The sequence below is a fragment of the Clostridium sp. UMB9555A genome (assembly GCF_030222355.1).
In the GTDB taxonomy this organism is placed as follows: Bacteria; Bacillota; Clostridia; order Clostridiales; family Clostridiaceae; genus Sarcina; species Sarcina perfringens.
On record NZ_JASORQ010000002.1, the window covers coordinates 634,387 to 691,715 of the forward strand.

Here is a 57,329-nt window from a genome sequence, read left to right on the forward strand (position 1 = left end):
ATCCATCATAAATTAAGGTTGGTTCAGGCTCTCCATCATCATTAATAAATGTTTGATAGACTTTTATTGGAGTATTCAATATCCACTTAGGAAACGGTAACTTAACCCCCATAACTATAACCTCCTACTATTTAAACCAGTTTGAGATATATAATTGATAACTTCTTTAGTTGTAGTTATCCCATTTACAATACTTCCATTAAAACTAACAGATGTACTCCCTGCTGAATAACCACTTAAAGGCATATTAATAAACTCACCATATTGCTCTATAAATTCAGCTTGTAAACAAACTGCTTTTTTTATTTTATCTTGTTGAAATGGAGATAAATTTTCAAATCCTATTCCTATTATTCTGTTATAGGTTAAAACATCTATTTGATCCGCTGCTCTTTCTAATCTATTTTCTAAAGTATCATCATTAATGATATTACCTTTGAAATTATCTTTATAATATGAAATATCTACATAAGACATATACTCACATCCTTATAAAGAAAAAGAAGCCTTAACTAAGACTTCTTTAACTCTTTATTTTCTGCTTTAAGCTTTTTATTTTCTTCTTTTAATTTCTCATTTTCTTGCTTTAAAGTATAGTTTTCATCTTTTAATGGATCTAATTCATCTTTTAACTTTATATATTCCTCATAAGAAATAGATTTCCCTGCTCCACGTTCTATAACTTCCCCTTCATCATTAACTATGTCATATCCTTGTTGTTTATAAAAGTTCTGTTCAGATTCAGTTATTGTATAAACTTTATTTTCTTTAATAGCCTTCATATATTATTACTCCTTTCTAGCCCTCTACCTCTGCATTAATAGCTATACCACATGCTTTATTTTTTATTAAGAAAGTATCTCCATACTCCCTAGTCTGATACACATATTTATCAGCTGTTCTTGAATCAGTACCAGGAGTAAACAACTTCATATAAGCATATTTACTTCTAGTTACTTGGCAAGATGGATGTATAAGGATCATATTGATTTGTTTTGCATCACCTGCTGGAACACATCCATTAGTGAAATCATACTTTGTTTTCATTCTTGATGATGGTACTTTTTTGATTGTAACATCATCTAAAGAATATACTCTTCTATCTATCTTTCCATTATTACTATTAACATCTAAGCTTCTTTGGATATTTTGTGCATTCTTAATTATTTTGTTCACTGCTGGTGTAACATAAAGGATTCTTCCTTCTGATGGTACTCCCTCATCATCCATTTTCTCCATCTTTTCATCAAACCAATCTAATACATTTTCTGTAGTCAAAGTTGTATTGTCTATAACAGCTCCATTTGATTTATATGTTTTAGCCTCTGCGTAAAGCTTAGAGTATCTATAAGAATCTCTCTCTGGAATAGCTTGTTCTGTTTCAAATACATTCTGAACATTTGCTACTTCTAAAGTTAAATTAGTTTCATCTATATCCATAGGATCTAAAGCAAATTCTATATCTCTGTCATGAGCTAATTTTTTTGGTTCCCATTCATTAGATATTGTTCCTGTATTGAAACCCATATTACCTCTATTGTGATCCTTGTATCCACTTACTGTTATATTAGGTAATTTAATAGTTTGTGCATTAATGAATTTAACTTGTGGATTAGATTTCTCTAAATCATAAGAAGTTAATTCTCTAGCATACTTTTGTTGTAATTCTCTTTCAAATTGTTCAGCATAACTATATACTGCCATTTATATCACTCCTAATCTTTTTATTATTTATTTCCAAAGGCTCTTGCTAGTGCATCTTCAACATTTCCTTTTTGTTTTCCACCATCAGCACCTATTTTAAAGCCTTTGTTTTCATCTTGTTGCTGCACTCCTTTAAAGCTTGGATATTTTTCTAAAACTTTATCTACTGCTTGATCCATAGTAACATCATCACTTATCATAGCTTTAGCTAATATAACAACATCATCAACGTTATCAGCTAAAACACCTTTGGATAAGCAAGTTACTTTAGCCTCTAATGTATTAGCTCTCTCTGCTTCTGCTTTGGCCTTAGCTTCTGCATTAGTTAAAGCTTCACTTTGCTTTTCTGCTTCTGTCTTTTGACTTTCTTTCCACTCTTGATAAGCCTTAAGTTCTTCTTTAGATAGTTGGCCTTTCTTTTCTCTTGCTATCCTATCCTTAATCATCCTATTTACTTCTTCTTGAGTAAAAGTCTTTTCTTCTTTTGGATTAGTTTCTTCTGTTCCCTCACCTTCTCCATCCAAATTATTAGTTGAATTAGGTTCTGAACCTGCACCTCCATTACCTGCTCCATCATCTTGTGCTAGTTTCATACCTAATCTTTTTCTTAAATTAAAATTTGATATAGACATAAATACCTCCATTTATAGCCTATCGGCTGTTAATTCCATGCACAGTTTAAAGTCTTAAGCAAGTTTTGGACAAAATAAAAAAGCCTTATTTCTAAGACTTTTTTATTATATAAATGTTAGTTTTCATCTTCACTTCTTAAATAATTATAACCTTTGCATTATTTAATTAATTATAATTTTTTTATAATTAAGATTACATTGCATTAAATTTATTTATTCTGAATCTCCAACTCTTATTGTGCCTTTATTAATTCCATCTATTATTATTTGATACCCATCACACTGTTTCTGTATATTATCCAAAAGTTCCTTTTCTGAGTCAATTGCTTTTTTAACATATGCATTATAAATATCTAAACCACATTTTTTATAAAAATCCAATCTTTCTTCTATTCTTTTTTCTGTTTGAATTTTCATCTTCTTTCTATCCTCAAGCATCTCCTCCATATATTTAATTATTTCCTCTTTTTTAGAATTCATCAAATCACCTCTTACATATTCTACCAAATAATTAAGTCAAATTCAATATTTAATTATCTTTAATTAACTCATCTATATTTCTCATATATTGATTTAATTTTGTTACATAATATTTTTTATTTTCTTCATCACAAGTACCGACCTCAAATCTTTTCCACTTTCTTATTTGCCTTTCTAATGCTCTTTGTTTTTGCTCTGCTTCATATGTTTTAATAGCTTCTTTCCCATCTGGAACTACTGGCAATCTTGTTATACCAGGAAAGTACGTTGCTAATGTATGCCTACAGTTAGGATGTAAGAATCCTTTTCCTACAGCCTCACTTAACAATGGATAATCTCCATCCTCTTTAGTACCATGAGAAAATATATCATCAATTAATACTTTTCCTTGCCATGGTTCACACATTTTACAAGTATTAGCATGAGCCGTAACAACTACTAAATGTATTCCATATTCATCTCTTTTCTTTCCTTCACCTAAAAATGTAGCTCTTTGGCTTGCTGTTCTTAAACACATCTCTGCATAACTAGCAATATTAACTTGTTTACCATCTTTATAAGTTATACTATTTATACCTTTCTCAAGAAAATCCCTAGTAGCCATATCTATAGCTTGCTTAATAGTTTTAGTACCACTTTGTAAATACACATGAGTTTTAAATATAGTTTGTCTATATAAATCGTCCATCTTTCTTAAGACTGACATTTGAGCTTTCTTTAAATCATTTGTAACAGTTTCTTGCAATGCATTAAGTTTCTTTTCATTAACACCAAAGAAGTTTTCTTCAACTTGTGGTGTAGCCTTTTTACCTAATTCTTTAGCAATATACTCTCTAACTGTTTGATGTTCTTTTATATCCTCTGGAAACTGTATCTTTACTTCATCTATTAACTTTTCTGTATTTTCTTGACCTTTAGTAAACTTCCCTTGAATCTCTCTGTTTATAGCTTCTTGGATAGGCTTGTTATATTCCTCAACTATATTCTTATTTCTCTTTCTATACTTTTCAATTTCTCTAAGCTTAGTTTTTTGCCATTGCTCCCATTGAAATCCTTCTTTACTCTGCTCGGCTTGGTGAAAATAAAAAGCCCTATGCATACTAGAAATTAAATCAAGCTCCATTTGCTCGAATATATTTCTAATATCATAAGACTTATCTCTTTCTTTTTTAGCACTTTCTTTTATTTTATTTTCAGTAATTCCTCTAAGTATATCAGCTAGTAATTGTATATCCTTATCCCTCTTGTCCATCTGTTTCAACCTCATTATCATCAGTATATGACATATCATAATCATCTACTGTCTTAGGTTCTTCAGCCACAAGGTAGCCATTCTGTTCCTTTATTCTTTGTATCTCTTCTTTCTTTTCTTCATCTGTCCATGTATCTCCATACATTTCCTCAATACATTGCTCTATAGACATTACTCCATAGGTTTTAGCTTTCCCTACAGTTTCTACTACTGTATCAAAGCTAGGACTTGCATATTCTCCAAATACAATACTTACTTCATATTCTCCAGTATTCTTTTTATTTAATACATCATTGGTCTTTAAGATTATATTAACTAACTCTGGTATAACCTCTGTTAATATATCAACCATTTTTCCTCTAGTATATAGAGTAGTCTTTTCTTTCTCCCTTTGAGCTTCTGCATTATCTGTTTTCTTAAGGTCTATACCTAATGTGCTAGGACTTATTATTCCTTGTAAACACATATCAATAGCATTTGAATAACTCTCAACATAAGCCTCATAATTTATATTAGCTTGTTTCATATCTATCTCATTTTTTGCGTCTTCTGCAAGGCTAGAACCTACTTTTAAGAATCTATTATCAAATGGATTAGGTTTCATTAAGTTACCATTAATATCTTTTGGAACTAAATCCTCTGGTATATACTTTTGAACTCTTCCATCTCTTATGGCATCTATCCATTGAGATATAACTTCATCTAATGCATCAAAGGCATCTGATTTATTATCAAATATACTCTTCCCTCTTCCTTCAAACTTAGGAGATTTAAAGAACATTAATGGTATTGCCATTATAAAATCATCTTTATATGTTACATCTGCAAGTTCTCTAGTTTCATAAAGTGTATTTAAAGAAACCTCATTACCATTACTATCATATAAATTATAGTTGATATATCCTTTTCCATAAGTTTCACTTAATTTATATTGTCTATTATTTTTAGTATAAAAAGTATAGAACTTTATTTCTTTTAATCTTCCTCTTTGAGTTATATATTCAACCTTATCACCATCGAAAAACTCTATTATTGGATATTTGCTTATCTCTGTATCTATAGATAGTTTAAAAGCTCCATCACCACTAACTAATGTAGTAGCAATTATATCACCTAACAGATCATCAAACTTATTATCTTTTCTTATTTCTTCCCATAATGTATTATCAGCCTCTCCTGTAACCTCTATACTATCTAAGTCAGCTACAACTATATCACTTAACTTATCAGCTATCATTGCAGGTAATCCACTATGTATTTTTCTTATACTTAAATCTTCACTTGGAACAGCACTCCAAAACCTAGCTTTATTTACTGGATCACTTGATATATTTTTAAAGAATTGGTCCAGTTCGTATGGTTCTCCCCTATACCAAAGCTTATTTCTAATTACATTAGTTTCAAATGTATAAGCTTCTTGTATAGTAATAGGATTAGTTAATGCTGGTTGAACATTTAAATATTTAATTGCTGCTTTAGTTAACATACTCTTAAACCACCCCATTTCTATTCCTCCTTATAAAAAAATAAACCGATAAAAAATTATCGGTTTATTTTCTACTCTTACTTAAAGATAATAAATCATACATCATATTTCTATGCTTATCATTTAAATAATCAAAATTATTATTGTATAGACTTATTATAATATTTGCCCAAACTTCTCCACTAGTTTCTATTGCAATACCATTTACCATTAGCCCTGGTCTTAACATACTTATTATTGGATTATGTCTTACTATATCTTCATTTATTCTTAAATTACATCCTAATATGTCTTCATTTATTATTAATAATTTACGCACACTTTCTTCATTTTCTATTTCCCCTAAAATTTTATATATATTCTCTTCTAAATTATCAGTATTAATTTCAGGGAAATTACGATAAATTATAGACTCAATCTCATATCTAGTACGAGTTTGAGTAGCTTCTTCAGTATTTATTCTATAATAATTATTATTTAAATTTTCAATTAAATAATATATTAAATAATGCTTTATTTTAAAATAAACTAGATTAGCAGGACCTACTATTTCTTTATTATATTCTGTCGTAACTTGTTGTTTAGTTAATTTATATAATAAAAAACTAACTAATAATGATGTTAATATACTAACTAATGTAAATATTGATTCAAAAACTGTTGAATAATTTGGCATTATATCAGTAGTAACACTATACTCACCTTTTAGAAATTGCATGCCAATAGGTATTAAATTTACAAATGCTATAATTAAATATATAACGCTCAATAAAATTATTCCTATTAAAATTGATACTGTTAAATTTTTTAAAATTCCTTTTTCTTTTATTTTATTCAAAATACTCCCTCCATTCAGATATAAGTTTACAATAAATACATAATTAAAGGAAGTATCTATATGGTATAATCTCCTATCATTTTTCTAAAAGGTATCCATGCATACTGACTAGAGTTAATTGTATGGTCATTTGCATCCTCTGGCTCATACTTATCTTCTTTCCATGAATAGCACTCTAATTCCCTTATATGCTCTTTACAAGTATCTAAGACATAATAAAATATTTCACTATTAGCATTAATCCAACCAAGCATTAAATGTATTCTATCCAATATAGTTACTTTCTTATAAGAGTTAATAAAGTTATACATACACGGATTAGTTCTTTTAAACTTCTTAAGCTCCATTATAGTTGCTTGGTCTGCTGAATCTACAAATACATCTCTAGCAAATCCCCATTCTTTTCTATTCTTTTCTAAGAACTTAAAATATTTAGGAGCTATATCACTAGGAGCTAATGGAGTTTCTAAGTCTTTATTGTTATATACCTCTTCATCTAATACAAATAACTCTTTCTTATTTGTAATACCTAAGAAAGTAAATGCAAAAGTATCTGGACTATTTTGAGAATATGCTGTATCTAATCCTGCTGTAAATTGAACAAACTTTAATTTCTTTTCTTTTATTTGTTTAATAACATAATCTTTAGATAATACATTGTTCTTTCTTTCAAAATTACTGAATATAAGGCCTGTTGCTCTACCTCTTAAACCTAGTATCTTATTCTTATATAGCTTAGTTCCTTTAGGAGCACTCGTCTTTTTCTTTTCAATAGCTTCATCACTTAATGATGCATTATCATAGAAAGTAAAAAACCAGTAGGTCCAATTAGGTTTCTCTTCTGAATTGAGTTCCCCTAATATTTCTACTGGTACATCTTTCTTATATTTTTCTAATGGCCTACAACAATTAATAAACTCTGAATATATAGGTAAGTTAGGATCATCTGGATTAAGTGTCATCATGAGATAATCATTTCTAGTACATATCTCTCTAACAAATTCGATACTAGCTGTGTTAACCTCATCTATAAGTACACAACCAAATTGAGAACCTAAGGCCATCTTCCATTTATCTACGTTATCATAACCTAGTATGTATATTATTTTCTCACCATTAGGCGTTATATATCTTATATGAGGTATTTTATTATCTTTATCACCATTACCATTGTATTTAACTAAGTCACCAAATACATCAGTAATCCCATATTCCTTTTGTATTAAGTTTTTTTCAGCAACTCCAGTTGTTTTAGCAGCAATAACATGCATTTTCTTAGGAGATTCTGCAACCATTAGCATAAACTTTAATATTCCTACTGTAGTTTTTCCTGCTGCTGTTGTTCCCTCCAATGCTTCTACTGGTGCTCTATGCTTTAAAAAAGATAAATATTTATCTGATAACTTGTATTCATCACTCATTATCATCACCCTTTAATTGGCTTAATATCGAATCTAGCTTTTTAGTATTATTAATGTTAGCCTTTATATTTACATTTTCCTTAAACATACCTAGATGCTTACCAATAAGTTCTAAAGCTTTTAACTTATCATTAAGCTTAACTTCTCTTTCAAACATATCTCCATTTTCTGATTGCATACTTTTAACCTTAACTGATTGAATGGCTGCTAAATCATCTACACTGGCATCTTCTTGTATTGAAGCTTTATTAAAATCAATAACATTTTTAGGATTAACAAATCCTATTCTTGCCAATTCTTGAAGTACCCTATCAGCATTTATTCCAGTTCTTTTCGACCTTTCTGCCATTGCTTGATCTATACATGTGCGAATGTTGGGTTTTGCTAGGTTTTCACATCCAATATCCCTTGCACTTTTTGTACTATAACCTGCTCTAATTGCCGCTTGTGTGGCATTAAGGTCAATTAAATATTCTTCTACAAATTTTTGCTGTTTTTCAGTTAATTTTGCCACAATGCCACTACCTTTCTATATAAAATAAAAAGAACTCATAAGAGCTCTTTATTAAATTACTTTTTTTGAGTTTTATTTGAAAGAAGAAAATTTTTCCCTTTATTTGTTAGTTTTAAAAAACTACCATTTTGTTCTATAATATTTAATGCTATAAGTTGCATTTTTATTCTATTATAGTTATATTCACTTATTGTTAATATTCCATTTTTATCAAAAGTTTTTGATATCAAAGTTTCCTCTAAATATGATTTTAGCTCGCTATCTATTTTACTTGTAAATAAACCTGGACCTATTATTCCTATAATTTCATCCCATGTTATATCTAACTCTTCTTCATATTCATATCCATCTTCCGGCTCTACACGAATTAGTAATTTAAATATATCATTATATTCTGCCAGCTCATTTGTTGCAACACAACATTCGTTTTCATATTCATTTATTGACTTCCTCAATCTTTCATTTTCAATTCTTAAATCATTAATTTGATTTAATAAATTTTCATTATTAGCAATATTCCCTCTAACCCAACCAGTTCTAGGGTGTGTCTTAAATGCTTTTGATAAACTACTATGAACTTCATACTTAAGTTCTTTAGAATCTCCCCAATACTTAGCTAACCTATTTTTCATTGCTTTTTCAATAAAATTCTTAAGCTTTTTCATTTTTTCTTCACTACCATCGGTTTTACTTAATGGTATATTCTCTAAATCTTTTTTTACAAATACTAATACTGGTATCCCTTTTTCCTTAGCATAATCAAATTCTTTTTCTGTATAACTCTTTCCATCATCAGCTAGTGAACCATATCTTCCAGCTATTATAAGAACATAATAATCACTAGCATCTATAATAGTCTTTATATATTCAAACTGCTCACTATCATTTGCAGGAAACATCTCCATTCCTGCTGGAAAACAATCTAAATCCATTATAGATTCCATTATAGCTTTTCTTTCATCTTGTAAATCTGCAAATGTGGAACTTATAAATACTTGATATCTCTTTTCCATTAAATCACCTCATAATACATTATAAGGTAATTATTTTATAAATTTCAAATATATTAAATAAATTTATTTATATGTTGGTTAATTATTTTTTGGTGTAATCTTCACAACAACACCACCTGTCTATATAAATAAAAATAGAGCTTTCAATCGAAAACTCTATCTATAAAATCAAATTATTTTTCTAAATATAAAATATCTAAAAGATGCTTATATAGTCTATAAACTTCTTGTATTTTTATTTCTTACCTATTATAAAAACTAAAATGTTAAGTTTTCTTTAGATATACTATATAAAGTATTAATTATTTCTTTCATTTTTTCAGATTGTAATATAAACTTAAGTATTGCTATAAATTCATTCTCATTACTTATAGTTATTTGACTTTGGTTAGGATCTTTACCCAAACTCATAATTTGAGATCTTATGCTTTTCTTAATTGTTTCGTCAATTTTTAATTGTAATGGATAAGAAATTAAATCATAATGAATTGAAAATGCTTTAAAAGAATAATTTTCTAAGTACTTACTTTTTATTAAAAAAGCAAAATTAAATTTATAAAACCTTCCTGAAGTTATATTTACAATCTCATTACCATGAGATTGAGCCAATTCTGCATAAATAAAATTATTAGATATAGTTTTCAATTGCTTAATTGAAGTATCTAATATAGAATTTGGAGTATTAATTAATGTCGGTTTAAAATCTCCCCATAAATTTTCCATAATAATATTCCTCCTTAACTGATAGTAAAAAATATAGGTAAATGATCACTTATTTTTTTGTTAGGTCTTTTATTTTTTTCTTTAATCAAGCTAATATTTTTTGTTTCTGTTATTATTTTTAATGAACTCGACTTAAAGAAATCAATTATTTCTGGTCTAATTATAACTTGATCAAACATATTCCAATAGTATGATTCTTGTCCCGAATTGGAATAATAATATGTCCCTGGAACACCTTCATTATCTCCAAATAGATTCCACATTGGATTATAAAACATTTTATGTTCTCTCTTTCCAATTTTCCTTTGTTGTCTACTGGCAACTATTTTACACGATAAAGCATGAGCGCATCTCGCTGTTATCATAGGTGATTCAAAAGGATTTAGATTAAAATCGCCTAAAATAATACTATTGTTACATCCACATTTTTCTTCATCACTCTCTAAATCACTTATTAAATCATTTATTTTAAACAATAAATCTGTATTATTAGCGTTCAATTTGCTTGGCAAATGTACAATAGCCATTAAAAGATTTTGCAAATTAGGATTTTTATGCGGGATTCTCAATATCACATAATGACTATCATCACTAAATCTTTTAATAAAACTAGATTTATATTTAGTTAGTAAAGTTATTCTTTCACAAACAATCATTTGAAAGTTATACATATCTATATTCTCTTTATCTAAACTATAAATTAAAGAGTTAATATCATCATTATATTCCGCAAGCGCAACAATATCACAAGAATTTTCAATAATAATGTCTTTTAAAATATTATTCACATTTTTTTTATTAGTATTCCAAAATAAAAAATTCATATATTCAACCCATTTCTAATATGTACACACAATGCATTAAAAATTTTTTATTCACTTTAAAATATATGATAATTCAAATTTAGTAATAATGCACTTTTATTTCTTAATTTTATGTTCTATATTTTTCATTTTCTTCTGCTTATAAAATCCAAGAAAATTATACCATATTTTATATAAAATAAAAAGAACCTAGCCTAAACTAAATTCTTTAAAACACATCATCTTCTGTAATCCCTTCCAGAGAATACTTTAATTTTATCATAATTTTAATGGTGGAGATAGAGAGACTTGAACTCTCGACAAATAGATTAACAGTCTACCGCTCTACCAACTAAGCTATATCTCCATAAAGCAGGAACTTAATCCTGCAGTAAGGGAAATAAGATTTTTAAATAAGAACTTTTAAATTAGCAATTGTGATTAAAAATTTATAAAAGAGGAAGGTAAAGGAGTTGCACCTTTATTAACACTCTTCCTTCCACGATGCAAGGCTTTTACACCTTACTTTCCGTTTGCTCATAGTTAAATTTTAATTCACATATCAAAGGAGGTTTTAAATGAAACCCATCCAAAAGGTTCATTAGCACAATTACATAATAACATAATAAAAAGGGGGTATGGTGGGTATTAAACGGGTATAAATAGGGGGTATATTTTATATAATAAAACTTTCTTGAACTCCTGGATTATAGAAAACAAAATCTGCAATTTGCTTTATAACTTTAGGTCTTAATTCTTTTCTGCAATAATCCTTATTATACTTTAAATGTCTAGCAACTGTTCCCCAACTAACTTTTGGTTGATTGATATATCTTAATTTAACTAAATCCTTCTCCTCTTTTGTTCCAAGAGTTTGTATAGCTAAATCTATTCTTCTCTTTAATCTAACCTTATAATCTAAATCTCTCTTAAGATAGAATAGATTTTTCTCTTTTCTTATTACTTCATCTTCAACCATGCTGCTAAACTTATTTGTTGGACCACTCTTTTCATTATATCCTATAGCTCCACAACCAGTATAAGATTCTTGAATATCTTTAATTTCTGATTCTATTAACTTTATTTCTGTTTCTAATGTATTATAATTTCTAAGTAAATTTTCTGTCTTTTTAAATAATGTTTTATCCATTTGCTCCTCCTTATAAATATCTCTTCACATAATCAAAGTTCTTAGTTACTCTGCATTTATCTCTATCTTTCTTATCATAAAAATGTATTTTATATACTTCTCCACACTTGATAATCTCATATTCCTTTGTCTTTTTGATTACCTTGTTCTGAAGTATATCAAATGCACTAATTTGACCTTGTAATACTTCCATGTTTAACACCTCTCCGTATCCTTCTTATAAACTCCATAGAACGTTTTATCTATTAAGACAATATAACTATCCTCTTTCTCCATAAAAACCTCATGAATGCTATTTTTAGTTAATAGAGGATGAAGCCTTGTCCAATCCTCAACTAACTTTATTTTAGGTTTATCAAAGAAACTTATTTGTTTATTTATCATATATATCACTTCTCTTAACCTCTAAATTTATATAAAAAATACCGCATATTCATTATTGAATGATACGGTATTTTCATCTTATTATTTAATTATCATAATGATTTATTTTTTCCCAATTAACATTGACTTGATTATTTTTTCTTCTTCCTCAATATATTTATCTATCAAATTCCATATTTCAAGTCTATTTTTATTATCACTATTAATATAATTTATTTGCTTCGTAGTATCGTTGCATTCTAATGCACTAGCAACAAGAGTTACTAATTTATTGCAATTATCTCTTAGATCATCTTTAAATTTATTTTCATAATTTAAATTTATCCAAACGCCTACTTTATAATTTAGTATTTCATGAAAAAGAATGCTCTCTTCTTTTAATAAATTTTCATATTCCACTTGTCGATAAACCTCAAGAATACCGATAATATTTTTAAATAATTCTTGTTGCTTTCTTCTATTTTCAGCAACCATAATACTTATTTCTCTATCTATTTTCTTTTGTTTTGAATCCCAAAAAAATTTTACTATAATCATTCCAAATGTGCCTATTGAAACACCTGCTGTTACCATTGATAAAATATCCATAAGTCCACCTCAATTCCTTTAATATATATTATCAAAATAACTAACAATAATATAGACTTTTATAAAAATCAAGTGATTTTATACCGTATTATTCGATTTTAAAAGAGCATTTTTATTCATATTTTATTAATTTAATTCAAATTCCACTCTTTCTTCATCTTCCGTATAGCTCTTACAGAACCTTCTAAGTATCTTCCATCTTGCTCCTGGTAACACTCTCTTACTAACTTTTCATATTGAACAGTATCTTTAGGAGTAAAGGCTAACCTCTACACACTCTAGGTCTAGCCTTTCCTCTTATCTTTCCTGTAACTACTACCACCTATATCCTCCAAATCTAACATTCCATTTCTTTCTTCCACTTATTTCTCTAACTTTTAAATAAGCAGCTACTTCTCTATTTCTTTCTATTTTTCTTTTAGCTAAATCTCTATAGGGCTTTAATGCTAGTTCATGTACTGAATAAACTTCTAGTAAATTAACTTTCACTTAAATCACCTCTATTTTTTTATGAGTTTGAATTTCTAGTGTTGGAACATACTTCTCAATAGCTCCTCTAGAAAAATCATTCTCTGGCTTAATTTTTATAACTCCATCATCTTCTTTAATATCTGCATTGTTAAAGAAAGTTCTATAACATGCATCTGTTAAATAATTAGCTAATAATTCATGAGTAGGAGAAGGATAGAAGCGAGGAGGAGTTGAAGTTGATACTTTTTCTTCTTTCTCATTCTTTTCATTATTCTCATTCTTTTCATTATTGTTTGTGTATACCTCATGGTTTTTTTGTGGTATACAATATGGTTTTTCTATGGTTTCTTTATGGTATACGCTATGGTTTTTTTGTGGTTTTTTTATGGTTTTTTCACCTTCTAAAAAATCTTGATAATCGTTGTAATTACTTACTTTCAAGGTGGTACCCTTTTTTGATTTTTTAAGTTCAATCATTTGTTCACTTTCAAGTAACTTTAAAAACTTTCTTACTGTTGTTTTTGATACACCCCATCTTTCGGCTAATTTTAACTCTGATGTGTGATGTTCCCCTCTCTCAACTTCCATTAATTCATTCCCTAATAGGAATTTATTTTCCTTATGGTTAGCTAGAAGAAGAATGTCTAACCACCATTTTAACTTTTGTGGATCTTGCCATATCCAATGTTCTTGAATATTTCTATAAAGCTTTATCCATCCTTCTGCCATAACTAACCCCTCCTATCTTATAATGGTGTTCCTTCAAATATATCTTGTTGCCCTTCAAGAACTTCATTGTTACTATCAACTGTATAATCAGCTTCAATAACACCCTCATTCTCATTATTTTCTTGAATATCATCAATATTAGCTTGTACATTCTCTATATCATCAATTAGATTTTTATTTATTAGATTTTCATCTGCTATATATGCCTTTTGCATTTCTATACTTAAAATTCCCCATTTAGATAATAGATTTCTTAAAACTGTTTTCTTAGCCATTGCATCAAAATTACTCTTCCAAACTGAATTCTTTGAATTAACTGTCTTTGAAAATTTATTAGCATGATTATTAACTTCTTCTTTGGTCCAGAATACTGTCTTTTCAAATCCATTTATTAATTTAAAATATCCTGCATATCCAATTACTGCATCGCTCTCACGTTTGCTAAAGTCAACCTCAATTTCTTCTGTTAATGGATTCCATGAGACCAACTCACCTTCTCTTATTTCAACTACATTTATAGACTTATATTGACCTGTTCTTAATGCTAATTGAATATACCCTTTATATCCCATTTGAAATTGTGCTCTATTCCCATATGGAACTACCCATGCATATCCTAAATTCTTGTCTACAGGTAAATCCATTGTAGCTGCTACCATACAACTTGCTATTACACTCATTCCTTCACATTTTTGTAAGTTAGTATCTGAATTAACTAAGTTAACTATTGAACTCATATATTGAGGTGCCTTTTCATTTAATACCTCTTCAAACCTTTTCTTTATAGTTGGACTATCCATTAATCCTTTAACTGTATTTCCAACTGATAAACTATTACCAGTTCCCTTCTTTGCTAATTGATTTTTTAAACTTGATGCTGTTGCCATATTATTTTTCCTCCTTAATTACTAATCTTCTGCTTATACTTTCTTTTAAATATTTTTCATAATCATCCTTAAGTAATTCTTTAATTTTTAAACTATCTAAATTTTTTCTTACGGATTGTTTTAAACTAATACTATATCCAGGAGCATTAGCATACTCTGCATGTCCTATATTTTGCTTTAATTGGTTCTCTATCTCTTTAATTTCTTGCTCTACATTATCTTTATATTCTTTGAGTTCTTTTCTTTTATTAAGTAACTCTTTCCATGATGAATCTAGGTTTATAACTTCACCTTCATTAACTTTTTTATATCTTTCATTAACCCATTTCTCAGCAGCGCTTGAACCATCTAATGCAGGTGGTGTTTTGTCTTTGACCATTTTCCAAAAATCTTTTTCAGCTTCAATAATGTATTCTATAAGTTCATCATCACGCTCAACTTCTTTCCAAATAAACTTTTGTCCACCAATCAAAACTGCTATATATCCTTTAGTTGCTCCTGTAACTGCTAAGTAGTGTTGAACTTGTACTAAATAACTAGCAGGTACCTCTTCCTCTTCCCATTCCTTAGCTAAATACTGATTAGCTGTTTTACATTCTAAAATTGAATTTTCTCCTACAATTCTTCTATCTATGTTAGCAACCATAAATGGATAATCTTTATTTTGAAAGTGCCTTCTATCTCTTCTTACTTTCTTACCAGTTCTCTTTTCAAATTCTTTAGCAACTACTTCTTCAAATTGATCTCCCCAATAGGCTGATTCTGATTGCTCTCCTACTTCTAAAATAGGTTCTGTTTTTTCTAAATAAACTTCAAAAGCTGTTTTATATTTATTTAATCCTAGTATAGCTCCTATATCGGAGCCTCCTATTCCTTTCTGTCTTTCTCTAAGCCACTCTAATCTCTCTTCCATTAGAATCCCTCCTCTGCTACTGACTTACATTCATCATTACATTCACAGCACATTTTTATATCCCCTATATCGTAATAATCATCTCCAACATATATACACTCACCACACCAACTACACTCAAAAGCTACTTTTGGCTCTTTTTCATCATTTCCGTATTCATAACAATAATCTGGTATATTAATCATAACTTGCCTCCTTAAATTTATTATGTTAAACTTTCTTTGAAATTTATTTTTTATGAGTACATTGGTTACTTTGGTCGGTGCCAATGCACTCTCTTTTTATTTCTTCCTCTATTAAATTACTTAAAGGCTTGTCTACTTTTAAATCGCTAAACCTTTCTTGTACTCTATCAGCTATGTTCTTTGATACTTTTACTAAGTCCATAACCAACACCAAACCTTATAAGATAAATAGTAAAAGAAACACCATATAATAACTAAACCTATTACAGTTACTAAACATCCTATATTTACTTTCTTCATATAATCCTCCTAAACAAACTTTCTGTTATGTTAAGAACCTCTAAAAACTTTTTCTTTGATATACGTTTCTTAAATCTAAGATTATTAAATTTTAAATCCTGCTCTACAGCTAATAAGATATTTTCAAACTCTTCTTTACTATGTCTAGCCTTTAAACTCTGTATATCTTTAAAGTTCACAATCTCACCCCTAACATACATTTATTGAAAAGATAAAACTTAAAGTACATCCAACAAATAACATTAAATACTTAAAACTTTTTTTAGGCTCTTTCTCATTTATAGATTTATCTAAAAAATAAACACTTAAAAATAAAGTTGTTGCTGTTGTTATTATTCCAAAGACTATTTTTCCTCCTGGTGTGAACATATCAAACCTCCTTTCCAAGACTTATTACTGGAGCTAAATTACTTAGTACATTACTTAAGATATCTTTTAACTTTTGGTTCTCTTCTTTTACTTCATCTAACTCCATTTCCATACGTCTACGTTCTAATGGACTAAATCTTTCTAATTTAGTTCCTTCTAGCTCCAAAATAGTTTGTAAATTAAATCTTATTGCAGGAATCCCTTCTACAGTAGGGATAATTCCTGCTTTTCTATATTCCTCAATAGACTTAACACTCATTTGCCAACGTTCTGCTAAGTCTTTTTGTGTTAATAGTTGTGCCATATCTATTTCCTCCTTAAACTATTTACCCTTAGCTTTAATGAGATTTTAATTAAAGCTTGTACTATTCATTCCCTTAGTATCAGAAAGATGTGTTATTTACTGATACTTGTCCTATATATTTCCAACCTTTATAATTTAAGTATCGGCTCTGCCAAGTCGAAATAGATTATGAAAGGTGGTGGTTTTATGAAACGTGTATATGCATGTTTACTTGGAAATTGGATTGATATCACTAATGAAGGTTTACTTCACAACCGTAATCCCTTAACTTATATTAATGAAGAAATTCAAGATATGTTTGAATATGATTACATAAATGTACAATATGATAACAAAAACTACAGAATTCATCCATCATTAATTCAAGTTGTTAGTGAGTAAATTCCAAATCTAAAGTTTTCTTGAAGGTATTGCTTTTTTTGAAAGCAGTTTTATTAGCTTGACTTTTAAATTCTCTATCTATACAGCTTTTTAACTGCTCCCATTTATATAAAGACATTCCTTCAATTAAACTTATTAACTGCTCTTGAACTGATGCTTCTCGAGCAGTTCCTTCTTTTAAATTCAAACCACATATAGGACAATAATTTTCATTTCCCCTTAACTCTTCATTCTTACATCTTGGGCAATTTAATTTATCCATTCTAATCTCTCCTTCCATTTTGTTAATCTTACTAATATATCTAAATATTTAATTGACTTTGATTGTTAAGCATGTCTATTTTTTCTTGTAAATAAAATGGTGCTTTATAATTCTCGGCTATCTCTTTAGCTTTGCTTAAATGCTTTCTTTTTATAGCTTTGTAAGTACTAACATTAAACTGGTCTTTTACAAACTTCCACACATTCTTATAAACTTTATTGGAAATTGATTTATCTTTATATGCTGGACTACCATATCCACCTAAAGCATTTGTTCCTACTTTTTTTACTACTTTTTGAAGCTCCTCTGGTTCAGCACCTATTAAAGGTAAATCATCTTGAAATTCTTTAAGTTCATTTTTAACCTCTTGAACTTCTCCTCTAACTTCCTTGAAAGCTTGTACTTGTGCTTCAAATAAATCAACTGCACTTGTTGGTTTACTTTGTTCTTTTAATGCTTGTTCCATTTTATTAAAAGCTTCAATATATTTTAATTTCCATTGAAGAGCTTTAGTTCCATTGAAACCCATTGCTAATAATGTAAATCCATCTCTAGTCATTAAGTACTCTTTATACCACTGTTTATTTTGTGGATGTTGGTATTGACTTTCTATAAACAGGTCTGCCGATTTTTCGGCTAGCCCTTTTTTAATTTCTTCTATTGAGTCCAGCACATGTTTATGCTGTTTTTCAAAATCTTTGGCTATAAGTCTACTGCTTACAACAACTTGTCCATTTTGATTAGAAAGTTTCACACATTCTATTTCTTTGTTTTCAAAAATCATTAAATTATTCATTTATTAACCTCCCCACTAATTTTGTTTAGTTTTCTGAACTTTTAATGTAAAAAAATATTCAGGAATTTTATTCTCCTCTATACCTAATATTTCACAAGATTTGTATATTTCTGCCTGTGAAAAATCTAAGTAATTATTTAAACGTTGGCTTAAAGACACTCTTCCAATACCTAAAGCATTTGCAAACTTATCTTGAGTATTAAACACTTCTTTTATTTTACCTTTAAGCTTACTATAATCAAAAGCCATATCTGTTCACCCCCTTTGTTCAGTTTTCTTAACTCAATTTTAACTTCACCAGAAATTATTGTCAATACTCTTTTTTAGTTTTCTAAACTTTTTGTATTAAATTTCAATTATTTTGTTGCGTTATCTGAACAAAATTGATATATTATATTTAAACAAGGAGGTTTTTTATATGAAAAAAATATCAGAAAGAATCAAAGAAGGTTTAGCTTTAAGAGAAATGAAGCAAGCTGATTTAGTAAATATAAGTGGAATATCTAAAGGAGCTTTAAGTTCATATATATCTGGAACATATGAACCTAAACAAAGAAATATATATAAGATAGCAAAAGCATTAAATGTAAATGAAGCTTGGTTAATGGGATATGATGTTCCTCTAGAGAGAACTGAAAACTCAATTAATTCATCAGAAATTAATTTATCAACAGAGGAAAAACAACATATAGAAGACTTAAGAAAACTTAATGATTTAGGAAAAGATAAAGTTTTTTCATATACTAAAGATTTATTAGAAATGCCTAAGTATTCTTTAGATACTGAATTTGCTGCTACTCTAATAGAAAATCAAAAAACTCCTTATTTAGTAGCTTGTCATGATGACAATTTAACTGATGAAGAAAAAGCTTTAATGAATGAAAAAATAAATGAAGCTTTAAAAAATCTCAAATAAGTTAGGTGGGTTTATATGACTAAATACGAAAGATTAATGTATGAAGCCGAATGTCATGGTGCTAAGGTCATTGAAATTGATCTTGGCACAGATAAACCTTGTGGAAAATGTGTTGATAATATAATAGTTATTAATAGTAATATAAATACCAAAGAAAAAACATGTATTTTAGCTGAAGAACTTGGACACTATATTAAAAATTTAGGTGATATTACTGATCAAACTGAAATATGTAATAAAAAACAAGAATTAGTTGCCAGGCGCTGGGGGTTTGATAAAGCTGTTGGTTTAGTTGGATTAATTAACGCTTTTGAAAATAATTGTAGAACTGCTTTTGAAATAGCTGATTTTTTAGGTGTAACTAAAGAATACTTTGATGAAGCAATTGATTATTACAGAGCTAAATATGGCGTTATGTATAAAATTGATAATTACATAATATACTTTATTCCATCATTAGGAATATGTAAAATGTTTTAACCAGTTGATTTTCAACTGTTTATTTTATAGATTTTATAGAACATATATTCGCATTCAAAAATTTTATTTTAATTTTAAAGAGGTGTTAGATATGGAGTATAACGTAACTTATAGGCAAAAAGATAAAGGATGGCAATTTATAATAAGCTATAAGGATTACAATGGAAAATGGAGGCAAAAATCTAAACAAGGATTTAAGACAAAAAAAGAAGCTAAACCTATTGCTGAAAAGATGCTACAAGATTTAAAGAAAAATATAAAAACAAGCAATAATAGTTTTGGGAAAATAACTTTTAAAGCTTTTTCAGATATGTACCTAGAGCACGAAAAGCTATATAAAGAACCTAAGACAATAGACGGCTTAGTAACAGTACTTCATAGGTTTCAAGATTTAAATGACAAAGAACTTTGCAAAATAACTAACTTAGATATACAAAAATTAATAGATAATATGACTAAGGAACATCTTAATAATAATACAATAAGATATTATTTAAAAATATTAAATAGCATATTTTTATGTGCAAAATTTAAATACAATATACTAGATGAAGTTCCAAGTAAATATATAAAAATAGGTAAACCAATACCAACTAAGAAAAAGGCACTGAATGATGATGAAATTAACGATTTATTATTAAAATTTAAAAATAATAAATATTATCTAGTAGTATATTTAGCTGTTAATACAGGTATGAGAATCGGTGAAATTCTAGGTCTAACATGGAATGATATAGATTTTAATAACTGTCTAATAAGTGTTAATAAACAATGGAAAATACTAAAAGATAATTCATGGGGATTAGGTAGTGTTAAAAGTAAAAATTCAATTAGAATTATTCCCATTTCTAATTCAGTTTCTGAAGAACTATTAAAATATAAAACTATAATAAATATAGATAATAGAGTTTTCAATTTTAAAAGTAAAAACACTATTCTTTCAAGAGTAAACATACTTTTAAAAGAATATGGTTTCAACATTTCTCTTCATGAATTAAGACACACATACGCTACTAAATTAATTGCTAATGGAGTTGATTTTAAAACTGCTGCAAAAATATTAGGTCATTCAGTAGAACAAACTATGAAAGTATACTCTCATGTCAATAATGATATGTTTAATAAAGCACATTCTATTATAGAAAATATTTTTTAAATTTATTTTTGACGAAACTTTTGACGATTCAATATAAATCCTTTATTTCTAGCCATTTATAGCGAAATATCATTCTTACATATTTGAAAGATATGTTGTAAGCAATGTCATACTTTTAATCACTATAAAACTCTATATTTGCCCAATTATTCATAAAATATTGCCAGTTTTACACATGTAATTGAAAATTTTAAAAATTAATGCAAGAATATATTTAATAATCTTAAAAAAAGGAGCTTTTATATGAAAGACGAAAAGATTAATATAAAATACCAAAATAAAGTTAATTTAATTTTTATCATATTAGTAACAATATCATTTTTATTATACCGATTCGGTTTTGATAGAAATGGTGATCTATTATCCTTTAATTACCTAACAATGTATTTTTTATTTTTAGTATTAGTTATATCTAGCTTAATAAATTTCATCAAAGGAAAAACTAGAAATAAAGATAATTAAAAAATTTATATTGATATAATATTATAGAAACCTACTAAAAGATTTCTTTATAAAATACAAAAAACTCAGTAATAGCTGAGTTTTTATAATATTAAAATAATTATCTAATCTAAAAATTTCTTTAACTCAATAGTTTCTTCTTTGTCATTCCATTTCATTACTATATTTAACTTATCTCTATTTTTATATTTTGATATATCACCATGTACCTCTTTATCATAATTCTCTTCTAAAGTAAATCCACCTATTTTTTCAGTTAACTCACCATACTCCATAACTCCTCCACTAGTATTATCCCCTAAGTATTCAATATTGAAAGTAACATATAAAGGCAACTCTTCTTCCCCTATATACTTGATATTTACCATAAACTTATCATCGCTAACAAATTTCATTGTTGATTCCCAATTTAAACTTTCTCCCTGATAAACCATTTTAGTTACTTTATTATTACTACATCCTACTATGATTATACATATTAAAATCACTGTAAATACTAAAAAATATTTTTTCACTTATTCTCACCCTTTCCTTAACCATAGTTGTATTTTATTTATTACTTTTTAGTATTATAATACGTAAATTAACAATATTATTCCAAATAATTTTTACAAAATAAAAGAACTATACCAAAGTATACAAAACCTATATAATACTTAGTACAGTTCTTTATCTTTATTTCTTTAATATCTTTTGATTTGATGTGGCTAACTTAACATCATATTGAATATTATTATTCACCTTTAATTTTTCATCATACTTTCCAAACTTAAAGTACATCTCTCCTTTTAAACCATATATATCAGGGAATTTTTTCTTAAAATCTTCTTCACTTAGTCCTGAATAAACTATAACCTTAAGTTTTCTCTTCCTTGCCGAATTAACCATTTCCCTTAACTCCTTAGGTTGGAGTGACCATTCAAGTCCTGCAAGTATAATTCCTTCATTAAAAGGATCATTTGTCACTTCATCTAATATATCTTCTGAATCCATCTCTATGTTTGGTAAATCCTTTAAATGTTGATTAAAGCATCCTTTACAGTTTAAATTACAATCTACTGCACTTATTAATGCTCCCATAAAAGGCGCATCCTCTACTCTCTCATGAACAATGCCCTTTGTTTTTATAATCATAGGCTTAGCTGATTTCTATCCTTAAACTCTGATTTTTTACCATCATTAAAGAATTCAACTTTTCTTAAGTAGCCTGTTATTCTTTGATATAAATCTAGCTTTTTGCCACATATAGGACACTCTTCTACCCTTTCCTTTACATATCCATGCTCTTCACAATATCTATTTAAAGGAGAAATACTTACATAAGGTGTTCTATATTCCTTACAAACTGTCTTTACTATGTGTTTTGCCTTTTCTCCACTTATAGCTCCATCGCAATAAATATGCACCACAGTTCCTCCTGTGAATAACACTTGAAGCTTCTCTTGGTGATCAAATAATTGCTTTAAGTTTTTAACTTCATTAGGTGGCATATGACATGAGTTTGTATAGTATGGATATTCTCTTCCCCCTCTAACTATAATATCCTCAAAGTCCTCTACATCCTTTTTAGCTAACCTATAACAAGTTGATTCAGCTGGAGTAGCCTCAAAATTATAAAGATTTCCTGTTTCTTCTTGAAAATTTATTAATTCTTCTCTTATGAAATTACAAACCTTTATTGAAAACTCCATTCCTTCTTCAGTTAATATATTATTTCCATTAAAGTTTTCACACATCTCATTTAATCCAACTATTCCTATAGTACTAAAATGATTTTTTAAAGTCCCTACATAAGTTGAAAATGCCGGCAACATATCTTTATTTATAATATTGTCATTTAACCATTTTCTCTTCTTTTCCAAGCTATCTTTTGCTATAATCAATATTTCTTTTAAAGCATTAAAAAACTCTTTTTCATTATTTTTGTGTTTATATGCCAATCTTGGTAAGTTTATTGTAACAACACCTATACTTCCTGTACTATCTCCACTACCAAAAAGACCACCATTTCTCTTTCTAAGCTCTCTTAAATCAAGATTTAATCTACAACACATTGATCTTACATCACTTTGATCCATATCTGAATTAACAAAGTTTGCAAAGTAAGGATACCCAAACTTCCCTGTCATCTCAAATAACATATCATTATTAGGGTTATCAAAATCAAAATTACTGTTTATATTATAAGTTGGTATTGGATAAGAAAATGGTCTTCCATTATAATCTCCCTCATTCATAAGTTCATAAAATGCCTTATTTAACATGTCCATTTCTTTTTGACATTCTTTATATGTGAACTCTTGAATTTTATCTCCAATTAAAGCAGGGTCATTTTCTAAGTCTTTTGGTGGAAAAAGATCAAAGGTAATATTAGTGAAAGCTGGTTCAGCCCCTGCCCTACTATTACTATTTATACTAAATATAAAGTTTTGTAGGTTTTGTTTAACCTCTTCATATGTTAAATTATCATTCTTTATATAAGGTGCTAATAATGTATCAAATGAGTTAAAAGCAACAGCACCCATAATCTCATTTTGATATATTGTAACCAAATTAGCTATTTGATTTAATATAGCATCAAAATGTTTTGCAGGACTACTAGTTGGAATATTAGGAATTCCCTGTACTCCCATTAAAATTATGTTTCTTAAGGAATATCCACAACAATAAAGTGTTAATCCTCCTAGATCATGAATATGCATATCTCCATTTTTATAAGCATCTATTATTCTTTTATCCTTATAAACTTCATTAAGCCAGTAATCTTTAGAAACCTCAGCTATTATATGTTTATTGAGACTACCAAAACTATATGGTGAATTGGAATTTTCATTGACTCTCCAATCTATTTTTTTAATATAATCATCTATTATTTTCTTACTAGATAACATATTTTTCACATCCTTTTTTACATCCCTTTTATTTATACTGACATTATACATCAGTTCAAAGTATTATAATAAATACTCATATACCTATATGTTTATAATCAATTAACTATTTGTTTTTTATGGAAATACTCTTAATGTCTCTTATAATCTAAGTTCTTTGAACCTCTTAACTTTTTTCAAAAAACTCAAAGAAAATTTTAGTTAAACTATTAAAAACCAAATGAAACATTGTATTTTCCTACTTTCTAAAAAACATAAAATTTTTAATAATTTCTTTTTTTTATTAAAGTTTTATAATCTATTTTTTAACTTTGTATTGTAAAATTCTAAATCTTCACTTAAGGGAAAATTACTTTTAAAACTACCTAATAAATTTTCATCTTTGCTTATTAAAACTGTTTTATCGCTATCCCATGAAATTATCTCTATCTCTGAAAGAGGATGTTGAATGCAAACTGGATTCTCCCAAATATCTTTATTATCTTCTGCGTATGGTAAATTATATTTCATAATCTCTTCTAAAGTGATTTTCTTATTGAAACCACTTAAAACACCCCAAATCAATTGAAAATCTTCTTTTTTAATTATGCTATTTAGTTCTTCTCCAGATATAAAACAATATTCTCTTGATAATAGCTCCTCTATATCTTCATCCTCTGGATAAGCACAACAATCTGTAATAAGCCAGTTATACTTAAGATGAATGTTATTAAAATCTTTAAAAACCGTTCTTAAGTTTGTGTAATATTCTTGTCCTTTATCTAAAACTATCCCTCTCAAAATTATCTTCTCCTTATTTTAAAGTACTTAACTCTCATTATTCTTTTATTTACTGTATAGAATCCAAACAAATATATCTCCTAAATATGTATTTAATTAATATTGTTATTTTATTTATAAATAAAAATAAAGTAAGGTTTATTTAATATATAACCTTACTTTACAAATAAAAACTAAATCCTATAGTCCTTCAATTTCTCTAGCTTTTTCTTCTATTTTCTTAAGTTCCTTATATGTATGCTTAACTTTATCTTGTACTACTTCAACTTTTTCTAAATGTTCCATAGCAGATTCTCTGTAAATATCCCCCAAGTCACTTTCATGCCAATTAGTATTTTCAACTTCGTAACTCTTAATCATTTTATCATTTTCCTCATCCATATCATCAATATAAGCCTTAACCACATCAGATATATGAGTTAACTTAAACATAGCTTCTCCACTATATCCTGGCATTATATTTTTAAGAACAATAGTAGCTCCATCATCTCTTATTTCCACTTCTTGCTCTGGTAATTCTCCATTTAAAAGAACTGATTGAACCCTTTCAAATTCATCTATAAGTTTTTTTGCTTTTTTAGCTAATCTCATTTCCTTTGATTCCATAATTAGTTCCCCACTTTCTAGTTAAAATCTACATTATAGAAGTATTATTTTTACTTATAAATTTCCTTGTTATATAATCTAAAGCTTCAAAAATACCTTTAAATAAATATATATTTTGTAATCATTTTCTTAGCTACATTTTATCACATATAAATTACATTATAAAATTAACTAAAGTTAAAATATTTGTATATTTTCTAAATATTAAAATATCAAATCAAATTTATATAAATTATTTCTGTTATATAAAAAATTGCTTATCTATATGACAAGCAATTTATATTCCACTAGATTTACATATTTACCCCTTTAAATTTCTTATAATAAAAAAATAATGAATATATACCTGGTATTATAATCCAAATCAAAATACCAGTGATTACAATAACTTCAATGTTAAAGAAAAATGATAAAGCAAACATCCCTATTCCAATAGGAAAAGATACATATCCTAATATTCTATGGGCTATCTTCCAAGTGCTCTCATCCCTTATTGTCCAAGGTAATCTTAATCCCATATACCTATTGAAAGGTATTTTAGGAGCTATATTTCCAAAGAACATAATAAATATTGAACATAAACCAACAACTAAGATTTCATTAGTTTTAGAGTTTAATGAACTTTTAATTGGAGATAATATAGAAAATATACAACCAATTATTATAATAAAAATTGTAAGTCTATTTAAAGTTCTCATAGTTTTAATTTTAACATTCTCTTCTGATAAATTTGCAATTTTAGGTGCCTTTATATCAAATATAATTAAAGCAAAAATCAACAATCCTCCAATAATAGAAACTATTAAATTACTTTCTTTAACTAAAAAACCTCCAATTATTATTAGTAATGATGTTATAAAAAATAATATTCTTGTAAAATCAAATTTCTTCATAAATATTCTCCCCCTTATTTTGTAAACAAGCTCAAAAAATTCCCAAGAACTTCTTGTATTACTGATGTGTTAATAGAATAAATTATAAATTGACCTTTTCTTTCAGAACTTATAAGCTCAGATTCTCTTAATATTTCTAAATGCTTTGATATAGATGGTTTAGACATATTAAAATGATCAGAAATTTCACCAGCACTCATGTCTTTCTTACTAAGCAGTTTTAATATTTCTCTTCTTGTTTCATCGCTTAAAGCTTTAAATACCTTACTCATAAAATATATCCTTTCTACAATATATAGATATTTAGTTAATTAGTTAAATATCTATATTACTATTATACAAACGTTTTTCCCTAAAAATAACATTTAAGATAATATTTTATATAAAGTTCATTTTTTTCATACAAATTTAAATTATTTCACTAAAATATTTTTTATAAATAAAATATTTCAATTGATTAACCATGTTATTTCTTCTAATCAATATTTTTAAGTAAATAAATAAAAGTGAAATATATCAAACATTAAAATTACTTTTGATACATTCCACTTTTATTTTCTCTCTTCACTAACAAAGTATATTTCTAAAAACTATTTTTAAATATTCATATTATCTGATGAAATTAGTTCTTTCTCTCTCTTCTAATTCTGGTTTAAGAATGTTATTCTTCTTACCTAATTCTATGCACTTAATAAGCCATGCCATATTTCTTCCTAGCACTCTCATTGTTTGCATACCTTCTAGGTCTTTTTTAACTTCCTCTGGAGTATTCCCATGAACCATAGTCCAATATTGTGAACTTACAACTGGCATATTACATATTGTAAGATACTTACTTAATTGATCTAAAGTAGAGGTTGTCCCAGCACGTCTTGCACTACATATAACTGCTCCTGGCTTAAAGGCCATATGTTTACCCCCAGAATAAAATGCTCTATCTAAGAATGAAGTTATTGAGCCTGAAGCTGCTGCATAATAAACTGGTGAACCAAATACAAATCCATCTGCTTCCTTAGCTTTTTCTACAAATTCATTTACACTATCCTTCATAAAACATTCCCCTGTTTTTTTACAAGAACCACATCCTATGCATCCACCTATAGGCTTATTCCCCACTTGAAATATTTCAGTATCTATTCCATTCTCCTCTAGAGTTTTACTTACTTCCTTTAATGCTGTATAAGTACATCCCTCTCTATTGGGACTTCCATTAACTAATAATACTTTCATTTTTTTGTACCTCCTAATTATAACCACTTTATTATACTATAAATTCTTCTGCTTAATTCTTACTATTTCTATCCTTTGAAGATTAACTATCCTTAACTTCAAAATCCTTTAAAGTCTCAATATCCACTGGCTTTGAATAGAAATATCCCTGAATATATATTTTTTCATATGGAAACGCCTTAATAATATCAACCTGATATTTTTCCTCTACTCCTTCAAATACTATAGTTCTATTTGATATACTACATATTTCTGATATAAATTGTACTGTTTTTTCATTTATAATAGACTTGTCTAAGTTATCAACAAAATACTTGTCTAACTTTACTATATCAGAATCAATTTTGTTTAATAAATCTAAATTAGAATATTCCACTCCAAAATCGTCTATAGCTATTGAAAACCCATATTCCTTTATTATTCTTATTGCACTTTGTATTCTTCCTATATCCTCCATACCAAACTTTTCTACTATCTCTAAACAAATATTGCAATCATCCATCTTATAATCTTTTGCAATTTTCATTAAGGATCTTAAAAACTTAGGATTTTCTATTTCTTTAAATGAAACATTTAAGGATATATAAAAATCATTTCCTTTAACCATCTTATAATCTTTTATTATTCTATAATCTGAAATAATTTTCTTTAAAAGCCATAAAGACATCTCTAAAGACATGTTATTATCTTCAATTTCTTTTATAAAGCTATAGGGAGTTAAAATCTTTCCATCCTTATTTAATCTCAAAAGAGACTCAAATCCCTTTACGCTATCTGTCTTTGGATCTACTATGGGTTGATAATATAATATATATTTATCATTTTTCATATATTCTCTAATTTTTCTTTTAGTTCTAATTCTAAATATTTTATCTTTTCTTCTTTTATAAAAAAACACTAATACTATAATTAAAAATATTCCTATTAATAACTTTTCATTTTTTAATTTATCTAAATACTCATTAAAATACTTAGAATATAAGTTAGCACCTTTTTGTTCATCATTTTCTTCAAGGTCTCCAAGCACAGAGTCTATTCCTTCAATTAAATTTTCATTACCTTTTCTACTAGCTATATAAACTGGTCCAGAAGAAAATTCAAAAATTTTTTTAATATTTTTATTTTCATAATTCAAATTACTTCTTGTATTTTCTACTACAAAATCTACTTTATTATTATACAAATATTCCTCATCTTCAGGATAATTAGAAACATATATAGGCTTCACATTTATACCTTTATCATTTAAAAATCTTAAAATCCACTCATTATTTTCTTCCCCTTTTAAAAATCCCATTTTTAATCCATTTAAAGCTTTTAAATCACCATTTTTTATATTTTTATTAGTATATATGGCGAAGTTATCATTATTAAGATAATGGTCAGTAAATTCAAACTCCTTTTCTCTATCAGGAGTCTTACTTATTCCAAATACTAAATCTATCTCTCCAGATTTAAGCTTTTCTAAAGCATCTGTTACATTACAATCTACATACTTATAATTTAAATTTAACTTATTGCATATTAGTTCTAGTATCTCATTATAATATCCATCTGGTATAGAGTTTTTATTAAGATAATAATAAGGATAATATTCATAAAAACCTACTTTAATTGTTTTTCTATCACAATTAATTTTTTTACTATGAAATTTAATTATAATACCTAAAGCAGTTGTAATTATTAAAAATATTATGCTTATCAAGAATACCCTTTTTTTCATAAAGTAACACTTCCCTAACCTCTCACATAACCTTGTCTATAAATAAAATTTTACTATATTTAAATATTAACATAATTTTCTAATGGGCTTAATTTAATCAATTAATATTTTTATCGCTTCTTTTTTGAAATTAAAGTAATTAACTAATTTTTCTTTATCTAAATTAATAAATAAATATAAAACTATATTAAAATTTAAACAATATAAATATTTATAAAAAAGTACTAAATCTATTAAATAAATTTAGTACTTTTTCTTATAAAGCTTTCAATAAAATAAAAATCTATATTTATTATAAAAATTTCATATAAACTAAAAAATTATTATCTTGTAAACATTACTAATCTGAGCAGGATAAGTTTCTTCTATTTTTCCATCATAAATAATTTCTATCCTATCTCCCTCATTTATACAATCTAAAGTGTTTTCTTTTCCATCTCTATCAATTATTTCAGCGTCGCCAATATCCACAGCAATAAGTCCATCTTCGTAATTAACTAGGAGACCATATTGAGCCTTTTCAACTACATCAGTAACTATGCTTTCCTCTTCTCTATCAAAAAACAAAAATACTGAAATAATACAAATTAAAAACACTAAAACTCCAATTAAAACCTTCTTCATATTTTGCTCCTTTGCTATTAGTAATTTATATTAATACTCTAAAATCTACATCTTTTTTATTATAAATAAAAAAAACCTTTTTTTCTATAAATTTAAAAAGCTTTTATACTAATCATTCTAAAATTTTGTTACTCTAAAATCTATCTCATAATTCTATTATGTTTATAATTTTTCAAAGTCTTATAAAGTTTTATTGCTCTAAAAAACAAAATACAATGACCTTAAACTTAATGCCATTGTATTATATACTTAAATCAATTCATGTTTTTAGTTTTTATAAAAAATATACTTTAAACTTAATTATTTAATCTATCCTTAAATTCAGAATACTTCATAACATCTCTTTTCAACAATATATTGAAAGTATCATAATCCTCTTTAAGCATATTATGATTAAAAGTCATAATCTTCAAACTATGTCTCTTACAACCTTTTCTGTAGGATGGATGTGTATAATCAAAATCTTGTAATTTAAAACCTAATTTCAAATAAAAATTCAATCTTTTTATTGATATCTCATCTATTGGAGGATCTATCTCTAAAATTACATTTTTATTATGGTCACAAAACTCTTTTAACACTCTAGATCCGTAGTTTTTTCCTCTTAACTTAGAATCTATGGCAAAGTGCTCTATATACTTATACCTCCCCATATCCCAATAAAGTAATATTCCTACTATTTCCTCTTTATCATATATAACCTCAAAATGATAGTTTTCATCCTCTAAGGCCTTTATTTGATCATCCATTGTTCTTCTTTCAAATATTGGGAAGCTTCCATTGTATATTTCCATTGCCTTATTAAAGCAATTATCATTTGAATTTATTCTTTTAAGATTCATTTTAAACTCCTCCTACCTTCAAATAAATCACTAAATCTTACAGGTATTTTTCATATAAGGTTAATTATACCTATATAAAAGAGAAAATCTTGCCTTTTTAAAGCTTATCTCTTTCATCTAATGTTAATTATACCCTCTCCCCTAATACTTAAACAATGTCATACTATGTTCTCATTTAAGGATTTATATGTGATTAAAATTTTTGGCCTAAAATCAATATTCTATTAATAGTAACTACTAAAAAGCTGCTATCACCTAAAAAACAAATATTGTTTAAAAGTATCTATTGCAATACCAAAATAAAAGATGGTTTGTGCACCTAAAAAATAACGATTGCTTAAAAGTAATATTAAATTAATATGTAACCTTAAGCTAAAAGTTCCTCAATATCTTTTTCTATTGATTTTGGAGTTGTTTGTGGTGAAAATCTCTTTATTACATTTCCTTCTCTATCCACTAAAAACTTAGTAAAATTCCACTTAATTTTACTTCCAAACATTCCACTTTTCTGTTCTTTTAGGTATGAATATAATAGAGATTCATTTTCTCCATTAACATCAATTTTTTCAAACATAGGGAATGTTACTCCAAAATTTAATTTACAAAAGTTCATTATTTCTGAATTACTTCCTGGATCTTGTTCCTTAAATTGATTACAAGGAAATCCTAAAACCTCAAAGCCTTCATCCTTATATTTTTCATAAAGCTCCTCTAATCCATCAAACTGTTTTGTAAAACCACATTTACTAGCAGTATTAACTATTAAAAGAACCTTTCCTCTATATCTTTCTAAACTTACGTTTTCTCCATTAATATCTTTTACACTAATATCATAAATTTCCATACTACTCACCCCATATATTTTAAATTGTATTTTTTAAAATTTAATTTTATACAACTATTTTAATTCTATACCCTTAATATGTCAATATACATTTGCATTAATCTAAAAATAATATTCTTCCATTTTTTAGTAATAATTTTGAAATTCTCTGCATATAAATATCATAGTAGGGGAGTTTTTTGATAATGTACTAATTTGTCTGCTTCTTCATAAATTATGCAAAAAAAACTTCTCACAGTACAATATTCGCCAAACTCTACATCAAATAAAATCTTAATATTTACCTAACCTAATACCAAAATAGAGCTTACTTTTATTAAAAAGTAAGCTCTATGTTTTTATACTTCAATCTTATTTATTTTTAAATTTTACGCTTGACTTGCCCAATCTGCAGGATAAGTTACATAAATGAATCTAGCATAATCTGGAACTGAGAATTGAATTTTTGATCCTTTAGGTATTAAAATAATTTCCCCAGCATCTGCTGAAATTTTTCTTCCGTCTATTATTATGTCTAAATGACCTTCTATAACATAATCAATTTCATCATAGTTTAAAGTCCAGTCAAAAGTAGTTTCTTTCATTTCCATTATTCCAGCCCCTAGTCTTGGACTTTCTTCTAATGTAAATAAATCCTTAGTATAAACTATATCTCTTGGATTTCCAGTATCTAATCTATTAGATTCATCAACCTTAACTGTTGGAAGCTTAATTGACATTATTCCACTTTTATCTTTATTTCTTATAAAGTCAACTGAATCATTATTACATGCTCCAGCAAGCTTTTCTTCAATTATTTGTCTTACTAGTTTTTCTAATAATTCTTTACTTATGTTTTCCATAATTATTTAGCCTCCTCTATTTTTACTAAAGTTTTATTTGCTATGAACATTGCAAGAAGAACCGCTGTGATTCCTCCTACTAATTTAGCAATTATCATAGGAAATATCATATCTGCATTAAATCCAGCTGTAAATCCTAAATGATCACCAAATACAAATGAAGCTGATACTGCAAAGGCAATGTTTATTATTTTTCCTCTGTCATCCATGTCTTTTAGCATTCCAAACATTGGAATATTGTTTGCTAAACTTGCAACCATACCTGCTGCAGCTATTTCATTCATTCCTAATATTTTTCCAAGTCCCATTAAAGGTTTCTTGAATACTTTAGTGATTATATAAACTAGTGGAAATGCTCCTGCTAAAACTATAGCAATATCTCCAACTATTTCTATACCTTCACTTATAGGATTCATTCCTGGTATTATTACTATTCCTGTTAAAGCTTCTATAATAGCAGCTGCCAAAGCTAAGGTTATAACTATAACAACACCTTTACCAAAGTAAGTAAATCCTTTAATCATAGCATTTTCAGCTTTCATTAAACCTATAGCTATTAAAATTGCAAATATAATTATTGGAACTAAATTTTTAAGAATCATCATTGCTGGGAATCCTGCAACTAATCCTCCAACAAAGGCTCCTACTGGTATAGTTATTATTCCTGCTAAAATTCCTGTTGCTAAGAATTTATGATCTTTCTTTTCTATAATTCCTAAAGATACAGGTATTGTAAATACTATAGTAGCTCCCATCATAGCTCCTATTATTAAACCACTAAACATTCCTGCTTGAGGATCTTGTGCTAAACTAGCTGCAAGTGGTGCTCCTCCCATATCATTTGCAAGTATTGAACCTGCAAACATTGCTGGATCTGCTCCTAAAGCATTAAATACAGGTGTTACTATTGGTCCTAAAACATTAGCTAGTACTGGTGCTAAACATATAACTCCAACCATAGCTAAAGCTAGTGAACCCATTGCCATAATACCTTCTTCAAACTTTTCACCTATTCCAAATTTGTTTCCTAGGCATTTGTCTATAGCTCCTAAAGCCATACATACAACCATTATATAAATTATAACTTGGTTTATACTACTCATTTCTCTTCCCCCTTATTCTCAAAATATGGACTTAATTATTTTCATAGATTTATTTAATTAAATTTTTTGCTATCTCACTATGTACAAAAGGAATTATAGAAACATTTATAATGTCCTTTTCTTGTAAAATAGCTTGTCCTTCTCTCATTCCATTTTCTACACTGCTTAAATCTCCTGAGACTATATATACAAGCTTTCCACCAATTCCAAAAGCTAATTGAAGCTTAACTAAATTAACCTCACTGCTTTTTAATGTTTTATCTAGGGCTAATATACCGGAAGAAACCTTTCCTGTTTCCATTATTCCAATTGCTTTATCCTCTATGTTTTTTTGAGAATATTTTCCCTTAAGAGCATTTATTATGTCATGGTGAATAGAGTTTATAATAAAGCTTCCAACTAAATATTTCTCTCCAAGTCTTTCTCCAAATTCTATAGCTTCCTTAACCTCTCCAGCATCTCCATTAACAATTAAGAAGAATTTTCCAGGACAAATACTTTTAAGGTAAGAAACCTCTACAAAAGCTTTTTTAACAACCTCATTTGAAACCTCAATGCCTTTGCTGATACTTCTAAATTCTAAAGCTCCTATACTTTTTTTCATATTAATCCTCTTCAATATCTATAGAATCTACAATACCTACTATGGCAGCATCTATAGGAACTTCTCTATTTCCAATTGATTGTCTTGCAGCACCACCCTTAGTTATAAGAACAGTATCTCCAATTCCAGCACCAGCATTATCAGCAGCCACAAATAAGCCTTCTTTTTCCTTATCTTTACTTATAAGAAGCTTAACTATTAAAAACTTTTGTCCATTTAGTTTTTCGTCTTTTCTAGTTGCCCACACATTTCCTACTACTCTTCCTATTTCCATAATAATTCACTCCCAATCCTCTTATTACCACTTTCCTAAAAATAGTCTCAAATCATTAATTTAACGCGTTAAACCTACTCTTAAAAATTCATTATAAACTCCACTTATTTTTATAATACCTTTAATTTAGCATGTTAAATTTAATCTTATTAACCTCTCTTAATTAATGAGTTTCTTAATTAGACTTAAAATCTCTGATTTGATAGCTTGAACTTATAACTAAAAATATATTTGAATACTAGATGTTCTAAATAAAATTTAAGATATCTAAAAAATTTACACACATAAACTTATTTTCACAAATAACAATAAGTAATAAGTTCATTATTTTAAATATGGATGACTCTTAAGTTTAATTATCTTCATAAACAAAAATCATCCATATTTTAAAGAGTAAGCTACTTTAAGAAAGCACAACTTTTAAATTATTTATACGAATATAATCCTTTGCTAAGGGAGTAATTATAGCCTTTTTATCAACTATTAAGGTTCTTACTCCATTTATGTGAGGCTTTCTTAAATCACTTTCTGATACTAATTTCTTATTTGAAAGATTTATGGTGAACTCATCTGCAATAACAGTAGTCTCTAAGTCCAACTTTCCTTCAACCTTATTTTCACTGCATAAACAAAGATTTTTACTTATTTCTTCTTTAATCCCACTAAAAGAAACTTTTTCATCCTTGCTTTCTATTGAAATCCTATTTAAATCATCTATAACCTCTATGCCATAAGCTAGAAGCTCTTCCTCAAACTTAATATATTTATTGTATAAAACTTTTGGAGCTGTATTTCTGTACTTTCTGTACTCAATACCATCCTCAAGAATATAAACTTTCTTACCTTTTAAAAGCATTTCTAAAGCAAAATTTTCTGCCTTTGTTGTACATGTTCCTTGAGCTATGTTGCTAAGTCCCTTAATACAAAGCTTTGATATAAGTAGTATGTCGCAATCTTTGCATTCTGATGTTAATGGATTAATATCAAATCCTTTTAAGGCTTCTCTGTAGAAACTTACATTACTCTCTCCAATTACAACAATGGATTTTCTCTTTTCTAAAGAATTGCTTTTATTATTTTCCTCTTGAATTCTCTTGTATATTTCATCTACTAAAAATTCAACTAACTTTTCATAGTCCATATTATCCTTACCCCCTTTCATTTAGAGGCTTCCTCTCACTTACATCACCTAAAATATTATTTAAATGCTCCTAAGATTTTAGATTGTTAAACTATATAATCCTTTACAAAAGCTTTTTATACTAAATTAAGATAACTCTTTAAAACCTTTTATATCATTAAATTAGTACGAAGCTTTCTAAAGCATAATTAACTTTTAACTTAATATATAAGCTTATTATCTTAAATTATTATTTTTCATCTTTTCCAACAATTAAGGCAAAGGTTCCCTTTGAAAATCCGCAGGCATTTGCTTCATCGTAATCAATATGCATAAATGTTCTGTAATCCTTGCTAACTCTTACAATTACATCATCAAATATTAAAGGTCTTTTCCCTAAAACCTTAACTTTTACGCTTTCATTGTTACTAACACCAAATTTTATTGCATCCTCTGGTGTCATGTGTATATGTCTTTTAGCAACCATTAGCCCTCTATTTAAGGCTATAGAAGCTCTCTCTGTTGAAATTGTTATTTCTGGAGTATTCTCTAAATCTCCACTTAATTTAACTGGAGGTATAGATCCTAGTACTAGAGCATCTGTAAATGAAACTTCCACTTGAGTTTCATTTCTAGGTGGTCCTAAAACCACAACATTATCTATCTTACCTCTAGGCCCTGATATAGTAACTCTTTCTTTACAAGCATACTGACCTGGTTGAGATAAATCTTTTATTCTAGTAAGCTCATGTCCTTCTCCAAATAATATGTCTATATGCTCCCTAGTTAAATGAACATGTCTACCTGAAGCTTCAACTTCTATAAAAGCTTCATCCTTAACCCTTCTGACTACTTCCTCTATAATGTCCTGTAATAGATTGTCCATAGCTTCCTCCTATTTCTCGTACTTTCCTGTTCTAACTTTAAAGATCATAATCCAAAATACTGAGGATAGTCTATTTAAAGCTCTAATTAAATCTTCTCTCTCAACTTGTCCATATTCACCTTTAAAAGCTTCATAAGCTGAAAGCTCTGTTTCTCTAGTTAAAGTTCTTAAAATATTTAGTGCAGCCACTATTTCACCCATTTCATAAGTTGGCATTTCATGTCCTATACCAAAGTATTTTTTAGGGTTATGTGATTTTTCTCTAAGATCCTTTTCTGTCATTCCTTGAAGAGAAAAACCTTCTAAAGGCTCACTTAAAACCTCGCATCTCAATATTCTTCCTATAAGAGTTAGTATTTCTTGAAGATCTTCTACAAGTTTATTCATTCCTTGCTTATGACAAAGAATTTGTGTTTCAACAATTCTTGCTTCAAGAGAATCTATCTTACCTCTGAATATTATTCTCTTATGATCTTTAAATACAAGAAGATTTCCAGTTAGCTGTGTCATATGCTCTGGCTTTTCATCTAACTTGGCTCCAAAAACAGTTTCATACTTGTATTCTTTTTCCCTAACGACTTCTCTTATTATCTCTTTAGGTTCTGTTTCTTTATTTAATTTTTCTTCTTCAGAATTAACATAAACTAAATTTATATTATGTTCAGCTAAATAAGACTTTGCAGATGGAGTTATTATTTCTCCCTTTACAACCTTAAATTCTTTTAAAGCTTTTAGGTCTTCTCTACTTAATCTTTTTCTTACCTCACCTTCTGTCAAAACAGCCATTTTATCACATCCCCTATTAGATGTATAAAAGGAGTGCATAAAAGACTCTTTATGCAACCCCTAATTACAACTTTTTATTATTCAGCTTTTGGTGCCTTTGGTAATATAGCATCCACTTCAAAGTGTGGTCTTGGGATTACATGTACTGATATTAAATCTCCAACTCTTTCAGCAGCAGCAGCTCCAGCGTCAGTAGCAGCTTTAACAGCTCCAACATCTCCTCTAACCATAACAGTTACTAATCCTCCACCAACTTGTTCTTTTCCTACTAATTGAACATTTGCAGCCTTAACCATTGCGTCAGCAGCTTCTATTGCTCCTACTAATCCTCTAGTTTCGATCATTCCTAATGCGTTTGCGTTTGCCATAACAAATTCCTCCTCAAAATATCCTTCTTAATTTTTTAATTTAGACTTTAATTTGTCTTTAATTTAATTTTAAACCTTTTTAGTTAATATTTCACATATTGCTTTTAACTAAAAAGTCTTTAGTATTATAGTATTTTTACGTCTTTATTAATTTGAATCATTTAAATTTTATATTTATCTATTAGCCTAAAGAAATTCCTCTAGACTTTTAATATCGCTTTAGTCCTAAGATCTAATTTTCCTAAGACTAAAACATATTAATCATTTTTATATCTTTTCATTTCTATGTAATGAAAATTATCTATAATATTAAATAAGTCTTTAATTTATATTAGAATCAAATTATCTTAAAACTTACTTAAGCTCCTCAATAATCTTCTTAACTAATAAGTTTATTAACTCTTCCTTGTCACCTAAGTCTAAACTTGCAGCAACTTCCTTTGTAGCTCCTACAGCTAACTCTCTAATATCTTCAAGTTCTCTAACTCCATAAGCTACATTTCTTGTGTTCATTAAATCTAATGGTCCTATATTGTGTGATGTAGAACTTCCTCCAACTGCACCGCATCCTAATGTTAAGGCAGGTACTAAGTTGATTGTAGCTCCTATTCCACCAAGAGCTCCTGGTGAATTTACTACCATTCTTGAAACTGGCATTTCTAATGCGAATCTCTTAACAAGCTCCTCATTATTTGCATGCATACAGAATGTATGTCCAGCTCCTTCATTTAGTAATATTTCTCTACATCTATTTAATACAGCATCTACATTCTCTTCTACAAAGAAAGTTAAAATAGTTGTTAACTTTTCTCTTGAGAATGGATACTTATGTCCAACATGGCACTCTCTTGGAATTAAAACTCTTGCCCAAGATGGAATTCCTTCTAAACCAGCTAATTTAGCTATGTCTTGAGGAGTTTTTCCAACTATTTGTGGATTCATAGTTCCATTTGCTCTCATTACAAATTTAGATAGTTGATTTGCTTGTTCTTCAGTTAAGAAGTAAGCTCCTTGTTCTTTTAATTCTCTAACAACTTCATCTTCCATAGCTTTTTCAACTACTATTGATTGTTCTGAAGCACATATTGTTCCATTATCAAAAGTTTTAGAATCTAATATTCTCTTAACTGCTAACTTAACATCTGCACTCTTATCTATGAAGGCTGGTCCATTTCCTGGTCCAACACCTATAGCCGGTGTTCCTGATGAATAAGCAGCTCTAACCATTGCTTCTCCACCTGTTGCTAGGATTAATGAAGTATCTTTATTCTTCATAAGTTCATTAGTTCCTTCTATTGAAGGTACTGTAATGCATCCTATAGCTCCTTCTGGACAGCCTGCTCTCTCAGCAGCCTTAGCTATTATCTTAGCTGTTTCAATAATACATTTCTTCGCACTTGGATGTGGTGATAAAACAATTGCATTTCTAGCCTTTATTGAAATCATAGCTTTGTAGATTGCTGTTGAAGTTGGATTTGTTGATGGTATAAGCCCTGCAACTACTCCTACTGGCACCATAATTTTAAATGCTCTTTTTTCAACATTTTCCTCTACTATTCCAACAGTTTTTGTATCCTTTATTGATTCATAAACTGTTCTTGCAGCAAAAACATTTTTTAATACTTTATCTTCCCATTTACCAAATCCTGTTTCCTCATTTGCCATCTTAGCAAGTTTTTCAGAATTTTCATAAGCAGCATCAGATATAGCTTTAACGATTCTGTCTATGTCTTGTTGACTCATACGGGCTAACTTGCTTTGAGCTTCTTTAGCCTTTCTTATAAGCCCTCTAGTTTCCTGTATGGAAACTAAGTCTTTATCTAAAAACTCCATTAACTGTCACCTTCTTCATTATATTTTAGTAATATATCTACTAAATCTTTCTTCTTTAGAGACTTAAGTTTATTAGAAGTTATGTTGATATTTAAGGATTTTATTTTCTTTCTTAATTCCTTAACACTCATTTTAGATATTTCTTTTATATCTATAGAATCAGCTTCTTTATTCTCTGTGGTCTTATCCTCTGAATATTCTTCCTTATCTTCTATCAGTTCAGGTTTTATAATAACTTCTTCTAAAGATTCTTTTGAGCTTTCTTTATTTTGAGAGATTTCAAAAACTTCTATTTCATCTAAGTGAGATTCACCTTCTATTTTTTCAGAAATTTCTTCTACTTCATCATTAACATTTTTAACATATTCAACAACATCTTCTTGTAGGCTTTCTTCTTTAGATTCTGTTTCCTCTATAATAGTTTCTGTAATTTCCTCTCTTATCTCTTCACAAACCTCTTTAATATCTTCTTCCAACTCTTGAATTTCTTCTTCTGAACTTTTACTATTCATTAAAAGATTCTCTACCTCATCATCAAGTCTTGGAATTACATGAGCACTTCTTAAACTTCCAATTCTACTTGCATAATTTTCAGCAGATTCCACCGCAGCTTGTACAGCATCTACATCTCCTGTAATCTTTACAGTTACAATTCCTCCAGTAACCTTTTCTATTCCAATCAAATCAACACTTGCAGCTTTTAAGGCTGTATCTGCAGCACATATGGCTGGTACATATCCTATAAATTCTATTAATCCTAAAGCTTTTCCCATATCTTTAGCCTATTAGAATCCTAATGGATTACTAGCTACTGATTGTACTGCCTCTGCAAAGGCATCACATGCTGCTTTACATGCTGATTGTGATCCTGTAAGTAAGGCTCCTGCAAAGTTTGTTTCTGTTGGAGGTGCAAAGAATTCACACATTTCAACATCTGCAGCCTTTAATGCTGCATCTAAAGCATACATTGCTTCTAATGGAGGAGCTACTAAGTAAGCTAAAGCTTCACCTTCTCTTATTCCTGCTGTTTTTGAAAGATATGATCCAGTTCTTGATACACATTGAGCATAGTAACAAATTGAATCATCTTCATTTGCACTTACAAATCCAACTCCACTATCAATGAAATCTAAAGTAGCATTTAATCCACTTCTAACTTCAGCAGGACTTGGTCCAGCTAAGATACCAATTACTTCTCCAGCTAATTTTGTTGAAGCATTTCCAGCTCCAGCATACATTGATCTAGCATAAACTACATCTACCTCTGCTGCTTTTGTAGCCTCATCTAAAGCTGTATAAGTTACATCATCACAATCTGCTGTGATTAAACCTAAACTCTTGTGATGTGGTTCTAATTCTAATTTTTTAGCCATTTCTCGACTAACATTTGATATTATCTTAACGCTTAAAACATTAGGACGTATTAAATCATTTTTCATGCTTAATTCCCTCCAAACTTATTATTTAAGATCTATTCCTGAAGCTTTTTTATCTAACATTGTTTTTATTAACTCTGCAATGTGAGCACCTGCTTCAACGGCAGTTGTTCCACCTTTATGAATATTTGATATAACAGTTCTCTTCGCTTCTGGCATTCCAACCTTTGGTTTATATGCTATATATGCTGACATTGACTCAGCAGTTACAAGACCTGGTCTTTCTCCAACTAGTAAGCAAACAACATCTGCTCCAGTTGCTTCTCCTACAGCATCCATAGCTGGAACTCTACAATATTTAACGAATAATATAGGCCCAACGTTTAAACCATACATTTTTAATCCTTGTTCTATTGAAGGAAGAATATCTTCTAAGTTAGCTTCTATTGCAGCTGAACTTAAACCATCCCCAACCATAATTTGAACCTTAGGGTTTTTATCGCATTTTTCTTTTATAACCTCTATTGTTTCTGGTGAGAATTTTCTTCCAAGGTCTGGACGAGTTACATATTCATCCTTATCAGTACACATAGTTTTCACAGGTATTAAATTATTTTTCTTTATAAACTCCTCTGAAACATCTGAGAATACTGAGTCTTGTGCAGCAGCATGGTCAGCTCTCATTCTTAAAGCTGTTATAGTTTTATATCTAGCTCCTGCTCTTCCTAAACCTAATCTAGCTGGTGTTTTAGCTTTCATTTCTAAGTAAGCCTCTCTATCAGCTGGATTATCAACTAAAAGTTGTTTCTTTATATCTATATCTGTAATATCTGGTATAAACTCATCACTTTCCACTTGAGATTGATTTTTTGAAACTTCCTTAACCACTTTTTCTACTGATTGCATATCAACTTGTCCAACCATTTGGCTAACTAATTGCTCAACCATTAGTTTTAAATCTTTTTCGTTCATAACTCTCTTCTCCCTCCTATCCTAAAAGTACAGATGCATCTCCTGCTTTTTTAGTAAGTTTTCCATTTTCATCTACGAATCCCATTTCAACTAACCAATCTTGGAACTCTTTAATAGCTGTTAATCCAAACATTTCTCTTAAAGCAGCAGTCTCATGATATCCTGTAGTTTGATAGTTAAGCATTACGTCATCTCCATGTGGAATTCCCATAAAATAAGTACATCCTGCTGTTGTTAATAATACAGCTAAGTTTTCTATATCATTTTGGTCTGCTTTCATGTGGTTTGTATAACATGCATCACATCCCATTGGTATTCCTGTTAATTTACCCATAAAGTGATCTTCAAGACCTGCTCTTATTACTTGTTTTGAATCATATAAATACTCTGGTCCTATGAATCCAACAACTGTGTTAACTAAGAATGGTTGGAATCTCTTAGCGAATCCATAACATCTAGCTTCCATAGTTACTTGGTCAACTCCATGGTGAGCATCTGATGAAAGTTCTGAACCTTGTCCAGTTTCAAAATACATTACATTTGGACCTGTAGCTGTTCCTTGTTTTAAAGCTAATTGTCTAGCTTCTTCTATAGTTGCTGCATTAAATCCAAAAGCTTCATTTCCCTTTTCAGAACCTGCTATTGATTGGAATATTAGGTCTGTCGGTGCCCCTTGTCTTATAGCTTCCATTTGAGTTGTTACGTGGGCTAGTACACAAGTTTGAGTTGGTATTTTAAATTTTCTTTTTATTTCATCAAATCTCTTTAATACTTTAGTAACACTCTCAACAGAGTCATCAACTGGGTTTAATCCTAAAACTGCATCTCCAACTCCAAAAGTTAATCCTTCTAATAATGAAGCCATTATTCCATCTGGATCATCTGTTGGATGGTTTGGTTGAAGTCTTGCAGATAAAGTTCCTTTTTCACCTATTGTTGTATTACAGTGAGCCGTTACCTTTATCTTTCTTGCTCCATATATTAAGTCCATATTAGACATTAATTTTGCTACAGCTGCTACCATTTCAGAAGTTAAACCTCTTGAAATTCTTCTTATATCAGCACCTGTTGTATTTTCATCTAGTATCCATTCTCTAAATTCAGATACTGTCCAATGTTTTATTTCATTGTATATTTTTTCATTTACATCATCTTGAATTATTCTAGTTACCTCATCTATTTCATAAGGAACTGCTGGGTTATTTCTTAAATCCTCTAAAGTTATATTTGATAATACAACCTTTGCTGCTACTCTTTCTTCTGAAGACTCTGCTGCTAATCCAGCTAATCTATCTCCTGATTTCTCTTCGTTTGCCTTAGCCATAACCTCATTTAAAGATTTGAAAGCATAGACTTTTCCAAATAATTTTGTTTTTAAAATCATTTCTTATCCTCCTTCCAACTAGTTGAAAACTAATGTTTTTATAACAACAGGTAATACTTTCCCATCTGCAATTGGTGTTCCAAGGTCTATGTAATCTCCATTTTCAACCTTAATGCCATCAATACATATAATTTCTTTTTGGAAATTAAGTAAGGAATATATTGCTTGTCCTAAAACCTTAGCCATATCATTTTCAACAACTACTATTAGTTGTCCCTCTTTCTCAATCAAATCCTTCATTCCATTTACAAGACCTTTTGCATATTCCTGTATCTCTTTAAAGGACGGATTCTTTTTACCATTAATAGCTATTGCTATCTTTTGAAAGTCATTTTCTAGTCTGAACCACTCTATTTTTTTCTTAAGGGCTGTTTCTAATTCATAAGCTCCTTGACTTTCATCTTCTAAACTAAGCTTTAATATTGGTAAATTCTTTATTGGGAAACTATCCTTTGTGTAAGTAATTGTACTTCCACTTATTTCTGTTGTATGAGAGCCAGCTCCCACAACAGTTGCTCTTATGGTTTCAATAGATTTTACTACTTTAAGCTTCTTGCATAAATCTGAATTTTTAATAGCTTGTCCTAGTATTATTCCTATATCTCCATATTTAAAATAGTCTTGGATTTCTCCCTCATAGTATATATAATCTGCAACACCTCCTGAGAAGGATATGCATTTTATCTCAGTTTCTAAGTCTATATTTTTATTAGTCACTATGTAATCAAAGTATTCATCCTTAGGTCTTAAGCCAACACTTTCCTCTAACCAAGCAACCATCATATTGACAACTGGTTGAATATTCTCTAGTGTTGCCTTAGTCCCTATTTCTAGACCTAAGTTCTTTTCTTTTATTATTTTTTCTATTTTAGGTGAAATATATATTATCTCTCTTGTATTTGGATTAATCTTTATAAGTCTTCCTCCTACATCTAGACATCCAGTGTCCTTAACTTCACCTCTTAAAAAAAGTGCAAGATTACTTGTACCTCCTCCAATGTCAATATTTATAACACTGGTTGAATGTTCCTTAGAATAAATATGTGCTCCAGCACCCTTTCCAGCTATGATACTTTCTAAATCCGGTCCAGCTGTTGCCACAACAAAATCTCCAGCAAATCCACTCAATGTATGTAATACATCGTTTGCATTTTCTTTTCTAGCTGTTTCCCCTGTTATTATTACTGCACCAGTTTGAATATCATCCTTATTTATTCCAGCCTTTTTATATTCTTCTTCAATAATTTCTTTTATTTTTCTTCCATCTATTTCAGTATTTGAAATAAGTGGTGTAAAATAAACCTCACTCCTATAGATAATTTCCTTATCTACAATGCTTATTCTTGGAACGGTAAAAGCTGATGCTTCATTTTCAACTATTAACTTAGAAAATATAAGCTGAGTTGTACTTGTGCCTATATCTATTCCAACACTTAAAAGTTCTTCTCTCATCCTTTCACCTCCTTAATATTTTTAAAAATTCATAAGCTGTTATTTTTCATATCAACTTATAATTAAATTCTTTAACTTAGATAATTATTTTAAAGAACTAAAAAGGCTTAAAGCTACAGAAATAAACCTGATTTAAAAATCTAAGTTTTATCTTCTATAACCTTAAGCCTCATTGCTCAATTCAAACCACTACTTCGCAGTTCATAGTTATTTACATTCTTTATCTTCTTCAATTTTAAAATTTAATAGTACCTTTGTTCCTTCTTTATTAGAAGTTATATTCATAGTTCCTTTTAGTTGATCCTTTATGTAACTATTAACTATGAATAATCCTAAATTATTATTGTTAATCAAACCTAAGTCAAATCCACAACCATTATCTACAACAGCTATGGCTTTATCTTCTCCATCACTTTGTATAAGAACCTGTATTGTGCCTTCATCTTTATTAATAAATGCATGATCAAAACAATTTTGTATAAGTTCATTCATTATTAAGAGTAATCCAGTTAGCTTTTCTCCATCTATATAGAAATTATTTCCTGTTATATAGATATTTATGTTAGATCCATACCAACTTTTCTTTATGTTTTCTGTTAGTACCTCAAGAGCATCTCTAACCTTAACATTACTGCCTTGAGATTTAGATAATAAATCGTGAGTAGTTGCAATAGCAAGTATTCTGTTTACACTCTCTTGTAAATATTCCTTAGCTTCATCACTTTTGCATCTTCTACTTTGACTTCTAAGTAATGCAGCTGCTGTTTGCAAACTATTTTTAACCCTATGATGAGCTTCTCTTAATGCCACTGATTTTAAAACTAACTCAGCTTCTTTATTTTTAACATCACTTATATCTTTTATTATCTCAATTATTCTTAGGTTTTCTTTGTCTATAAAAGTTCTACTTAATTCAAAATAAGAATTTTTCACTTGAACTTCTATTATTTGTTTTAAGTCACTCTTTTCACCAATAACATTTGAAATATCTTCAAACTTAGCATTATCTAAAGACAATTTATTAAAATCATCTCCATAGTCTATACTTTTATATCCTAAACTACTATATATATTATCTGCTTTAGTATTTTTTATAACAAGCTTTCCTCTTTTATCAAAAACAAGTATTCCGTCATGAAGATTGTTTGTTATTAAAGTACCTTCTCTTAGAAGATTTAAAAAACCTTTTGATTCTGAACTTTCATTCGCAGAACTTATATCAATTTTGAAATCACTTTCAAGCTCATTACTAATATCTTTTTCTAATATAACAACTCCTACAACCTTTTCTTCATTAAGAATTGGATGTATTCTTTGCTTTACAAACTTATTTTCTTGAGTTAGTGCTTTTATGTCTTTATTAACTGTTCCATTTTTTAAAGTTTCTATAACACCTGGCTCATTTTCTTTTAAAGCTTTTTTTCCAACTACTTTTTCTTTATATAAGGAAGGCTTGTCTTCTGGAATAGCATGGTCTACTACAATAGCAAAGTTTCCATCTTTATCTAAAACATCTATAAATGCATCACTTTCATAAAAGTCTGCCATAATCTGTAATGACTTTGAAACTTCCCTTATCTTATTTATCTCATCTTCACTTAAAATTGCGTATTCTTTACATAATGTTCCAATCATTATTATCCCTCATAACCAACAATGATTATTTTTGCTATTTCAGCCATGGTAGTTCTTCTATCCATACTTAATTTTCTTATTCTGTTATAAGCATCGTTCTCATTTGAGTTCAATTGCTTAACAAGTATTCCTTTTGCCTTCTCTATTAACTTTCTATCATTTAATTTATTGTTTATTTTATCATAATCTTTTTTAAGTTCATCAAATTCTTCTGCCTTTGATAAGCACATTTCTACAGTAGGAATAAATACCTTCTCATTTACAGGCTTAATCATATATCCAAAGGCTCCTACTTCTTTAGCCATCTCAATATACTTTTTGTCTTCAAATGCTGTTAATAATATTATGCCCCCAACTAATTTTTCCTTAGTTAACACCTTACTAGCTTTTATTCCATCTAATAAAGGCATATCTATGTCCATTAAAACTAAGCTAGGATTATACTTTTTACAAACTTCAATTGCTTCAAAACCATCAGAAGCCTCTCCTACAACATCGTATCCATTAGCCTCTAAAATTTCCCTTGTATCCATTCTTGTAATAGGCTCATCATCGACTATTACTATAGTTCTTTTCATTAACAGTTCACCTCAAATTAAAATTTGTTTAGGTAATTAAATAACTCTTTAACTCCCACATCATCTACTGTATCAACTTTAAATATTTTGCCTACTCCAGCTAAATTTAACCTTTCTTCTGCTACTTCTATTTCTGACTTATCCTTAGCTAAATTTATCTTTGTGATAATACCTATAACTTCTTTACAAAATATACTTGCAAAGCCTGGAGCAATATAATTTTCTTCTGAAGTACAGTCATAGACTAAAGCTATAATATCAGCATCTGCTGCTGTAACTATTAAAGCAGTATAGTATCCTCTATTTTCCATATATTCTCCTGGAGTATCTATGGCATTATCATAAAGTTCTATGGCTTGAGTTTTCTTATATTTTATTTCTAGATTGTTTAAGGCTTGACACAATGTTGTTTTCCCACATCCTGTCTTCCCCATAAATATTACTCTTCCCATATATTAAGTCCTCGTAATCTTAGTTGATGAGAAATTTAGAATGTTACCTAAAACATCTAAAACTTCATTTAAGGCTGACTCAACAGAACTTATATCACCAGTTACTACTAAAGACCCACTAAATCTATCTATAAAACCTAACGAAACTCCTGAAGCCTTTGTAGCAACGTCTGCCGCAATAATAGAGGCTTCACTTGGTGTTATAGTTAGTATTCCTATGGCATCCTTCTTGTCCACTATAAGACCTAATTTTTTATATATGTCCTCATTAGGATTTGCAATTATATGAGCAAGTGTAACTTGTTTTCCTGGTACATATTCTTGTATAATTCTTTGTTTTGACTCTTCTCCCATATATTTCTCACCTTACTTTCCCACGTTAAATTGTTAACTACTTAAATCCTTTTCACAACTATTTAGTAAAAAAGCTCCTTAAAGTTTCATTCCTACCTTTAAGTAAATGAAATACCTTTAAGAAGCTACTTTGCTCTAAAACTTAATCACACCTTTGTGATATCTTTATTATAAAATTTAATCATACAATTGTCAATGTATTCACATATTTTTTATATTATTTTGTCAAATTAACAAATTTCTTGTCTTTTAATTGATTCTTTACTAATTATATATTTATAAACCCTTTAAAATAAGCTCCAAAAAAGGACAAATTCTACTATACTTATCCTACTTTTAAGCTTTTAAAAAAACTATTTAATTTTATTTAAAATAGATATTATATCCTTTTCATCTGGTACTCTTGGATTACTTTCTGTACACGCATCTTTTAATGCTAATTTAGCTATTTCACTTTCTAATTTTTTTAGTTCATCACCATCAACTTTACACTCCCTTAAAGTTGTAGGCATATTCATTGCCTTTTGCATCTTTTTAATTTCATTTACAAGATTTTTTACTAATCCTCTAGTATTCGATCCTTGTAATCCAACTATTTTAGCTATTTTAGCATATTTTTCTGCTGCTTCACTAAATTCCTTAGAATTATAACTTGTTATGTTAGCATTATATTCTATTACATGTGGTAATAATATTGAGTTAGTTCTTCCATGAGGAACATGGAATTTTCCTCCTAAAACATGTGCAATACCATGGTTTACCCCTAAAGAAGCCTCGTTAAAAGCTAAACCAGCCAAACATGAAGCATTATGCATTTTTTCTCTTGCTTCTATATCGTTTCCATTTTCATAAGCTTTTAATAAATATTTAAACACTAAAGTAGCTGCTTTTTCAGCTAAGGCATCTGAAAAGTCTGTGGCATTCTTAGAAACATATGCTTCTAATGCATGAGTAAGTACATCCATTCCTGTATCGGCAGTTATAAAATTTGGAACTGTTTTAACAAGTTCTGGATCTAAAATTGCTATGTCTGGTAATAATTCATCTGATACTAAAGGATATTTAACTCCTTTTTGCTTGTCTGTTATTACTGAAAATGAAGTAACCTCTGAGCCTGTACCACTTGTTGTTGGTATAGCTATAAATTTAATATCATTTAATTTAACTAATTTTTTAGAAAAATCTATTATTGCCTTAGTTGCATCTATAGCAGACCCTCCCCCTAAAGCAATAACAACATCAGGATTAAAATCTTTAAGCATTTCTATTCCACTTACAACTAACTCAATAGGTGGATCTGGAACTATTTCACTAAATACAAAAACCTCAGATGATGTAAGGTTATTAGTTAATTTTTCTATAGTCCCTGACTTAACCATAAAAGGATCTGTCACTATAAAAACTTTTTTATTCTTAAGTTCCTTTAGGTAATCTAAGGCTCCTTCTCCAAAAAGTATTTCTGTCTTAATCTTAAACCTCTTCATTTTTAGCTCCCCTCTTCTTATTAATTATGGGTAAGAGCTTGTTTATAAATATATTTTTAGCTTACTAGTAATTTCTTGTTAATCTTTCATGTTTAATATAATTAAGGTGAATTTTTAATTATAAATAAAATTTATCTATTTCTAAAAATATACTTATAAAAAAATAAGAAGCTCCATAGGAATTTCCTATGGAGCTTCTTTGCTCTCTAAACACCACATTGTGTTATTTTTAATATACTCTTTTTAAAAAAACTTGTCAATAAAACTTAATTCTCTTTTTTAAGTTTCTTTAATTTTATATTTTTATAAATATAATATGAAAAAATAGCTATTACTATTATAATTATTAATGCTATTGAATAATGTCTTAAAGCTTTTTCTATAAATGATTTATTATCATATGCAAAATACCCCAATAAAAGATAGAAACTATCCATTATTGTTATACCTAAAGCTGAAAATATAACAAACATAATTTTATTAACCTTTTCAGCTCCAGCAAAAAGTGATATATATGTTCTTGTAAAAGGTAATAATCTAGCTAGAAAAACTGTTATTTTGCCATACCTAGAAAATAATCTCTCTATTTTTTCAAATATTGATTTACTTTTTTTATGCTTTCTCTCAACAAATGAAATTACTTTTTGTCCTGCATACATTCCCACTGAATAGCTTATTAGGGTACCAACTACTCCTCCTATGACAGCTATAGGTAAAACATATATCATGCTATATTTACCACTTGCTACACTAGCTCCAATTGCAGGTAATACAATTTCACTTGGAAATGGTAAACAAGCATATTCAAGCATGTTTAATATAAATATTCCTATGTATCCACAAGTGCTAGCTAAATAAACTATAAAGCTAACAAAGCTCTCTAAAAACCCCATAAACTATTTTCCTTCCCATATGTTGTATTAATTTGTAAACTAATTCTTAAATATGTATTTTACATCTAAATAACCAATATTTTTTAAGTTATTTTTATGATCATACTACATACATAATAATAACAAATTATTCTTTTTAATTTATTACTAAAAAGTTTCTTATTTCTGAAAACATTTTCTTGCATTTTAAAAAACAATGTATTATAATTAATGTAAAGGTTTTATCGATGAGACCCTCTTTTCTTAATTTATCATCGATAAAAGCAATTATTTTTTCATTTTTAATGCACTTTTGTGTTATTTACGTATTATTGAATGTGATTAAAAAAGACAAATACTAAGAGTATTTGTCTTTTTTATTCTAATTATATTTTTCTCCAATCATAAACCTCATTTTTAACATCTATCTTATGTCCATTTATTGAGACAATATTCTCATTAATCCATTTTATATCAATTAATTTTATCTTATAATCCCAATATATATTTCTTACTTCTCCACTCATATTATTAACTACTTCACACCTTACAGCCCAATCAGGTATTCCTCCAGAACTACATATATAATAATTAATAGTATATTTTTTGTTTGGAGATTTATACTCTTCTTGAAAGCTTCCTATGGGTAACTTTTCCATAGTAACATTATTGCATTTAATTTCATTGTAATAATAATTAAATGTAGAAATCCAAATTGCTATTAATGTAGCAATTGTAAGTAAAAATGTAAATAGAATAACCCTTTTATTGAACTTACACTTTTTCTCTAAACTTCTTTGGTCCACTTAATCGCTCCTTTAAACTGTCTATATATTTATAAAATTTATCCCCAACCCGTTTTAATACAAGTTTTAGTTTATTTCCAAATTAATATGTTAAATATTTTTTATTATAATGCTCCTTATATACATTTAAGAAATTTTCTAATATTCTAGCTGTTATTCCCCAAATTACAAAATTATTATATTTATAGAACATAACCTTATATTTTCCCTCTCTAAATTTATAACCTTTACCACCTATTATATTATGAAAAGGGAAATCTTCCTTTGGCATATTTATAATTTTGCTGTAGGTAATTTCAGGTTCATAATTTAATAAATATTTTAAAGAAACTAATAATATATCAGATACTTCTTCTTTGTTAATTGAAATGAGATTTTTTATATCTTCTTTTTGATTTTTTTGAACTCCTAAAAAAGGATAGATTAATATGTTGTTAGGTGAAACATAAAAATCTAATTGGCTTATGATTTCCAAATTTTCTTCTCCTAAACCAATTTCCTCAAAGCATTCTCTTAAGGCAGCTTCTTTAGGAGTCTCTCCCTCTTCTATGGCACCACCAGGAAAACATATTTCTCCTGGATTACTATTTAATTTATTGTTTCTTATTTCAAAAATAATATTATCTTCTCCATCTATATTTACAACGGGGATTAAAACGGAACATCTTTTCATGTCCTCTTCCCCATTTATTCCTATTTTATAATCTCTAAAGATATCTTTTATATTCTCAATATTATTCATAATATAATTCACCTCTTAATACCACTAATGTATTTTCAATACTTATTATCAATATTATAAAATTAAATTTATTTTTATTACATTAAGTTTTGTTATTTTATTTATTGGTTTAAGAAACTTCTAATAAACTTAACTATAAAATTAACTCTATTAATCTAACTTCAATTATTTTATCATAATATGATAAAATCACAATATTATTTTAATGTTTACATTAAAATATATAAAATTTATTTTAGACAATATTATAAATAATAAGATTGAACTACTTTGATAATAATATAGAGTATATAAATCTTATAAGAAAGGTATAAAAATTATGAGTGAAAAATTTAATCCTGATAACTTAGAAAAACTTAATAATCCAGAAAGATTAAACTTAATAGATTTAAGAGAACTTTTAAAAATTTTAGACTTAAATGATTGTCCAAAAATTGCTGATGTGGGAGCAGGCACTGGACTATTTTCACGTGCATTTTTAGAAAAGATTCCTAATTGCACCTTGTATGCCCTTGATATTTCAGATGAGTTTCTAAACTATATGGATATAAATCTTCAAGACTATTATGGTGATAGATTAAAAATTGGAAAGATGCAAGAAACTCATATTCCATTAAAAGATAACTCTATTGACTTAATAGTCATGATAAACCTTCACCATGAGCTATTATCTCCTAAGGAACTTTTAAAAGATGCTTATAGAGTATTAAAGGAATATGGGAAAATTTTCATTGCTGATTGGAAAGAAGGTATGCATAAAGAAGCCTTAAGTAAGGATTCTATTATATCAGATATGAAAGAAGCTGCCTTTTCTCCTATTGAAGAGGTATTGCTTTCAAATGAACTACTATGTCTAATTGGAGAAAGATAAAAAAAGAGCCTTCCTTTAACCGCTCTGGAAGGCTAAAAATAAATTATATAACTAAATCTATACATATATAAACCAATATCTTAATACGTTTACATTATAATTCTAATTTTAGACCAAATCAAGCTTTTTTAAAAAAAATAGTTATTTTTATCCATAATAAAGAGGAAAACTTTAAATATAATATTTCTCCCCCTCTTAAATTTATTGATTATAAAGAATCTTAGAAATAATATTTAATATTTTTTAAGATTCTTTTTTATGTATATTTTTCTTATAGCTGTCAATAATCTCAGTATAAATTCATATTAGGAGGGCTATTAAATGAATAAAAAAAATATTTTAGTACTTGTAGGATCATTGACATGTGTAGCTTTATTAGGTTATTTTACATATTCAACGGTTTCTACATTAATGAAATCTAAATCCGTTTCTCAAGAGGTTACTGTTACTGAAGATACCTCCTCTGAGAATAAAGATAAAAACTCACAAGATGACTTAAGTGAAAGACTAAAAGAAACTGACGATAAGAAGGAAGAAAATAAAGACAATACTGATGAAAAGAAATCAGAAAAAACTGCTAATAATTCAGAAAATAAATCTGCTAATGATAAATCAAATAATTCTACTAATGAAAATAAAAAAAATACTTCTGATAAAAATACTAATTCAAAAGAAACATTAAATAATGATAAAAACAAATCTGAAAACTCTAAATCAGAAAGTAAAAATACAATAAGCTACTCTTCTTACTTAAAAGATTTAGAAACAGAAAAATATACTCTTAAAGAGGATGAAAAATTAAGTGACGTGGCTAAAAAGTTTAAGGATACTTGTACTGTTAATTCTAGTTTGAATATTATAAAATCTCTCAATCAAATAAGCAATACTTCATCACTAGAATCAGGGGATACAGTATTAGTTCCTGTTAACGCTTTTCAAGATGGGAAAAAATACTCTGTAAAAGAAGGGGATACTTGGTATAGCATAGCTAGAAAACACTACCCTAAATATAATCATGAGGTAGTTATAGATTTCCTTATGGATATAAACCCATTTAAAAATGATATTCTTCCATTAGGTGAAGATATATTCTTACCTAATATTTAAATATCTTACCACTTAAATATATAAATAAAAATCTTAACCTTTTTTCAAAATAAGGTTAAGATTTTTAAATTTATTTTTATATATAAAGTTAAGTTTAATTTTATTTAACTCTATTTCATATATTCTATAACTATTAAACTCTAATTTGTTTTTATTTAATTAATTTTATGATATTTGCTCTTACTTATTATTGTCCATAAAATTCCTATTAATATTAACTCTATAAGGATAAAGATATATACTCCATAATTAAGTCTATTAATTATATAATGAACTACTCCAAATATTCCACTTAACATAAAAATAAATAAGGTTATTCCTAAATCATCCATCTTTTCACCATCTTTAAAACTTATTGAAAATGGAAGATGTTTATCCATCAACTTAACTGTTATTAGGTTTAATATAATTATTACAAATAATATTGCTATAATTTGAGGAATAATTCTTAATCCAAATACCCATAAATATACTTAAAGCTAATATTGTATATACAGGTAGAACCATTTTATAAAACACACCTTTATATACCCCTTTAAATATTGAAGCCATATCATCTATAGGAACAGCTTTATAAATCCAAGAGGCTTTAAACTGATCTGAATATTTAACCATAAGGATTACAGGAGTCAACATTAATATACATATATACAAAGTGAAAAATTCATTTGAATTAGCCATATGATTTTTCCAATCTGCAAAACTTTCATACCTTCTAATAAAGTTAAATAAGAATATGAAAGGGAAAACTAAAGACATAGCTATATTGGGATATGTTTTTAACTTAAAATTTCTCTCACTTTTTATTATATTTACAGTAAAATTAAAGAAACTTTTCTCAGTACTACTTCTACACACCAAATTTCCAATCTTAAAGGAAAATGGAATTCTATCTTTACCTTTATAAGTATTATCATTTAACTTTTGAATGTAATCTTCAAACTTTTTAGCTATTTTAAAATAAATAAGTATTGATACTATTGGTGCTAAAATTGCTAATAATGCAAATATTATTAATGTCTTATCTATTACTCCACTTTCTATTATTTCAAGAGGGGCAGCAAACCATAAAGGAGCTATAAATCCTTGCCACCAACTTGTTATGGCAAATCTACTACCTACATCTAGAAAATCAAAAAGTCTTCCTACAAGTTGATACATAATCATTATTCCAACAGTGAGAACTATTTGAACTCCATTTATTATGTCTTTAAGCTTTTCTCCATTAAAAAACTTAAGAACTAAATAATAAATAAATGCTGTTATAAGTATCATAAATAAATTAATAAGTATAATCTCAAGTATAAAAACAAGAGTAAATAATATACCATGTCTTAAAGAAACAAGTATCCCTACTCCCCCATAAGCTAAACTTAGCTTAGTCATATAAATTAAAATATTAGTAATCTTAGCTGCATTTATAGTTTTAGAACTTACACCAGTAATTCCAAGTAGATTTTTATCCCTAACATCTAAAAGAACATAAGCAAAATCAGCTATAAAACTAGTACCTATTACAAACATAAAAAATCCAAAATAAACAGCCATTTGAATCATTATATTATGCTTAATAATTATAAGAATAGACATAAATGCTCCCATTACTCCATAAAGAATTAATGCCTTGCCAAAATTATTATCTTTCTCATCACTATTTTTATTATTCATAGTTATTGTATGTTCTCTTCTTTTGTCCATTGTAAGCTTAGTCTCTAATATTAATCTCATCATTTCATAATCAACACCAAGCTTTTCATAAAATCCTCTTAATCTATGAACTACAGCTAAAGATTTATCCTTTCTCATAAACTACACCCCTTTATAAGTGCAGTAAATTCCTCTGCTAATCTTTTATGATCATTAAAACCAGTTAAGTCATTGAATATTTCTTCTAATGAGTCTTCATTAGAATTTTTCTTAAGTTCTTCAAAACTACCATCAGCAGCAACTACTCCATTGTTTAAAAGAATTATTCTATGACTTATTTTTTCAACAACATCAATTATGTGTGATGAATAGAATATGGTTTTCCCATTTTTAGCTAGCTCAGATAATATTTCCTTTATAACCATAACGCTATTTGCATCTAAGCCATTTAAAGGTTCATCTAAAAATAATATATCTGGATTATGTATAAGACTTGATATTAAAAGAACTTTCTGTCTCATTCCCTTAGAAAAGCTTGAAATTCTTGAATTATAAACATCTGCTATGCCTAATATCTTCATAAGCTGCTTACTTTTATATAAAACATCTTTATATTCCATACCATATAATTGTCCCATAAAAGTTAAATATTCCTTAGCAGTTAAAGTATCATATATGTCTGCCATTTCTGGAACATATCCTATCTTCCTTTTATAACTTCCATCGCCCTTTAAAATATTTTCTCCAAAAATTTCAACTGTTCCTGTATATCCACTTATAATGCCTAACATTATTTTAACTGTTGTACTTTTTCCAGCACCATTTGTTCCAATATATCCTATTATTTCTCCCTTGTGTATATCTAAATTTATTCCTTTTAAAACCTCTTTTGTTCCAAAATTCATCTTCAAATCTCTTATTTTTATAATTAACTCATTAGAATTTTCTAAAGCCACTAATACTTCCCCCATTTTATAATTTTTGTCCCTAAAAACCCTTACTAATTATCCACCTTATTTTTAAAAATTATTTTTCTTCTAGCTCTCTCATATAATTAGCTAACTTTTCAGAAGTTTCTTTTATACCCTCTTCTCTTTTTTTCTCATCCTCTTGTTCTTGTAATTGTCTCATTTCATCTACAAAAATTTTAGAACCTTCTCTAATAGCATTATTTCTAGCCTCTTTATTACTTGTGTAAGCATCAATATTTTTCATCTTATTATCCTCTTTTCTAATATTATTTAATGTAAAACCAAACCTAGTAAGTAATTGTTAATGAAGTTTTCTAAATAAATTTCTAAATTCTTTTTCAATTTTAAAGCCTATTTAAATACACTAAAACCAACTGAAACAAATAACTTTTAAAGTAAAATTTTACATTATAGCATTATTTTACACCACCATTCTTATTCACACAATATTAATACTTCAATTATCATTAACAAAATTTAGAAACCTATAAACTTATGGTTATCTTTTAATAAGTTTTTTAATACTATATATTGAATTGTGTTTTAACTTATGATATGATTTATCTAACAATTTAGTTGGTTTATTTTTCAATTTATTATCTTATTAACTAAGTTTATATTTAGGATATATTTTAATTTAAAATATAAATATAAAAATACTTTCAGGAGGTATAAATTATGTTAGTATTAACAACTGAAACAATACCAGGCAAAGGAATAAAAGAAGTTAAAGGACTTGTTAAAGGAAGTACTGTGAGATGTAAAAATATAGGTAAGG

Annotated in this window: 73 protein-coding genes, 1 tRNA gene and 1 pseudogene (2 of these 75 only partly in view); 7 read left to right on the plus strand and 68 right to left on the minus strand. The window is 28.0% G+C overall.

Annotated elements, in window-relative coordinates; genetic code table 11:
• The 28 genes from QP548_RS08170 to QP548_RS08305 all read right to left on the minus strand — a co-directional run.
• Positions 1–112, minus strand: the 5' portion of a protein-coding gene (locus QP548_RS08170; protein WP_061427014.1) for a hypothetical protein. The gene continues 215 nt to the left of window position 1, outside the view; the window shows 112 of its 327 coding nt (coding positions 1–112); it begins with the start codon at positions 110–112; its stop codon lies beyond the left edge, outside the window.
• A 2-nt stretch (positions 113–114) separates the two neighbouring features.
• Positions 115–477 (minus strand): hypothetical protein, encoded by a 363-nt coding sequence (locus tag QP548_RS08175; RefSeq protein WP_061427012.1) that lies wholly within the window; start codon positions 475–477, stop codon positions 115–117.
• A gap of 35 nt (positions 478–512) precedes the next feature.
• Positions 513–782: a hypothetical protein gene (locus QP548_RS08180; RefSeq protein WP_003460293.1), complete on the minus strand. Its 270-nt coding sequence runs from the start codon at positions 780–782 to the stop codon at positions 513–515.
• 16 nt (positions 783–798) lie between these two features.
• A complete protein-coding gene (locus QP548_RS08185; RefSeq protein WP_061427010.1) occupies positions 799–1,704 on the minus strand; it encodes a hypothetical protein in 906 nt (301 codons plus the stop codon).
• A 23-nt stretch (positions 1,705–1,727) separates the two neighbouring features.
• The gene (locus QP548_RS08190; RefSeq protein WP_061427008.1) at positions 1,728–2,336 is read right to left on the minus strand and encodes a hypothetical protein; all 609 of its coding nucleotides are present in this window, start codon (positions 2,334–2,336) and stop codon (positions 1,728–1,730) included.
• Between the two features lie 213 nt (positions 2,337–2,549).
• Entirely contained in the window at positions 2,550–2,816 is a 267-nt protein-coding gene (locus QP548_RS08195; protein WP_061427006.1) for a hypothetical protein, read from the minus strand.
• Between the two features lie 49 nt (positions 2,817–2,865).
• Complete coding sequence (locus QP548_RS08200) at positions 2,866–4,068, minus strand: phage minor capsid protein (RefSeq protein WP_061427004.1); 1,203 nt, start codon at positions 4,066–4,068, stop codon at positions 2,866–2,868.
• Positions 4,052–5,572, minus strand: coding sequence for a hypothetical protein (locus QP548_RS08205; protein ID WP_061427002.1), 1,521 nt, complete (start codon positions 5,570–5,572; stop codon positions 4,052–4,054). Before QP548_RS08205 ends, QP548_RS08200 begins: the two co-directional genes overlap by 17 nt.
• 46 nt (positions 5,573–5,618) lie before the next feature.
• Positions 5,619–6,392, minus strand: a complete 774-nt coding sequence (locus tag QP548_RS08210) for a hypothetical protein (protein ID WP_061427000.1) — start codon at positions 6,390–6,392, stop codon at positions 5,619–5,621.
• Between the two features lie 56 nt (positions 6,393–6,448).
• On the minus strand, positions 6,449–7,813 hold the full coding sequence (locus tag QP548_RS08215) for a terminase large subunit domain-containing protein (protein WP_081109934.1): 1,365 nt from the start codon (positions 7,811–7,813) through the stop codon (positions 6,449–6,451).
• Positions 7,806–8,327, minus strand: coding sequence for a terminase small subunit (locus tag QP548_RS08220; protein ID WP_061426998.1), 522 nt, complete (start codon positions 8,325–8,327; stop codon positions 7,806–7,808). The genes QP548_RS08215 and QP548_RS08220 overlap by 8 nt, the downstream gene beginning before the upstream one ends.
• A 56-nt stretch (positions 8,328–8,383) precedes the next feature.
• A complete protein-coding gene (locus QP548_RS08225) occupies positions 8,384–9,340 on the minus strand; it encodes a DUF4062 domain-containing protein (protein ID WP_061426996.1) in 957 nt (318 codons plus the stop codon).
• Positions 9,341–9,598: 258 nt separating this feature from the next.
• A complete protein-coding gene (locus QP548_RS08230) occupies positions 9,599–10,063 on the minus strand; it encodes a hypothetical protein (protein WP_061426994.1) in 465 nt (154 codons plus the stop codon).
• 14 nt (positions 10,064–10,077) lie between these two features.
• Positions 10,078–10,734 carry a hypothetical protein gene (locus QP548_RS08235; protein WP_139312216.1) on the minus strand — a complete coding sequence of 219 codons (657 nt, stop codon included), beginning with the start codon at positions 10,732–10,734 and terminating at the stop codon, positions 10,078–10,080.
• 423 nt (positions 10,735–11,157) lie between these two features.
• A tRNA-Asn gene (locus QP548_RS08240) sits at positions 11,158–11,233 on the minus strand.
• 309 nt (positions 11,234–11,542) lie between these two features.
• Positions 11,543–12,016 carry a DUF722 domain-containing protein gene (locus QP548_RS08245; RefSeq protein WP_061426990.1) on the minus strand — a complete coding sequence of 158 codons (474 nt, stop codon included), beginning with the start codon at positions 12,014–12,016 and terminating at the stop codon, positions 11,543–11,545.
• A gap of 10 nt (positions 12,017–12,026) precedes the next feature.
• Positions 12,027–12,209 (minus strand): hypothetical protein, encoded by a 183-nt coding sequence (locus QP548_RS08250; protein WP_061426988.1) that lies wholly within the window; start codon positions 12,207–12,209, stop codon positions 12,027–12,029.
• Positions 12,210–12,211: 2 nt separating this feature from the next.
• The gene (locus QP548_RS08255) at positions 12,212–12,400 is read right to left on the minus strand and encodes a hypothetical protein (protein WP_061426986.1); all 189 of its coding nucleotides are present in this window, start codon (positions 12,398–12,400) and stop codon (positions 12,212–12,214) included.
• Between the two features lie 102 nt (positions 12,401–12,502).
• Positions 12,503–12,988 carry a hypothetical protein gene (locus QP548_RS08260; RefSeq protein ID WP_061426984.1) on the minus strand — a complete coding sequence of 162 codons (486 nt, stop codon included), beginning with the start codon at positions 12,986–12,988 and terminating at the stop codon, positions 12,503–12,505.
• A gap of 315 nt (positions 12,989–13,303) precedes the next feature.
• Complete coding sequence (locus tag QP548_RS08265) at positions 13,304–13,477, minus strand: hypothetical protein (protein WP_164790466.1); 174 nt, start codon at positions 13,475–13,477, stop codon at positions 13,304–13,306.
• Positions 13,478–14,188 carry a GntR family transcriptional regulator gene (locus QP548_RS08270; protein WP_075808075.1) on the minus strand — a complete coding sequence of 237 codons (711 nt, stop codon included), beginning with the start codon at positions 14,186–14,188 and terminating at the stop codon, positions 13,478–13,480. It lies immediately after the preceding gene.
• Between the two features lie 17 nt (positions 14,189–14,205).
• Complete coding sequence (locus tag QP548_RS08275; protein WP_061426982.1) at positions 14,206–15,075, minus strand: recombinase RecT; 870 nt, start codon at positions 15,073–15,075, stop codon at positions 14,206–14,208.
• A 1-nt stretch (position 15,076) separates the two neighbouring features.
• Positions 15,077–15,988: a YqaJ viral recombinase family protein gene (locus QP548_RS08280; RefSeq protein ID WP_061426981.1), complete on the minus strand. Its 912-nt coding sequence runs from the start codon at positions 15,986–15,988 to the stop codon at positions 15,077–15,079.
• On the minus strand, positions 15,988–16,173 hold the full coding sequence (locus QP548_RS08285) for a hypothetical protein (protein ID WP_061426980.1): 186 nt from the start codon (positions 16,171–16,173) through the stop codon (positions 15,988–15,990). The genes QP548_RS08280 and QP548_RS08285 overlap by 1 nt, the downstream gene beginning before the upstream one ends.
• Before the next feature lie 43 nt (positions 16,174–16,216).
• Positions 16,217–16,375, minus strand: a complete 159-nt coding sequence (locus tag QP548_RS08290; protein WP_162467388.1) for a hypothetical protein — start codon at positions 16,373–16,375, stop codon at positions 16,217–16,219.
• A 94-nt stretch (positions 16,376–16,469) separates the two neighbouring features.
• Positions 16,470–16,652, minus strand: a complete 183-nt coding sequence (locus QP548_RS08295) for a hypothetical protein (protein ID WP_061426979.1) — start codon at positions 16,650–16,652, stop codon at positions 16,470–16,472.
• A 10-nt stretch (positions 16,653–16,662) separates the two neighbouring features.
• Entirely contained in the window at positions 16,663–16,842 is a 180-nt protein-coding gene (locus QP548_RS08300; RefSeq protein ID WP_061426977.1) for a hypothetical protein, read from the minus strand.
• A 1-nt stretch (position 16,843) separates the two neighbouring features.
• Complete coding sequence (locus tag QP548_RS08305) at positions 16,844–17,146, minus strand: hypothetical protein (RefSeq protein WP_061426975.1); 303 nt, start codon at positions 17,144–17,146, stop codon at positions 16,844–16,846.
• 186 nt (positions 17,147–17,332) lie between these two features.
• On the opposite strand from QP548_RS08305, the gene QP548_RS08310 reads away from it, so the two are divergent.
• Positions 17,333–17,527 carry a hypothetical protein gene (locus QP548_RS08310; RefSeq protein WP_003477294.1) on the plus strand — a complete coding sequence of 65 codons (195 nt, stop codon included), beginning with the start codon at positions 17,333–17,335 and terminating at the stop codon, positions 17,525–17,527.
• Here the strand turns inward: QP548_RS08310 and QP548_RS08315 are convergent.
• From QP548_RS08315 to QP548_RS08325, 3 genes are read right to left on the minus strand one after another with little or no spacing between them, the layout of a single operon-like run.
• A complete protein-coding gene (locus tag QP548_RS08315) occupies positions 17,517–17,789 on the minus strand; it encodes a hypothetical protein (RefSeq protein WP_061426973.1) in 273 nt (90 codons plus the stop codon). The two genes, QP548_RS08310 and QP548_RS08315, sit on opposite strands and share 11 nt — an antisense overlap.
• A 40-nt stretch (positions 17,790–17,829) precedes the next feature.
• Entirely contained in the window at positions 17,830–18,585 is a 756-nt protein-coding gene (locus QP548_RS08320) for a Rha family transcriptional regulator (RefSeq protein ID WP_061426971.1), read from the minus strand.
• A gap of 15 nt (positions 18,586–18,600) precedes the next feature.
• Positions 18,601–18,834 carry a DUF739 family protein gene (locus QP548_RS08325; RefSeq protein ID WP_003477290.1) on the minus strand — a complete coding sequence of 78 codons (234 nt, stop codon included), beginning with the start codon at positions 18,832–18,834 and terminating at the stop codon, positions 18,601–18,603.
• 169 nt (positions 18,835–19,003) lie between these two features.
• Here QP548_RS08325 and QP548_RS08330 point away from each other — a divergent pair, with 169 nt between their 5' ends.
• The 3 genes from QP548_RS08330 (at position 19,004) to QP548_RS08340 (ending at position 21,137) form a co-directional block, all read left to right on the plus strand.
• Positions 19,004–19,501 carry a helix-turn-helix domain-containing protein gene (locus QP548_RS08330; protein WP_061426969.1) on the plus strand — a complete coding sequence of 166 codons (498 nt, stop codon included), beginning with the start codon at positions 19,004–19,006 and terminating at the stop codon, positions 19,499–19,501.
• Between the two features lie 15 nt (positions 19,502–19,516).
• Positions 19,517–19,981, plus strand: a complete 465-nt coding sequence (locus QP548_RS08335; protein WP_061426967.1) for an ImmA/IrrE family metallo-endopeptidase — start codon at positions 19,517–19,519, stop codon at positions 19,979–19,981.
• Between the two features lie 91 nt (positions 19,982–20,072).
• The gene (locus QP548_RS08340; protein ID WP_003477284.1) at positions 20,073–21,137 is read left to right on the plus strand and encodes a site-specific integrase; all 1,065 of its coding nucleotides are present in this window, start codon (positions 20,073–20,075) and stop codon (positions 21,135–21,137) included.
• Positions 21,138–21,703: 566 nt separating this feature from the next.
• Here QP548_RS08340 and QP548_RS08345 read toward each other — a convergent pair.
• From QP548_RS08345 to QP548_RS08510, 34 genes are all read right to left on the minus strand, one after another.
• Positions 21,704–22,114, minus strand: coding sequence for a hypothetical protein (locus QP548_RS08345; protein WP_061426964.1), 411 nt, complete (start codon positions 22,112–22,114; stop codon positions 21,704–21,706).
• A 160-nt stretch (positions 22,115–22,274) separates the two neighbouring features.
• The gene (locus tag QP548_RS08350; RefSeq protein ID WP_004458684.1) at positions 22,275–22,733 is read right to left on the minus strand and encodes a 4Fe-4S cluster-binding domain-containing protein; all 459 of its coding nucleotides are present in this window, start codon (positions 22,731–22,733) and stop codon (positions 22,275–22,277) included.
• Positions 22,730–24,541 (minus strand): ribonucleoside triphosphate reductase, encoded by a 1,812-nt coding sequence (locus QP548_RS08355; protein WP_061426962.1) that lies wholly within the window; start codon positions 24,539–24,541, stop codon positions 22,730–22,732. Before QP548_RS08355 ends, QP548_RS08350 begins: the two co-directional genes overlap by 4 nt.
• A 240-nt stretch (positions 24,542–24,781) precedes the next feature.
• The gene (locus tag QP548_RS08360; protein WP_061426960.1) at positions 24,782–25,270 is read right to left on the minus strand and encodes a DUF2691 family protein; all 489 of its coding nucleotides are present in this window, start codon (positions 25,268–25,270) and stop codon (positions 24,782–24,784) included.
• Between the two features lie 180 nt (positions 25,271–25,450).
• A complete protein-coding gene (locus QP548_RS08365) occupies positions 25,451–25,876 on the minus strand; it encodes a hypothetical protein (protein ID WP_061426958.1) in 426 nt (141 codons plus the stop codon).
• Between the two features lie 293 nt (positions 25,877–26,169).
• Positions 26,170–26,769: an SdpI family protein gene (locus QP548_RS08370; RefSeq protein ID WP_011591923.1), complete on the minus strand. Its 600-nt coding sequence runs from the start codon at positions 26,767–26,769 to the stop codon at positions 26,170–26,172.
• Between the two features lie 14 nt (positions 26,770–26,783).
• Positions 26,784–27,041, minus strand: a complete 258-nt coding sequence (locus QP548_RS08375; protein ID WP_011591922.1) for an autorepressor SdpR family transcription factor — start codon at positions 27,039–27,041, stop codon at positions 26,784–26,786.
• A 337-nt stretch (positions 27,042–27,378) separates the two neighbouring features.
• Positions 27,379–27,999 (minus strand): flavodoxin family protein, encoded by a 621-nt coding sequence (locus tag QP548_RS08380; RefSeq protein WP_075808076.1) that lies wholly within the window; start codon positions 27,997–27,999, stop codon positions 27,379–27,381.
• A gap of 82 nt (positions 28,000–28,081) precedes the next feature.
• Positions 28,082–29,722: an EAL domain-containing protein gene (locus tag QP548_RS08385; RefSeq protein ID WP_061426953.1), complete on the minus strand. Its 1,641-nt coding sequence runs from the start codon at positions 29,720–29,722 to the stop codon at positions 28,082–28,084.
• A 312-nt stretch (positions 29,723–30,034) separates the two neighbouring features.
• On the minus strand, positions 30,035–30,346 hold the full coding sequence (locus QP548_RS08390) for a hypothetical protein (RefSeq protein WP_004458995.1): 312 nt from the start codon (positions 30,344–30,346) through the stop codon (positions 30,035–30,037).
• Positions 30,347–30,642: 296 nt separating this feature from the next.
• Positions 30,643–31,188: a GNAT family N-acetyltransferase gene (locus QP548_RS08395; RefSeq protein ID WP_004458895.1), complete on the minus strand. Its 546-nt coding sequence runs from the start codon at positions 31,186–31,188 to the stop codon at positions 30,643–30,645.
• A 367-nt stretch (positions 31,189–31,555) separates the two neighbouring features.
• Positions 31,556–32,032 carry a glutathione peroxidase gene (locus QP548_RS08400; RefSeq protein ID WP_003454005.1) on the minus strand — a complete coding sequence of 159 codons (477 nt, stop codon included), beginning with the start codon at positions 32,030–32,032 and terminating at the stop codon, positions 31,556–31,558.
• A gap of 368 nt (positions 32,033–32,400) precedes the next feature.
• Positions 32,401–32,874, minus strand: a complete 474-nt coding sequence (locus QP548_RS08405) for a cupin domain-containing protein (RefSeq protein WP_061426951.1) — start codon at positions 32,872–32,874, stop codon at positions 32,401–32,403.
• A gap of 2 nt (positions 32,875–32,876) precedes the next feature.
• Positions 32,877–33,977: an ethanolamine utilization protein EutH gene (gene eutH / locus QP548_RS08410; protein ID WP_061426949.1), complete on the minus strand. Its 1,101-nt coding sequence runs from the start codon at positions 33,975–33,977 to the stop codon at positions 32,877–32,879.
• Between the two features lie 49 nt (positions 33,978–34,026).
• Positions 34,027–34,581 (minus strand): ethanolamine utilization microcompartment shell protein, encoded by a 555-nt coding sequence (locus QP548_RS08415; protein WP_060795598.1) that lies wholly within the window; start codon positions 34,579–34,581, stop codon positions 34,027–34,029.
• A 1-nt stretch (position 34,582) separates the two neighbouring features.
• Entirely contained in the window at positions 34,583–34,855 is a 273-nt protein-coding gene (locus tag QP548_RS08420) for a EutN/CcmL family microcompartment protein (protein WP_060795600.1), read from the minus strand.
• Between the two features lie 403 nt (positions 34,856–35,258).
• Complete coding sequence (locus QP548_RS08425) at positions 35,259–36,017, minus strand: TIGR02536 family ethanolamine utilization protein (RefSeq protein ID WP_061426947.1); 759 nt, start codon at positions 36,015–36,017, stop codon at positions 35,259–35,261.
• 208 nt (positions 36,018–36,225) lie between these two features.
• Complete coding sequence (gene eutD, locus QP548_RS08430) at positions 36,226–36,861, minus strand: ethanolamine utilization phosphate acetyltransferase EutD (protein ID WP_003454092.1); 636 nt, start codon at positions 36,859–36,861, stop codon at positions 36,226–36,228.
• Positions 36,862–36,870: 9 nt separating this feature from the next.
• Entirely contained in the window at positions 36,871–37,647 is a 777-nt protein-coding gene (locus QP548_RS08435) for a cobalamin adenosyltransferase (protein WP_061426945.1), read from the minus strand.
• Positions 37,648–37,724: 77 nt separating this feature from the next.
• Positions 37,725–38,015, minus strand: a complete 291-nt coding sequence (eutM, locus tag QP548_RS08440) for an ethanolamine utilization microcompartment protein EutM (RefSeq protein ID WP_003453976.1) — start codon at positions 38,013–38,015, stop codon at positions 37,725–37,727.
• Between the two features lie 354 nt (positions 38,016–38,369).
• Positions 38,370–39,848, minus strand: a complete 1,479-nt coding sequence (locus QP548_RS08445) for an acetaldehyde dehydrogenase (acetylating) (protein WP_011590426.1) — start codon at positions 39,846–39,848, stop codon at positions 38,370–38,372.
• On the minus strand, positions 39,848–40,621 hold the full coding sequence (locus QP548_RS08450) for a BMC domain-containing protein (RefSeq protein WP_061426943.1): 774 nt from the start codon (positions 40,619–40,621) through the stop codon (positions 39,848–39,850). Before QP548_RS08450 ends, QP548_RS08445 begins: the two co-directional genes overlap by 1 nt.
• Before the next feature lie 12 nt (positions 40,622–40,633).
• On the minus strand, positions 40,634–41,287 hold the full coding sequence (gene eutL / locus QP548_RS08455; protein WP_061426940.1) for an ethanolamine utilization microcompartment protein EutL: 654 nt from the start codon (positions 41,285–41,287) through the stop codon (positions 40,634–40,636).
• 21 nt (positions 41,288–41,308) lie between these two features.
• A complete protein-coding gene (gene eutC, locus QP548_RS08460; RefSeq protein ID WP_061426938.1) occupies positions 41,309–42,196 on the minus strand; it encodes an ethanolamine ammonia-lyase subunit EutC in 888 nt (295 codons plus the stop codon).
• 16 nt (positions 42,197–42,212) lie between these two features.
• Positions 42,213–43,580 (minus strand): ethanolamine ammonia-lyase subunit EutB, encoded by a 1,368-nt coding sequence (locus QP548_RS08465; RefSeq protein WP_004457163.1) that lies wholly within the window; start codon positions 43,578–43,580, stop codon positions 42,213–42,215.
• 18 nt (positions 43,581–43,598) lie between these two features.
• Entirely contained in the window at positions 43,599–45,032 is a 1,434-nt protein-coding gene (gene eutA, locus QP548_RS08470; protein WP_061426936.1) for an ethanolamine ammonia-lyase reactivating factor EutA, read from the minus strand.
• A 207-nt stretch (positions 45,033–45,239) separates the two neighbouring features.
• The gene (locus QP548_RS08475) at positions 45,240–46,667 is read right to left on the minus strand and encodes a sensor histidine kinase (RefSeq protein ID WP_061426934.1); all 1,428 of its coding nucleotides are present in this window, start codon (positions 46,665–46,667) and stop codon (positions 45,240–45,242) included.
• 2 nt (positions 46,668–46,669) lie between these two features.
• Complete coding sequence (locus tag QP548_RS08480) at positions 46,670–47,245, minus strand: ANTAR domain-containing response regulator (protein WP_061426932.1); 576 nt, start codon at positions 47,243–47,245, stop codon at positions 46,670–46,672.
• Positions 47,246–47,262: 17 nt separating this feature from the next.
• The gene (locus tag QP548_RS08485) at positions 47,263–47,697 is read right to left on the minus strand and encodes a EutP/PduV family microcompartment system protein (RefSeq protein WP_061426930.1); all 435 of its coding nucleotides are present in this window, start codon (positions 47,695–47,697) and stop codon (positions 47,263–47,265) included.
• A 3-nt stretch (positions 47,698–47,700) separates the two neighbouring features.
• Complete coding sequence (gene eutS, locus QP548_RS08490) at positions 47,701–48,051, minus strand: ethanolamine utilization microcompartment protein EutS (protein WP_003453843.1); 351 nt, start codon at positions 48,049–48,051, stop codon at positions 47,701–47,703.
• A gap of 353 nt (positions 48,052–48,404) precedes the next feature.
• Complete coding sequence (locus tag QP548_RS08495; RefSeq protein WP_061426928.1) at positions 48,405–49,535, minus strand: 1-propanol dehydrogenase PduQ; 1,131 nt, start codon at positions 49,533–49,535, stop codon at positions 48,405–48,407.
• Between the two features lie 266 nt (positions 49,536–49,801).
• A complete protein-coding gene (locus QP548_RS08500) occupies positions 49,802–50,428 on the minus strand; it encodes a DedA family protein (protein ID WP_061426926.1) in 627 nt (208 codons plus the stop codon).
• A 365-nt stretch (positions 50,429–50,793) separates the two neighbouring features.
• Positions 50,794–51,213, minus strand: a complete 420-nt coding sequence (locus QP548_RS08505; protein WP_061426923.1) for a DUF5412 family protein — start codon at positions 51,211–51,213, stop codon at positions 50,794–50,796.
• 82 nt (positions 51,214–51,295) lie between these two features.
• Entirely contained in the window at positions 51,296–51,955 is a 660-nt protein-coding gene (locus QP548_RS08510; RefSeq protein ID WP_061426921.1) for an NUDIX hydrolase, read from the minus strand.
• A gap of 319 nt (positions 51,956–52,274) precedes the next feature.
• Here QP548_RS08510 and QP548_RS08515 point away from each other — a divergent pair, with 319 nt between their 5' ends.
• Entirely contained in the window at positions 52,275–52,826 is a 552-nt protein-coding gene (locus QP548_RS08515; RefSeq protein ID WP_061426919.1) for a class I SAM-dependent methyltransferase, read from the plus strand.
• A gap of 321 nt (positions 52,827–53,147) precedes the next feature.
• Positions 53,148–53,933 carry a LysM peptidoglycan-binding domain-containing protein gene (locus QP548_RS08520; protein WP_061426917.1) on the plus strand — a complete coding sequence of 262 codons (786 nt, stop codon included), beginning with the start codon at positions 53,148–53,150 and terminating at the stop codon, positions 53,931–53,933.
• 155 nt (positions 53,934–54,088) lie between these two features.
• On the opposite strand, the pseudogene QP548_RS08530 reads toward QP548_RS08520, so the two are convergent.
• The 3 genes and pseudogenes from QP548_RS08530 to QP548_RS08540 all read right to left on the minus strand — a co-directional run bounded on the left by QP548_RS08530 (position 54,089) and on the right by QP548_RS08540 (position 56,795).
• Positions 54,089–55,739 (minus strand): annotated as a pseudogene (locus QP548_RS08530) (ABC transporter permease).
• Positions 55,736–56,551, minus strand: a complete 816-nt coding sequence (locus tag QP548_RS08535) for an ABC transporter ATP-binding protein (protein WP_061426913.1) — start codon at positions 56,549–56,551, stop codon at positions 55,736–55,738. The pseudogene QP548_RS08530 and the gene QP548_RS08535 overlap by 4 nt, the downstream one beginning before the upstream one ends.
• Positions 56,552–56,606: 55 nt before the next feature.
• The gene (locus QP548_RS08540; RefSeq protein ID WP_061426911.1) at positions 56,607–56,795 is read right to left on the minus strand and encodes a hypothetical protein; all 189 of its coding nucleotides are present in this window, start codon (positions 56,793–56,795) and stop codon (positions 56,607–56,609) included.
• A gap of 434 nt (positions 56,796–57,229) precedes the next feature.
• On the opposite strand from QP548_RS08540, the gene QP548_RS08545 reads away from it, so the two are divergent.
• Positions 57,230–57,329: the start of a heavy metal-binding domain-containing protein gene (locus tag QP548_RS08545; RefSeq protein ID WP_061426909.1), read on the plus strand. It continues 221 nt past the right edge of the window; only the first 100 of its 321 coding nucleotides appear in the window; the start codon lies at positions 57,230–57,232; its stop codon lies off the right edge, out of view.

Bases quoted from the DNA above. Each gene is read 5' to 3' on its own strand.
- QP548_RS08175 (WP_061427012.1), bottom strand. From the start codon at position 477: ATGTCTTATGTAGATATTTCATATTATAAAGATAATTTCAAAGGTAAT.
- QP548_RS08180 (WP_003460293.1), bottom strand. From the start codon at position 782: ATGAAGGCTATTAAAGAAAATAAAGTTTATACAATAACTGAATCTGAA.
- QP548_RS08185 (WP_061427010.1), bottom strand. From the start codon at position 1,704: ATGGCAGTATATAGTTATGCTGAACAATTTGAAAGAGAATTACAACAA.
- QP548_RS08190 (WP_061427008.1), bottom strand. From the start codon at position 2,336: ATGTCTATATCAAATTTTAATTTAAGAAAAAGATTAGGTATGAAACTA.
- QP548_RS08195 (WP_061427006.1), bottom strand. From the start codon at position 2,816: ATGAATTCTAAAAAAGAGGAAATAATTAAATATATGGAGGAGATGCTT.
- QP548_RS08200 (WP_061427004.1), bottom strand. From the start codon at position 4,068: ATGGACAAGAGGGATAAGGATATACAATTACTAGCTGATATACTTAGA.
- QP548_RS08205 (WP_061427002.1), bottom strand. From the start codon at position 5,572: ATGGGGTGGTTTAAGAGTATGTTAACTAAAGCAGCAATTAAATATTTA.
- QP548_RS08215 (WP_081109934.1), bottom strand. From the start codon at position 7,813: ATGAGTGATGAATACAAGTTATCAGATAAATATTTATCTTTTTTAAAG.
- QP548_RS08225 (WP_061426996.1), bottom strand. From the start codon at position 9,340: ATGGAAAAGAGATATCAAGTATTTATAAGTTCCACATTTGCAGATTTA.
- QP548_RS08230 (WP_061426994.1), bottom strand. From the start codon at position 10,063: ATGGAAAATTTATGGGGAGATTTTAAACCGACATTAATTAATACTCCA.
- QP548_RS08235 (WP_139312216.1), bottom strand. From the start codon at position 10,734: ATGTATAACTTTCAAATGATTGTTTGTGAAAGAATAACTTTACTAACT.
- QP548_RS08245 (WP_061426990.1), bottom strand. From the start codon at position 12,016: ATGGATAAAACATTATTTAAAAAGACAGAAAATTTACTTAGAAATTAT.
- QP548_RS08250 (WP_061426988.1), bottom strand. From the start codon at position 12,209: ATGGAAGTATTACAAGGTCAAATTAGTGCATTTGATATACTTCAGAAC.
- QP548_RS08255 (WP_061426986.1), bottom strand. From the start codon at position 12,400: ATGATAAATAAACAAATAAGTTTCTTTGATAAACCTAAAATAAAGTTA.
- QP548_RS08260 (WP_061426984.1), bottom strand. From the start codon at position 12,988: ATGGATATTTTATCAATGGTAACAGCAGGTGTTTCAATAGGCACATTT.
- QP548_RS08270 (WP_075808075.1), bottom strand. From the start codon at position 14,188: ATGGCAGAAGGATGGATAAAGCTTTATAGAAATATTCAAGAACATTGG.
- QP548_RS08275 (WP_061426982.1), bottom strand. From the start codon at position 15,075: ATGGCAACAGCATCAAGTTTAAAAAATCAATTAGCAAAGAAGGGAACT.
- QP548_RS08280 (WP_061426981.1), bottom strand. From the start codon at position 15,988: ATGGAAGAGAGATTAGAGTGGCTTAGAGAAAGACAGAAAGGAATAGGA.
- QP548_RS08285 (WP_061426980.1), bottom strand. From the start codon at position 16,173: ATGATTAATATACCAGATTATTGTTATGAATACGGAAATGATGAAAAA.
- QP548_RS08290 (WP_162467388.1), bottom strand. From the start codon at position 16,375: ATGGACTTAGTAAAAGTATCAAAGAACATAGCTGATAGAGTACAAGAA.
- QP548_RS08300 (WP_061426977.1), bottom strand. From the start codon at position 16,842: ATGTTCACACCAGGAGGAAAAATAGTCTTTGGAATAATAACAACAGCA.
- QP548_RS08305 (WP_061426975.1), bottom strand. From the start codon at position 17,146: ATGGCACAACTATTAACACAAAAAGACTTAGCAGAACGTTGGCAAATG.
- QP548_RS08310 (WP_003477294.1), top strand. From the start codon at position 17,333: ATGAAACGTGTATATGCATGTTTACTTGGAAATTGGATTGATATCACT.
- QP548_RS08315 (WP_061426973.1), bottom strand. From the start codon at position 17,789: ATGGATAAATTAAATTGCCCAAGATGTAAGAATGAAGAGTTAAGGGGA.
- QP548_RS08320 (WP_061426971.1), bottom strand. From the start codon at position 18,585: ATGAATAATTTAATGATTTTTGAAAACAAAGAAATAGAATGTGTGAAA.
- QP548_RS08325 (WP_003477290.1), bottom strand. From the start codon at position 18,834: ATGGCTTTTGATTATAGTAAGCTTAAAGGTAAAATAAAAGAAGTGTTT.
- QP548_RS08330 (WP_061426969.1), top strand. From the start codon at position 19,004: ATGAAAAAAATATCAGAAAGAATCAAAGAAGGTTTAGCTTTAAGAGAA.
- QP548_RS08335 (WP_061426967.1), top strand. From the start codon at position 19,517: ATGACTAAATACGAAAGATTAATGTATGAAGCCGAATGTCATGGTGCT.
- QP548_RS08340 (WP_003477284.1), top strand. From the start codon at position 20,073: ATGGAGTATAACGTAACTTATAGGCAAAAAGATAAAGGATGGCAATTT.
- QP548_RS08350 (WP_004458684.1), bottom strand. From the start codon at position 22,733: ATGATTATAAAAACAAAGGGCATTGTTCATGAGAGAGTAGAGGATGCG.
- QP548_RS08355 (WP_061426962.1), bottom strand. From the start codon at position 24,541: ATGTATAATGTCAGTATAAATAAAAGGGATGTAAAAAAGGATGTGAAA.
- QP548_RS08365 (WP_061426958.1), bottom strand. From the start codon at position 25,876: ATGGAATCAAAGGAAATGAGATTAGCTAAAAAAGCAAAAAAACTTATA.
- QP548_RS08370 (WP_011591923.1), bottom strand. From the start codon at position 26,769: ATGAAGAAATTTGATTTTACAAGAATATTATTTTTTATAACATCATTA.
- QP548_RS08375 (WP_011591922.1), bottom strand. From the start codon at position 27,041: ATGAGTAAGGTATTTAAAGCTTTAAGCGATGAAACAAGAAGAGAAATA.
- QP548_RS08380 (WP_075808076.1), bottom strand. From the start codon at position 27,999: ATGAAAGTATTATTAGTTAATGGAAGTCCCAATAGAGAGGGATGTACT.
- QP548_RS08385 (WP_061426953.1), bottom strand. From the start codon at position 29,722: ATGAAAAAAAGGGTATTCTTGATAAGCATAATATTTTTAATAATTACA.
- QP548_RS08390 (WP_004458995.1), bottom strand. From the start codon at position 30,346: ATGAAGAAGGTTTTAATTGGAGTTTTAGTGTTTTTAATTTGTATTATT.
- QP548_RS08395 (WP_004458895.1), bottom strand. From the start codon at position 31,188: ATGAATCTTAAAAGAATAAATTCAAATGATAATTGCTTTAATAAGGCA.
- QP548_RS08400 (WP_003454005.1), bottom strand. From the start codon at position 32,032: ATGGAAATTTATGATATTAGTGTAAAAGATATTAATGGAGAAAACGTA.
- QP548_RS08405 (WP_061426951.1), bottom strand. From the start codon at position 32,874: ATGGAAAACATAAGTAAAGAATTATTAGAAAAACTAGTAAGACAAATA.
- eutH (WP_061426949.1), bottom strand. From the start codon at position 33,977: ATGAGTAGTATAAACCAAGTTATAATTTATATAATGGTTGTATGTATG.
- QP548_RS08415 (WP_060795598.1), bottom strand. From the start codon at position 34,581: ATGAAAAAAAGTATAGGAGCTTTAGAATTTAGAAGTATCAGCAAAGGC.
- QP548_RS08420 (WP_060795600.1), bottom strand. From the start codon at position 34,855: ATGGAAATAGGAAGAGTAGTAGGAAATGTGTGGGCAACTAGAAAAGAC.
- QP548_RS08425 (WP_061426947.1), bottom strand. From the start codon at position 36,017: ATGAAAGGGGGTAAGGATAATATGGACTATGAAAAGTTAGTTGAATTT.
- eutD (WP_003454092.1), bottom strand. From the start codon at position 36,861: ATGGACAATCTATTACAGGACATTATAGAGGAAGTAGTCAGAAGGGTT.
- QP548_RS08435 (WP_061426945.1), bottom strand. From the start codon at position 37,647: ATGGCTGTTTTGACAGAAGGTGAGGTAAGAAAAAGATTAAGTAGAGAA.
- eutM (WP_003453976.1), bottom strand. From the start codon at position 38,015: ATGGCAAACGCAAACGCATTAGGAATGATCGAAACTAGAGGATTAGTA.
- QP548_RS08445 (WP_011590426.1), bottom strand. From the start codon at position 39,848: ATGGAGTTTTTAGATAAAGACTTAGTTTCCATACAGGAAACTAGAGGG.
- QP548_RS08450 (WP_061426943.1), bottom strand. From the start codon at position 40,621: ATGGGAAAAGCTTTAGGATTAATAGAATTTATAGGATATGTACCAGCC.
- eutL (WP_061426940.1), bottom strand. From the start codon at position 41,287: ATGAAAAATGATTTAATACGTCCTAATGTTTTAAGCGTTAAGATAATA.
- eutC (WP_061426938.1), bottom strand. From the start codon at position 42,196: ATGAACGAAAAAGATTTAAAACTAATGGTTGAGCAATTAGTTAGCCAA.
- QP548_RS08465 (WP_004457163.1), bottom strand. From the start codon at position 43,580: ATGATTTTAAAAACAAAATTATTTGGAAAAGTCTATGCTTTCAAATCT.
- eutA (WP_061426936.1), bottom strand. From the start codon at position 45,032: ATGAGAGAAGAACTTTTAAGTGTTGGAATAGATATAGGCACAAGTACA.
- QP548_RS08475 (WP_061426934.1), bottom strand. From the start codon at position 46,667: ATGATTGGAACATTATGTAAAGAATACGCAATTTTAAGTGAAGATGAG.
- QP548_RS08480 (WP_061426932.1), bottom strand. From the start codon at position 47,245: ATGAAAAGAACTATAGTAATAGTCGATGATGAGCCTATTACAAGAATG.
- QP548_RS08485 (WP_061426930.1), bottom strand. From the start codon at position 47,697: ATGGGAAGAGTAATATTTATGGGGAAGACAGGATGTGGGAAAACAACA.
- eutS (WP_003453843.1), bottom strand. From the start codon at position 48,051: ATGGGAGAAGAGTCAAAACAAAGAATTATACAAGAATATGTACCAGGA.
- QP548_RS08495 (WP_061426928.1), bottom strand. From the start codon at position 49,535: ATGAAGAGGTTTAAGATTAAGACAGAAATACTTTTTGGAGAAGGAGCC.
- QP548_RS08500 (WP_061426926.1), bottom strand. From the start codon at position 50,428: ATGGGGTTTTTAGAGAGCTTTGTTAGCTTTATAGTTTATTTAGCTAGC.
- QP548_RS08510 (WP_061426921.1), bottom strand. From the start codon at position 51,955: ATGAATAATATTGAGAATATAAAAGATATCTTTAGAGATTATAAAATA.
- QP548_RS08515 (WP_061426919.1), top strand. From the start codon at position 52,275: ATGAGTGAAAAATTTAATCCTGATAACTTAGAAAAACTTAATAATCCA.
- QP548_RS08520 (WP_061426917.1), top strand. From the start codon at position 53,148: ATGAATAAAAAAAATATTTTAGTACTTGTAGGATCATTGACATGTGTA.
- QP548_RS08535 (WP_061426913.1), bottom strand. From the start codon at position 56,551: ATGGGGGAAGTATTAGTGGCTTTAGAAAATTCTAATGAGTTAATTATA.
- QP548_RS08540 (WP_061426911.1), bottom strand. From the start codon at position 56,795: ATGAAAAATATTGATGCTTACACAAGTAATAAAGAGGCTAGAAATAAT.